Here is a 57,671-nt window from a genome sequence, read left to right as displayed (position 1 = left end):
CAAGGTGTGATTGGTATTTTGGCTTCGCGTATCAAAGACAAATACCACCGCCCAGTAATCGCATTTGCTGATGGTGGTGAAGGCAGCATTAAGGGTTCATGTCGTTCGATTCCAGGTTTGCACATGCGCGATGCGCTAGACAGAATCGATACTCAAAACCCTGGCCTAATCTTGAAGTTTGGTGGTCACGCAATGGCAGCTGGCTTAACCATTATGGAAAAAGACTTCGAGCGATTCAGCAAGATGTTTGATGACGTTGTGCGTAAAGAACTCGGTGAGACAGCACTGAAGGGTATTATCTTGTCTGATGGTGAGCTGTTACCTGAAGAGTTCTCAATGCATACCGCTGAAACGTTGCGTTCTGGTGGTCCGTGGGGCCAAGCTTTCCCAGAACCCATCTTTGATGGTGAGTTTAAAGTGCTGCATCAAAAACTGGTAGGTGAAAAGCACCTTAAATTGATGCTAGAACCTCTATACAAAGGCCACCCAACCAATGTGATGATTGATGGTATTGCTTTCAATGTTGATTTACGTCGCTGGCCTGATGCGTCCGTGAAAACGGTTCATCTTGCATTTAAGCTGGATATCAACGAGTTTCGTGGCAACCAATCGTTGCAGTTGATGGTTGACCATATTGAAGCCAAATAGTTGAAGCCAAATAGCGTTATTGTTCACTGAATGATGTTCATCATTTAGCCCCAAATTCAACGAGCTCTGTTCAAAAACAGGGCTTGTTTTCTTTCTTTCCCTTACAAATTTCACGTGTTTTTTCTGTCTGTCAATTTTATATTCCATTAAGTTGTTGAATCTTGGCTTTCCGCTCTAAAAAATTCTGTATCTCCGTCACACTTTTGAGTACAATTCTTCGGTTAAATTCTACTCATAAATGATGAGCTAAAATGTTTGAAATCAATCCTATTAAAAACCGTCTGCAGGATGTGTCTGAACGCACAAATATCCTGAGGGGGTATCTTTGACTATGACGCTAGAAAAGAGCGTCTAGAAGAAGTAAACGCAGAATTAGAACAACCGGATGTATGGAACGAACCTGAGCGTGCTCAAGCGCTAGGTAAAGAACGTTCTGCATTGGAAGCAGTAGTAGAAACGATCGACCAACTTGACCAAGGTGTTGAGGATGTTGAGGGTCTATTAGAGCTTGCGGTTGAAGAAGAAGACCAAGAAACGTTTGACGAAATCGAACCAGAACTGGCAGAGCTAGAAGCTAAGCTAGAAAAACTGGAATTCCGTCGTATGTTTGCTGGCGATCACGACGCATCAGATTGCTACATCGATTTACAGTCAGGCTCGGGCGGTACAGAAGCTCAAGACTGGACTTCAATGATGTTGCGTATGTACTTACGTTGGGCAGATTCGAAAGGCTTCAAGACTGAAGTGATCGAAGTGTCTGATGGTGATGTTGCTGGTCTTAAAGGCGCAACGGTACGTATTTCTGGTGAATACGCTTATGGTTGGTTACGTACAGAGACAGGTGTTCACCGTCTAGTTCGTAAGTCACCATTTGATTCAAGTGGCCGTCGTCATACTTCATTTGCATCTGCGTTTATCTACCCAGAGATTGATGACAACATTACGATCGATATTAATCCTTCTGACTTACGTATTGACGTATACCGTGCCTCTGGTGCTGGTGGTCAACACGTAAACACCACGGAATCGGCGGTACGTATTACTCACGTTCCAACCAACACCGTGGTTCAATGTCAGAATGACCGTTCGCAGCATAAGAACAAAGACCAAGCGATGAAGCAGCTACGTGCTAAGCTTTTTGAACTTGAGATTCAAAAACAAAATGCTGAAAAACAAGCGAGCGAAGAAACGAAATCAGACATTGGTTGGGGCAGTCAAATCCGCTCTTACGTACTGGATGATTCTCGTATCAAAGATTTGCGCACCGGCATCGAAAACCGTAATACTCAAGCGGTTCTTGACGGTGACTTAGACAAGTTTATTGAAGCTAGCCTGAAATCAGGTCTGTAAGCTTTACCAACTATTAAGCTTTACCAATAATATTGGTAAAAATGCCTATATTTTCAAAAATATAGCTGTCCAAATTATAAAAGCAAGGTACATCTCTAATGACTGATGCTGTTCAAAACGAAAACGCACAAGAAGCTTCTTCACCTGAAGAGAACAAACTAATCGCTGAGCGCCGTAGCAAGCTGGATCACATCCGCTTAAACTGCAAAGCGAACGGTCACCCAAATGATTTCCGTCGCGAGCACCTAGCTGGCGATCTTCAAGCGGAATTCGGTGAGAAGACTAAGGAAGAGCTAGAAGAGCTTAACCACATCGTTGCGATCGCTGGTCGTGTCATGGCGAAGCGTGGTCCATTCCTTGCGATTCAAGAAACTTCTGGTCGTATCCAAGCATACGCAGCGAAAGACGTACAAAAAGTACTGAAAGAGAAGTACCAAGGCCTAGATATCGGTGACATCATCGGTGTTAAAGGTGCGCTTCACAAATCTGGTAAAGGTGACCTTTACGTGAACATGGAAGAGTTTGAACTGCTAACTAAAGCACTTCGTCCTCTACCAGAGAAGTTCCACGGTCTAACTGACCAAGAGATGCGTTACCGTCAGCGTTACGTTGACCTAATCGTGAACGAAGACTCTCGTAACACATTCATCGTGCGTTCTAAGCTTGTGTCTTCAATCCGTAACTTCATGAGCTCAAAAGGCTACCTAGAAGTTGAAACGCCAATGATGCACGTGATCCCGGGCGGTGCTACAGCACGTCCATTCATCACTCATCACAACGCATTAGACATCGACATGTACCTACGTGTTGCACCTGAGCTTTACCTTAAGCGTCTAGTGGTTGGTGGTTTTGACCGTGTATTCGAGATCAACCGTAACTTCCGTAACGAAGGTCTTTCTCCACGTCACAACCCAGAATTCACAATGATGGAATTCTACCAAGCGTACTCTGACTACAAAGATCTAATGGATCTAACGGAAGAGATGCTAAGCACAGCAGCGATGGACGTTCTTGGTTCTACTTCTATGCCTTACGGTGACGAAACGGTTGAGTTCGGTGGCACTTACGCTCGCATGAGCATGTTCGATGCAATCAAACTCTACACGCCTGAAAATGCAAACATTCAAGCTCTGACTGAAGATGATCTTCAGAACAGAGAATTGATGGTTAAAATTGCAGAAGAAGTGGGTCTGTACGTTGAGAAATTCTGGACTTGTGGTCAGCTTCTTGAAGAGATCTTTGGTGAAACGGCTGAGCCTCAGCTAATTCAACCAACATTCATCACGGGTTACCCAGCGGACATCTCTCCATTGGCTCGTCGTAGCGACAGCAACCCATTCTTCACAGACCGCTTTGAGTTCTTTATCGGTGGCCGTGAAGTAGCGAATGGTTTCTCTGAGCTTAACGATGCACAAGACCAAGATGAGCGTTTTAAAGCGCAAGTTAACGCAAAAGACGCGGGTGATGACGAAGCGATGTACTACGATGCAGACTACATTACTGCACTAGAGCACGGCTTACCGCCAACAGCGGGTCAAGGTATTGGTATCGATCGTCTAGCGATGCTATTTACAAATACGCACACAATCCGTGACGTGATCTTGTTCCCGGCAATGCGTCCACAAGCGTAATACTCGCTTATGTGATGTAACAGCCCATCTAATTAAAAAAGCCACCTTCGGGTGGCTTTTTCTGTTTTTAGGCTGCAAAACCTAGCCTGTACCGCACTCTTGATTCGAAAAACCATTATTTCTGACATAGTCTTACTATTGAGACATAAAATCTAAGATAGTCTCACTACTATACGTCCTGCGCTGAATACGATCTCGTGGCATTTTGTCGAACGATGAAGCAGTGACTCGTATTAGCTTGATTTAAATAAAAATAGAATAAGGAAGAAGGATGGGAACTCAATTTAAGATGGATTCCTTACCAGGTTCTCTTATCGTCGTTGGTGGTGCGTACGAACCCTGGTTATCAGTGTTAGAGCAAGTGGGTTGGCAATGTACCCAGTGTGCAGATTTACGAAAAGCCGATGCCTTGATTGCTGACATTGGCCCATGCATTGGCATTGTGGATCTTAGTCATGATGAGTTTAGCCTTAACGGTATCGCTAATCTCGTGAGTAACAACAAGCAAGTAAGATGGCTCGCCTTTATTCGTGAATCGCAATTGAGCTCTGATACCATTTGCCAATTTATCGTGAACTTCTGTATCGACTTTTTCACGGCGCCAATCCCAGATGCCCAGTTATTGAGTACCATTGGTCACCAACTGGGTATGCTCAAGCTTGAGCAGAAAGTATGGCCAAACTACGGCATCAACAACAATATGGGCTTGCTTGGCGACTCTGTGGCTGTGAAGCGTTTGAGAGACCAAGTAAAGCGCATTGGACCGACAGATGTCAGTATCCTGATTTACGGAGAGAGTGGAGCAGGAAAAGAGACGGTTGCACGCTCAATTCATCAAAACTCTTCGCGAGCGCAAAAGCCATTTTTAACGGTCAATTGTCGTGCCTTGTCTGAAATGAGAATAGAGGCCGAGGTATTTGGTATCTCAGCACAGCCCGCTGCAGCACCTTGTCTGTTGGAAGAAGCCGATGGCGGAACCATCTTGCTTAACGATGTATTGGCAATGCCACGCAATCAGCAGTTGAACCTGCTGCGTTTCTTACAAGAAGGTAAAATTGAAACTGCGGATGGTCCTAAGCCTGTCGATGTGCGTATTCTGGCCGCGAACTCTTCTGACATAGAAAAGGCATTGATCGAGGGCGACTTCAATGAAGAGCTTTATCATTACATCAATGTTCTGCGTATTCACGTTCCGAGCTTGAAAGAGCGAGTGAGTGATATTTCAGTACTGGCTAATCATTTTTTACGTGAGTATTCAAAAGAGTTTAATGCTCAAGCCAAGAGCTTTTCAGACGATGCTATCCGCTCGATGAATCGTTATCACTGGCCGGGCAATGTGCGTGAGCTGATGAATCAAATTAAGCGTGTCGTGCTGATGTCGGATGCGGTGATCATTGACGATCAACAACTTGATTTACCAAAACAGAATGATGAGCGCCGCAGTCTCAAAAGTATCCGTGAGCGTTCAGAGCGAGATGCGTTGCTGATTGTTCTGGAATCTTATGGTGGTCAAGTATCGTTGGCCGCTAAGGAGCTTGGAGTTTCGCGTGCAACCATGTACAGATTGCTGAATAAGCATGGCCTGATTTCTGAAGGTGTTGTTTAGAGCTCTCTATTCATTGATTCTATCCAGTTAATGTAAATATAAGAGCCACGCATGATGCGTGGTTTTTTTATATCTATTGCTACAACTTCTCGTTGATCGTTGATCGTTGATCGTTGATCGTTGATCGTTGACAGCTGATAGATTGATAGATTGAGCTATTGGAGGCTCGGTCTTTAAGAGAGATGTTCTGTGATTTTATATAATCATAGTGAATATGTTATATATAAAGTGATATGCAACTGATATTTTGGATGAATGATTTGTTTTGAAATTGTTAATCAATTATCGGTTGAATAATATACTCACTTGGTTAGACTTTAACCGTGAAAGCAATAGCTTAACAAAGACTTATTTGCTTTTATTATCTCATTTCTTTTTGGATTTTTTAGTTAGTTTGGAGGCGCAAATGAAACATTTCGATTTTATACAGCATATTTGCGCGTCGTTTGATCCGTGTACTGACATGGTGACTGTTATGTCACAAGCATCAGCCATGGCCGATCGAAACACCCAAGATAAACCTAACTAATAGATCCGTACCCTTATTTGGCTGCGGAAAAATAGCAGCTAAGTGAGAAGCCCTCATACTATCTAACACGCTATTTTTCCTCAGTTTATTTTACAACTGGAGAGTTATTATGCGTCACTCAGTATACTTAAAACTAGCAACAGTCCTTATCCGTGCAGACCTTCGTCGTGAAGAACGTGAATGGCAACGAAAAGTTCGTCGTAGTTCATACGATCTACCATGGAACAATACTCATTTATTGAGAGATATTGGCCTTGAAGCCGATGGTCGACCAATTGGTTTTTCTGAACCTGAAGTCGTTACGATTGAACGTCGAGTTCGTCATCTTCGTCGAGTCTTAAGCGCGCGAATACCGACGTAATCTTGTGGGGTGATAGCGCCTTTCACCCCTTAAGATAAATATCAGTGATAGTTGTGGCGTCGAAAGTGCAAGCTTTTGAACTAAAACAGGCCAAAGAAGAGAAGCACTTGCTTCTCTTTTTTGCTTTTTTAAGCCGTTATGTGTGCTTTTTTAAGTCGTTATCTAGTAAAGAAAAAGAGTTCTACTACGCTTTATAGAGCAAGGGAGGCTGGCTATGCAAAAGCATCAATTAGACATGTGGTTACATGGAGAGCACAAAGACTCTTATCAAACACCGAAGGTATACGTTATTGGCTGTTCCGATATCTCGGAATATCTATTAGCTGTGGAATATAAACACAAGCTAGAACCGGTAAAGCAAGACGGTGAGCCGCTTCACTTTGGATCCTTGGATCAAGTGAAAGAAGAGTTGCTCCGGCTCGGTTTTGAAAAGGCGTATCTTCGCTTACACAACGCCTATGATGAGTTTGGTAATGAGCCAAGCCAAAGCTACTGTGATATTGAACTGGCGCTTAAACCTCATTAGAGAGCATTTGTAGCTAGAGATTGATTCTAGTTACTGGCGGTTTGTAACATACTGATAGTTTGGTCCATCTATGCTAGATAAAAGCTCTATGCGTAATGGGTTGTCAGCAATTTATGGGTGAATTGAGTCCGTAGATAGAAACCACGTGGCTTAGTCTTGATAGGTTTTCCACTTGCACCGTAAGCTTCTGTTAACACGCGACTGTTGGCCGCTTTTGGTCGCAAATGCAGTGCTTCACCATGTCTTGCTGTTATCTGTTCAACATTACCCAACACGATCAACTCCATCAACTCTTCCCAGTCTCTTTTCAGGAGTTCGTTTTCAGCTAGGCTTGGTGTCCAGAGTAATGGGGAGCCAACATGCCTTTCTGCCAGCGGGATCTCTCTTTCTCCCTCAACTGGGATCCACAACACTTTAGACAGCTTGTTTCGAACGTGACTGGTTTCCCAAGTTATGCCTTGCACGCCCATCAATGGAGCGACACAAACAAAGGTGGTTTCGAGTGGCTTTCCAGAGTAGCCAATCGGGATGCTTTTAAGCTCGATACCGAGTTTGGCAAAATCTTGTTCTGGTTTACTGCCAGCGGGCGCACCCAAGTGCCATTCCAATAGCTGTCCAACCCAGCCTTTATCACGCTTGAGGTCGTTTGGCATCACCATCTCAGCTTCATCGGCGAGCTCTTTAAAGGTCATTCCGGCGATAGCATACGCTCTGTCTAGCAGCTCTTGTTGTGTTTGTGGTTCTGGTTTCATAATAAAAGACATGATCAAAAAAATGATTTTACCAGAAGTTATCACTATATGACGACTGGTTAAGAAATGATCTCCTTGTTAGGGAAGGGATCAAACTCATGGTTATCCACAGGACATAAAGGTAATTAATTGAAATATTAATTTAGTGGATAAATAAACAGGGGTTTATGGTGGATTAAATGCTTGCCAAATGGGGTTCAAAATGAATCTTTCGCTTACTAGTGTGGATAAACATCGGAGTGGTTGATCTTTAACCATGTTCTGTTTTTGAAAGATCTTTTACTTTTCTAATGTTTTTAAAAATGAAATTCTAACTCTAATTAATTGATTTTTAATTAAATAAATTGTATTTACTCGACTTGGTGTTTTTGATGTTGATGAATCTATGGATTAAAAAAAACGATTGCGGGTAATTCTTCACATAGTTATTCACAGAAAAGGTGAATAAATGTGGTCTATGTCTCACTCTTGTGTGGGTAACTAGAATTTGAGCAAAACTTATCCATATTCTTAGTTAATATTCATAAATATAGCGCTTGTCACGTCACTAAGTTTGCTCCGATTGGGGATATGTGGAAAAATCAGAGTAATTAAAAATTTAGATAGAGGTTGGCCAGTGATAGATGGCGATGGTTACCGATTAAATGTTGGTATTGTAATCTGTAACAACCATGGTCAGGTCTTCTGGGCTAAACGATACGGGCAACATTCATGGCAATTCCCTCAAGGGGGAATAGATGAAGGTGAAACTCCGGAACAGGCAATGTACCGCGAGTTGTATGAAGAGGTTGGCCTTACTAAAAAGGATGTAAAGATCGTCGCGACAAGTCGTCATTGGTTACGCTATAAGCTGCCCAAACGACTGGTTCGGTGGGATTCTAAACCTGTCTGTATTGGACAAAAACAGAAGTGGTTCCTTTTACGCTTAGATTGCGATGAATCGCAGATCAATATGCAGCGTGGAAGTACACCTGAGTTTGATGGTTGGCGTTGGGTGAGTTACTGGTACCCAGTTCGACAAGTTGTTTCTTTCAAGCGAGATGTTTACCGTCGAGCGATGAAAGAATTCGCATCTTTAGCAATGCCGTTTAAAGAGCGAAAAACAAAAGGAAAACGCAAATTGCGTAGAGGTTAAGCATGCTCAGTCAACTAAGGGAAATAGTTGAACACGTATCAAGAGTTGAAGATGTGTCGACGGCTCTTGATATTTTGGTTAAAGAGACATGCAGTGCGATGCAGACGGAATGTTGCACCGTGTATTTGGCAAATAATGATATGCAGCGTCTTGAGTTGATGGCAACTCAAGGCCTGATCTTCAAAGGCAATAGCATTCACATTGGTTTTGACGAAGGTCTGGTTGGCCTTGTCAAAAGAAGTGCTGAACCTATCAACCTTGCACAAGCGTCTGCTCACCCTGCTTATAAGTTTTTTCCAGAGCTTGGAGAAAAGGTTTATCACTCTTTTCTCGGCACTCCGATTATCCATCGCAAGCAAGTGCTTGGCGTATTGGTCATTCAACAGAAGTCTCCTCGTTTATTCAGTGAGATGGAAGAATCCTTCCTTGTCACACTCTCAGCACAACTTGCGGTCATTGTGGCGCACGCTCAAACTCAAGGCCATTGGCTTTTAGAGCAACAGAAGCTACCAAAGATTAAAGGTATTGCAGCTTCATCGGGCGTTGCGATTGGTGATTTATGGTGGGATAACACTCAGCCTGAACTCACCGATGTTTATCCAGCATCGACGCTTAATGTTGAAAGAGAGCATGAAATGCTGGCAGTCGCCGTCGAAAATGCTCTCAATGACTTTAAGCGAATGCGAAAGCGCCTAGACAGTGAAATCAATAAAGACGCGTTGGCGATCTTTGACCTGTTTACTCACTTACTCAACGATCCAATGTTGCGTAAGGATCTTAAGAGCCAAATCCAGAAAGGCGATAAAGCCGATTGGGCATTAAGGCAGGTTGTTGAGAGTTACTCGAATCGCTTTGCTCGTATGTCAGACGTGTACCTTCGTGAGAGGGCACAAGACATCCGAGAGCTTGGTCAAAGATTGCTCTATTTCCTTCACAATTCTGAACATGAACTTCGCACGCTAGATAAGCCAATTATTTTGGTGGTTCGAGAGTTAACGGCTTCGGTATTGGCCTCTATTCCCAAAGAAAAACTTTTAGCTGTTATTTCTTTGGAAGGGGCGGCGAACTCACATGCCGCGATTTTATCTCGAGCTTTGGGTATTCCTTCTGTTATGGGGGTTAACCTAAATCTTGCGCAAGCTAATGGTAAGCAAGCGATTGTCGACGGGTATAGTGGCGAGATCTTTATTGAGCCGACTCAAAACCTGCTCAAAGAATATCAAGGGCTGATTTTAGAAGAGAGTGAGCTCTCTTCTATGGTCAATCGAGAACTATACTTACCGGCAAAAACGCAAGACAACCAGCAAGTCGAGATCCTGCTTAATGCGGGCTTGAGTGCCGACACCAATATCGCTATCAACCAAGGCGTTGATGGGGTGGGGCTGTATCGAACCGAAATTTCTTTCTTGTTGCAGCAGAGGTTTCCGTCAGAGGACGAACAGTTCAAGCAATACCGTTCTGTACTCGCGAGCTACCCTGAGAAGCAAGTGGTGATGCGTACACTCGATATCGGTGGCGATAAGGCCTTACCTTATTTTCCAATCGAAGAGGACAACCCATTCCTTGGCTGGCGTGGTATTCGTTTTACGCTCGATCATCCTGACATCTTTATTATTCAGTTACGTGCCATGCTACGTGCGAGCTGTGAAAGCCATAACTTGAGTATTTTGCTGCCGATGATCTCTGGTGCTCAGGAACTGGATGACGCGCTACAACTTATTGAACAAGCGTATGACGAAGTGCATGAGCTTGATAACCGAGTGCGTATGCCTCGCGTTGGTATCATGATTGAAGTGCCATCAATGCTTTACATACTGCCGCTGATTGCTGATAAGGTCGACTTTGTTTCAGTCGGTACCAACGACTTAACTCAATATTTATTAGCGGTTGATCGGAACAATTCACGAGTATCTGATGTCTATGAATCAATGCACCCAGCGGTGATCATGGCATTAAAACAAATTCATGATACTTGTAAGCAACATCAATTACCTGTGTGTATTTGTGGCGAGCTAGCCGGTGATCCTATGGGCGCGTTGTTACTGATTGGGTTGGGGTATGAGACGTTAAGTATGAATACCTCAAATGTCGCGAGGACTAAATATTTGATTCGCCAATCTAACTTGAGTGAATTACAGGATTTGGCAAATAGAGCGCTTTCAAAACCATATGGTAGTGACATATATAGTATGATGCTGAACTATTTCGAAGAGCGTGAATTTACAGGCTTCATTCGAGCAGGTAAAAAATAGGATTTAACGTGTCATATGAACTGATAGGCTTGTTAGCTGGCCTTGGTGCTATTGTTGGTGTTTTAGCGGGCTTGCTAGGCATTGGCGGTGGTTTGCTGGTAGTTCCTGCCTTACTGTTTTTGCTTCCTAAAGCGGGTATTCCTCAAGAGTTTGCGATGCAAATGGCATTGGCAACCTCGTTATCAACCATTATTGTTACCTCAGGGTCGTCTGCGATTAACCATTTAAAATTGGGTAATGTGGAGCTTTTTGTCGTTAAGTGGTTGATGCCTGGCGTGGTGATTGGTGGTTTCCTAGGTTCTTTTGTCGCCGACGTTATTCCTGCTCAATATCTGCCAAAAGTCTTTGGTGTGATTGTCTTGGTATTGGCGTTGCAGATGCTGTTGTCGATCCGCTCTAAGAGTCAAAAGTTGATGCCGGGTTCAGCTAAGACCATGTTATGTGGTGGCGGTATTGGTTTGGTTTCAAGCTTGGCTGGTATTGGTGGTGGTTCTTTATCGGTACCCTTCCTTAACCATCACGGTGTGGAAATGCGCAAAGCGGTTGGCTCATCCTCTGTATGTGGTTGTGTTATCGCGATTTCGGGAATGTTAGGCTTTATTTGGCATGGTTCTTCTGTCGATGATCTTCCGGCGTATAGCTTGGGTTATGTTTATCTACCGGCTTTGATCGCGATATCTTGTACCTCAGTTCTGACCACACGAGTTGGCGCTAAACTGGCCACTCAATTGCCAACCCCCGTGCTGAAGAAATTCTTTGCGGTATTTTTAATGTTTATAGCAGCCACTATGCTGCTGTAGTGTTTTTTCTGTTAGCTGTTGAGTTAACCGTTATTCAATTTTAGATAGAGAGCCAAGTATGTCTCAGGGTTTTATCGAATTCCCAAATATCGATCCTGTTCTTATTGAACTAGGACCAATCTCAGTTCGTTGGTACGGCCTAATGTACCTTGTCGGTTTTATGTTTGCTCTTTGGTTAGCAAATCGCCGAGCTGATCAACCCGGTAGTGGTTGGACTCGAGAGCAAGTATCAGACTTACTGTTTGCCGGCTTTCTAGGTGTGGTATTGGGTGGTCGTATTGGCTACGTACTTTTCTACAACTTTGGCCTTTTCATTGAAGATCCACTCTACCTATTTAAGGTATGGACTGGCGGTATGTCTTTCCACGGTGGTTTGATTGGTGTGATCACCGCGATGTTTTGGTATGCCAAAAAGAACGGTCGAACCTTCTTTGGTGTCGCTGACATGATTGCACCATTAGTGCCATTTGGTTTAGGTATGGGGCGTATGGGCAACTTCATGAACAGTGAGCTATGGGGGCGTGTGACTGATGTGCCATGGGCGATTGTATTCCCTAACGGTGGTCCACTTCCTCGTCACCCATCTCAGCTTTATGAAATGGCGCTTGAAGGTATTGTACTGTTCTTCATCTTGAACTGGTTCATTAAAAAGCCGCGTCCTCTTGGTTCTGTATCAGGGTTATTCCTAGCAGGATATGGTACATTCCGCTTCCTAGTTGAATACGTACGTGAACCTGATGCTCAGCTAGGTTTGTTCGGTGGATTTATCTCTATGGGACAAATTTTGTCACTGCCAATGGTTATCATCGGTGTGCTGATGATGGTTTGGGCATACAAGCGTGGTCACTACAAAGATGAATTACCACAACAAACGAAGTAAGGAATTGGTGTGAAACAGTATTTAGATCTCTGTCAGCGTATCGTTAATGACGGTACTTGGATTGAAAATGAACGCACAGGCAAGCGCTGCCTAACCGTAATCAATGCTGACCTTGAATATGATGTTGGTAATAACCAATTCCCACTGGTAACAACACGTAAAAGTTTCTGGAAAGCCGCAGTTGCTGAGCTGCTTGGCTATATCCGCGGTTACGACAATGCTGAAGATTTTCGCAAACTAGGGACTAAAACTTGGGATGCGAATTCTAACCTGAATGAAGCATGGCTGAATAACCCTTACCGCAAGGGTGAAGACGACATGGGCCGTGTTTATGGCGTTCAAGGACGTGCATGGGCAAAACCTGACGGCGGTCATATCGACCAACTGAAGAAGATTGTTGATGATCTAACAAACGGCATTGATGACCGCGGCGAGATCTTAAACTTCTATAACCCAGGTGAGTTCCACATGGGTTGTTTGCGTCCGTGTATGTATAGCCACCACTTCTCTCTGCTTGGTGACACTTTGTACCTAAACAGTACTCAGCGCTCTTGTGATGTTCCATTAGGCCTGAACTTCAACATGGTGCAAGTGTATGTGTTCCTAGCAATCATGGCACAAATCACTGGTAAGAAAGCCGGTGTGGCTTACCACAAGCTGGTTAATGCACATATCTACGAAGATCAACTCGCACCTATGCGTGATATCCAGTTGAAGCGTGAGCCTTTAGCTGGGCCAACATTCCATATCAATCCTGAGATTAAGTCTTTAGAAGATTTGGAAACGTGGGTGACGATGGATGACTTCTGGGTTGAAGGCTACGAATGCCACGAAGCGATTAAGTACCCATTCTCGGTTTAATCTAATCTGCTTTGATTGACTGATTGATCGAAAGGCTGCCTCTGCGCAGCCTTTTTTATTTCTGATGCTTGGCTTGCTTACCATTCGTAAAACCAATAATCTTGAGTGGTCTTTTCTAACCACAGAACTACTATGACTCGCTCGCATTGCTTTGTATTGCAACACGACTTTCCTATTGCTTTCTACCCTGATAAAAACCAGTTGGTGATTGATAGTGAAGAGATTCATTTAGAGCCACTACAAGCAAGGCTGCTCAGCTATTTCATCGAGAAGCGCGGGCAAGTGGTTAGTACGCAGCAGATAGCTGCTGATGTGTGGCAAAGAACTCAAGTGTCTGACAACTTGGTCAGACAGGTCATCAGTTTATTGCGCAGTCAGCTTCTGGATAAAGCACGTCCGTATCGCATCATTCAAACCATTCCTAAGCAAGGTTATCTGTTTGATATTGAGATAATTCAGCCTAGCGTTGAGACTACTCCTGCAGAAGATATACTCCCACCTGAAACTAAAGTTGTTGTTTCTAAGCCCAAAAATAAAACTATCGCCTTTATTACAACCGCTGTATTAGCGTTCGGTTTGATCGCAATTTTGGCATGGAAAAGCGATGTCCCAACCAATGACACTGTGGGTATTGCCGCTAATCAAAGTAATATGATTCCCGTTTATATCCATGATATTACGCTCGATTCTGCGGACGATTATGAGATGTCGGAAAGTGTATACAACTATCTTTTCTATGGATTGAATTCGGCTAAAAACTTATCAGGTTACCACTTCTCTCAGCTATCGAAACAGGGCAAGCAATCACTTGCCAATAATGGTGTCGAACTTAAAGGTTGGCTCAAGAAAAAGGGCGGTGACTATGTACTGAGCGTGCTGATACAAAACAACCGCCAGCCCAATCAAAGCCAGAAAGTGGAAAAGAGCTTTAGCCAAGACAACTTCTTTGATGCCATTGGGGATGTGATTCTTGAGATTAAAGCCATTATTGCCCCAATGAGTTCAGAATACGGCGTAGTCAGTCATCGAGTGACCGCTATTGATAACTACGATGATTGGAAGGTTATTTCAGAGGGGATATCGCTTTTCTACCAAGGCAAAGGTGGACAGCCATTTGCAGAGATCGCACTTCAGTTGGATACGATTCAACAGCAAGGAAGAGACAATTATCTGGTCAATGCCTTATTGTCGTATTCGGAATCTTTGGCTTATTTGCAAAGTCATGAGCAAGAAGATCGCGAACATGCACTGCAACTGGCAAAGCAAGCCTTTGAGATGAATCCGCGTTGTGATATTGCCAACCTTACCTTGGGTCTTGCACTGTTAATCAACCAACATGCTAATCAAGCTTTCCCTTACCTTTTTTATGCTGCCGAAAGTACACCGAGTCCAATCAGTTTTTATCTACTTAGTGTGGCTGACAAGCTGTCGGATAACCCCGAAGGTTCGCAATACAACTATCAGCGCTATACCGAAGTGAAAAAAGAGTATAATGGCCAACTGTTTGATCTTATTGAATCTTTATAAAAAACAAACCTTTCCTAAACCACATAATTCTCTTTGAAGTGAAGACGTTGAGTTACCGCTAATAGTAACGGCTCTTCCGCAAGGTTTTCTTGTGCCGACAGGCTTCTCAACATGTTTGATTATTGTTTGGACTCAGGCTCGATTGCCTTGCATCAAGCGTAAAAACATCGACTTCCACATACTGGTAACCAAATCATTAATTATTTGGGGTACACACATGTTGAAGAAGTTTGCTTTTCAGATCATTCCAATTCAGATCTTCTTATTCGTCTTTTGGTTCAAAAATGGCTTTATCGATAAAGTGATGGGCGTTGTGCTTGGCTTTATTACGCCAGATACCGCTTATTCAGGTGACACTTGGGCTGGCTGGAAAGGCTATATTGTAGGAACTTGGGATAAGAGCCAAATCGGTCATGCTCTACTGAGTCCAACATTCGATTTTATGTTCCCTATTTTGATTGCTTTGCAATGTGTGCCGTTTTTACTGGTTCTTCGTTCGGTACTTGCAGGTGAGTTCATGTCTGGCAAGGAGCGTCCGTGGTTGCTCTATGCTGCTTTCGCTTCTTTGTTTGTGACTGCTTGTATGGCTTTCACTCAAACCATCACTGGCGCAAGCGATGGGCAGTATTTATGGCAATTTATCGGCTTTGGCATGGTTGCCATTATGTATCTGCGTAATGAGCAAGGTAAGTAAGCGTTTTTTTAGATGCGAGATACGAAGATCAAAAGCCCCTGTCATTCCCTAGACTGACGAAGGAAGGAGTAGGGAATCTCTGAGTGTTGTGTGTTAGATAGATTCCCTATCACGCTCGTTCCTCGCTGTAGGGAATGACGGGATATATAGATGCGAGTAAAACGGGCTTTTCGTTACTCGTTCACTCGCATCCCGTATCTGCTTTTTTCTTCCCTCATCTGCTCTTAAAAAGAAAAAGCCCGCAACCTAGGAGGTTGCGGGCTTTGTTATAAGCGATGTGTCTTGTTAGCGGTTAAGCTATCTAATTATTTAGCGATTAAGCCGTCAGTGCTAACACGGTACCAGGCAGTACAAGGAATACCGCAATAAGGTAACCAGCCACTACAGATTTATTCTTCACAGCCATGTCAGAAATAATATCAGCGGCTTTTACTGGTAGTTCACGTAGGAACGGAATACCAAAGATGAATACCGTTGCCATGATGTTGAACACCAAGTGTACTAGAGCAATCTGTAGTGCGAATACTGCGAACTCACCAGATACTGCTGTCGCTGCTAATAGCGCAGTAATACACGTACCGATGTTTGCACCCAGAGTGAATGGGTAAACGTCACGTACTTTAAGAACCCCTGAACCTACTAGTGGAACCATCAAGCTTGTTGTCGTAGAAGAAGACTGAACAAGGATAGTAACGATAGAGCCAGAAGCGATACCGTGGATAGGACCACGACCGATTGCGTTCTTTAGAATCTCACGAGCACGACCCACCATCAGGCTCTTCATTAGCTTACCCATTACCGTGATAGCTACGAAGATAGTCGCGATACCTAGAACGATAAGCATGATACCGCCAACAGTGTCGCCAAATGTCGATAGTGGCTCTTTAATCGCACTGACTACTGGTTTAGTGATTGGCTTGATGAAGTTAAGACCACCCATGCTCATATCACCTGTTGCTAGCATCGGTGATACTAACCAGTGAGAAATCTTCTCTAGAATACCAAACGCCATCTCTAGTGGTAGGAAGATAGCAACAGCTAATAGGTTAAAGAAGTCGTGAATCGTCGCACTTGCGAATGCACGTTTGAACTCGTCTTTACAACGAACATGACCAAGGCTAACTAGCGTATTGGTTACTGTCGTACCAATGTTCGCACCCATGATCATAGGGATTGCTAGCTCAACAGGTAAACCACCTGCCACAAGGCCAACGATAATTGAAGTAACTGTACTTGATGATTGAATAAGTGCTGTTGCCACTAAACCAATCATTAAGCCTGCAACTGGGTGTGAAGCAAATTCGAAAAGAACCTTTGCTTGCTCGCCTGTTGCCCATTTGAAGCCTGTACCAACCATTGAAACTGAAAGTAATAGTAGGTAAAGCATGAATGCCAAGTTAGCCCAGCGTAGCCAACGAGTTGTGCTCGAGATAGGCGCTGCTGCAGTAGTAGCTTGGTTCATAATGTTTTCTCCATTGGACCGTTTAAGTCTGTGTTTGGTCTGTTTGTTTAATCTGAGCGTGATGTTAGAGAACAAATATTTCAGTAATATTACATTTTGGTTTAGGTGAGACTTTTTTGTGATGATTTGCCCTTTAAATATTTGGTCTTGAAATGATCTTATCTTAACTTGTTGTTTTTATTAGGTTTTATTTGTATTTTTGATAGGTGATATAGATCTTAAAAGTTAGAGGAAAATTAAAAATAATTGCTGAAATATTACATTATGAAATCAGACACTTCGAAAAAACAAGTGGTAATAACTAGTTTGGTTAGGTTTTTCCGAGTTTGTTGAGCGAAGGTGTCATATTTGATATAACAAGGGTATCTACTCTTTTATTACGGCACATCTATGTCGCACCTCAACTATAACCACCTTTATTACTTCTGGATGGTTTGCAAGCAAGGCTCTGTTACTAAAGCAGCAGAAGCTCTATTCCTAACACCACAAACGGTAACAGGTCAGATAAAAGCGTTAGAAGAGCGTATGGATGGCAAGTTGACCAAGCGCAATGGTCGCAGTGTTGAGCCTACAGAGCTTGGACAGCTAGTCTTTAAATATTCCGATCGTATGTTTGGCCTGAGCTACGAGATGTTGGATATCGTGAATTACAGCCAGCACTCCAATATTCTGTTTGATGTTGGTGTTGCAGATGCGCTGTCTAAAAGGCTTGTCAGCAAGATTCTGATGTCGACTATTCCCCCAGATAACAGTATTCATTTACGCTGCTTTGAATCGACCCATGAAATGCTACTTGAGCAACTGTCTCAACATAAGCTCGATATGATCTTGTCTGACTGTCCGGTGGATTCTAGTCAAAGTCCTGGCCTGTTTAGTAAGAAGTTGGGTGAGAGTGGAATGAGTTTTTTCAGTTCGGGTAAGGTTGAAGGTGTTAGCTTCCCGGCTGTATTAGAGCAAAGAAAGCTTTTGATCCCAGGAAGTCGAACCTCGATGGGACGTAAAGTGCTGCAATGGTTTGATAGACAAGGACTTAAACCCGATATTTTGGGTGAGTTTGATGACGCGGCATTGATGAAGGCCTTTGCTCGTTATCACGATGACGCTATCTTCTTAGCGCCTACGCTTTATATGTCTGAAGTTGAAGAGGATTCATCACTGCAGTTATTGGTTGGTATTGAAGAGTTAAAAGAGGAGTACTACGTCATATTTGCTGAGAGGATGATCCAACATCCAGCAGTAAAAAATGTATGTGACGCAGATTTTAGCAAATTGTTCGAGTGAGGCGGTTTGTTAATGAATTGATATCGATTATCATAACGCCACCATATGCCGGAAATACTAATAGCCGTAGTTGGTGTAAAGGTTGTAGGGAGCCAAACTATGAACTTAAAAGAGATGGAGAAGAACTCAGCGCAAGCTGTGATTCTACTCAAAGCCATGGCCAACGAGCGTCGCTTACAGATTTTGTGCCTATTACATGGTACTGAGCTGTCAGTTGGGGAGTTGTGTGGCAAGTTGGAACTGAGTCAGTCTGCTTTATCTCAACATCTTGCTTGGTTGAGAAGAGATGGTTTGGTCGAAACTCGCAAAGAAGCTCAAACTGTGTATTACACATTGAGCAGTGAAGAAGTAAAAGCGATGATTAACCTACTGCATGGTATTTACTGCAAGTAGCTTATTGCTGGTAGGAGGGGGATTTCTTATCAGTGATAGAATGACACAAGGAAGTGTCAGTATTTCATGTCGAATGTTAGTGCCTATCTATTTACCTACCTACCTACCTATTTATCTATTTTCTTGTCTGTTTATTTTCTAGTTGTCTGTTTTTTTATATGCTTAGTTGTCTATCGGTCAGCGATATATCTTGTAGTCAGCGATAGGCCTTTAGTAAACGATAGGCCTTTTAGTCAGCAAATGCGTGTCAGTTAGCCAAATGCCTTTTAGTAAGCTGGTATCTGTCGGCAAACCACGTACTTTTAAGTAAGCTAAGTAAGCTAAGTAAGCTAAGTAAGCTAAGTAAGCTAAGTAAGCTAAGTAATGTTCAGTAAGAAAAATCGCTGTGTTACTCAAAATTTAGATATAAAAAAACCGGCCGAGGCCGGTTTTTTTCGTTTTGCGTTGTAATCAAATTTCTATTAAAGAGCTTTGATTGCAGCAGCGAAACGAGACTTATGACGTGCAGCTTTATTCTTATGAATAAGGCCTTTAGTCGCCATGCGGTCTAGAAGAGGTGTAACTTCTACAAGAGCAGCAGTTGCAGCTTCTTTATTGCCAGCTTCAATAGCTGCAATAGTTTTTTTCATGTAAGTGCGCATCATAGAACGACGGCTAGCATTGTGCTGGCGACGTTTCTCAGCTTGGATAGCGCGCTTCTTAGCAGATTTACTGTTTGCCAAGGTCTAACTCCCAAAAACTTAGTTCGGTGACAATTTAAGGGCGAGGACTATCCCTCATAGGCGCTTAATTGTCAAATGATTTGTGCAAAAACCAATCTCAGCCAAAACAAATTTTGGTATGGAAAGGTCATCGCGGTTAAGATGGCGGGGATTCTAACAGCATTTTTAGACCAATGCTAATAATTATGCTTCTAAGGACAGGATAGTATTTATCCTTGCTTGAAAGTAATCAACCAGTGTCAGAGGTTTCTGTGAGTAAACGACTATTAAAGTCAGGCCTGATTGTCAGTGCAATGACTTTTGTTTCCCGTGTGTTGGGGCTAGTACGTGATGTAGTAGTAGCAAATTTGATGGGAGCAGGAGCGAGTGCCGACGTATTTTTCTTCGCTAATAAAATTCCTAATTTCTTACGTCGACTTTTTGCAGAAGGTGCGTTTTCTCAAGCGTTTGTTCCTGTATTAACAGAATATCACGCCGCAGGTGATAAAGATAAGACACGAGATTTAATTGCTAAAGTGTCGGGTACGCTCGGGGTTTTAGTGTCTATAGTGACCGTTATCGGAGTCTTGGGCTCGGGTGTGATCACTGCGATGTTTGGTGCAGGTTGGTTTATCGACTGGTTGAATGACGGCCCAGCAGCCCCTAAATTTGAGCTGGCGAGCTTTATGCTCAAGATTACCTTTCCTTATTTATGGTTTATTACCTTTGTTGCTTTATCTGGTGCCATTCTTAACACATTAGGTAAGTTTGCCGTCTCCTCTTTTACACCTGTTTTCTTGAACGTAATGATCATTGCTTGTGCTTGGTTTCTTGCTCCTAATTTAGAACAGCCTGAAATTGGCTTGGCAATCGGTGTGTTTCTTGGTGGTTTAGTCCAATTTCTTTTCCAAATGCCTTTCTTGATAAAAGCGGGTGTTCTGGTTAAGCCGAAGTGGGGCTGGAGAGATCCGGGTGTTGTAAAGATCCGCACGCTAATGATCCCAGCTCTGTTCGGTGTATCGGTCAGCCAAATTAACTTATTGTTTGATACCTTTATTGCTAGCTTCCTAGCGACCGGTTCGATCAGTTGGTTGTATTATTCAGACCGACTGCTTGAATTCCCACTAGGTCTATTCGGTATTGCGATTGCGACTGTCATTCTTCCTGCTTTGTCTCGTAAACACGTTGAAGCTCAAGGTGAAGGGTTTGCGCACACAATGGACTGGGGTGTGCGTATGGTGTTGCTGCTTGGCATTCCTGCGATGTTAGGCCTAATAGTGTTAGCTAAGCCGATGCTGATGGTGCTCTTCATGCGTGGTGAGTTTTCGCCACATGATGTACAGCAAGCATCAATGTCATTGGTTGCTTACGCATCGGGTTTGCTTAACTTCATGCTGATTAAAGTGTTAGCTCCGGGCTATTACTCTCGCCAAGATACTAAAACCCCTGTGAAGTACGGTATTATCGCCATGGTCACCAACATGGTGTTCAACGCGATCTTTGCTTACTTCTATGGTTATGTTGGTTTGGCGATTGCGACGGCCTTGTCTGCCTTTGTGAATATGGCCTTGCTATATCGGGGTTTGCATCTTGCGGGTGTCTATCAATTATCTAAGACAACCTTGTTGTTCAGTGCCAAATTGATTATCTCTGGCGTAGTCATGGTCGCGGCGATTTTATGGCAGTTGGATAATATGCAACATTGGCTTGAATGGAGCTTTAGCCAGAGAGCGCTGACATTAACAGGCTTGATTGGACTTGGTGGCTTTGTTTATATTGTTTCGGTACTGATTTTAGGTATCCGAGTAAAACATTTAAAAGCAGCGACAGATTAATACTGATTAGTATATAATCCGTCGGTTTCACACAATAAATGATGCAAATAACAGGTTTTAGCTGATCATAATGGAACTGATCCGAGGTATACACAATATTAAAGCGCAGCATCATGGCTGTGTATTAACCATAGGTAACTTCGATGGTGTTCATTTAGGACATCAAGAGGTTCTGAGTCAGGTTTCTAAACAAGCTGCAGCATTAGGGCTCCCTTCTGTTGTCATGACGTTTGAACCACAGCCTATGGAGCTGTTTGCCCGAGGTAAAGCGCCAGCACGTTTAACTCGCTTACGAGATAAATATGTGCAATTGAGTAAGCTAGATATCAGTCGGTTGTTGTGTGTGAATTTCAATCAGTATTTTGCAAGCTTATCCGCAGAAGCATTCATTAAGGATCTTTTGGTTGATAAGCTTGGTGTGAAATTCTTGGTGGTTGGTGACGATTTTTGCTTTGGCAAAGGTCGAACAGGTAATTTCGCGATGCTTAAAGAAGCGGGCGAAAAATATGGTTTTGAGGTGGTAAGCACCCAAAGCTATTGCTTAAATCAATTACGAGTAAGCAGCACTGAGATACGGAATGCACTAGCGGTCGATGATTTGGCTGCAAGTGCTACCATGTTAGGGCGTGATTACAGTATTAGTGGTCGTGTGTCTCATGGTCGAAAACTAGGGAGAACTATCGGTTTCCCTACCGCTAACATTCCATTAAAACGTTGTGTTTCTCCTGTATCGGGAGTGTATGTTGTTGAAGCATTGGATATCGACGGTGTTCCTGTCGGTGGCGTTGCTAATATTGGACAACGACCAACGGTTAATGGTGTAAGGCAGCAATTAGAAGTGCACTTTTTTGACTTTAAAGCCAATTTATATGGTAAACAGTTAGAAGTACGACTTTTGCACAAACTGCGCGACGAGATAAAATTTGAATCGTTCGACGCACTAAAGAATCAAATAGAATTGGATGCTGAAGCCGCAAGGGTGTGGCTGCTTCAGCTAAAGAATTAGTCGGATGATTCCACCGATTAACATAATGTCTAACTTCGCCCAATATAACGGAATTAAGAATCGATGAGTGATTATAAAGATACCCTGAACTTACCAGAAACAGGGTTCCCAATGCGCGGCAATCTGGCAAATCGTGAACCAGAAATGCTGAAGCGTTGGTACAAAGAAGATCTTTACGGCGAAATCCGTAAGGCAAAGAAAGGTAAAAAATCTTTCGTGCTGCATGATGGCCCTCCATACGCGAACGGCGACATTCACATTGGCCACGCGCTGAATAAGATTCTTAAAGACATTATTATCAAATCTAAGACCCTTTCTGGTTTTGATGCACCGTACATCCCAGGTTGGGACTGTCACGGTCTTCCAATCGAGTTAATGGTTGAGAAGAAGAAAGGTAAGCCTGGTCAGAAGATTTCAGCTGCTGAATTCCGCGAAGAGTGTCGTAAGTACGCTGCGGGCCAAGTTGAAGGTCAGAAAGAGAGCTTCAAACGTCTTGGTATCATGGGCGAGTGGGATAAACCTTACCGCACTATGGATTTCGGCACTGAAGCGAACATCATTCGTTCTCTAGGCAAAATCGCAGACAAAGGTCACCTTCTTAAAGGTTTCAAACCAGTTCACTGGTGTACTGACTGTGGTTCTGCTTTGGCTGAAGCTGAAGTTGAATATAAAGATAAAGTTTCTCCATCTATCGATGTGAAATTTACAGCAGCTGACGAAGCGGCGCTTCTAGAGAAATTTACTCTAGCTGAAGGTCACGCGGGTCAGGGCGAAATCTCTATCGTTATCTGGACGACAACGCCATGGACTCTGCCGGCTAACCGCGCAGTATGTCTACGTGATGATCTTGAGTACGTACTTATCCAAGTTGAAGCGAATGGCGAACAGCCAGCTCAACGTATCGTTGTTGCTTCTGAACTAGCAAAAGACGTAATGGATCGTACAGGTATCGAGCACTTCCATAACCTTGGTTTTGCGACTGGTGCTGATCTTGAGCTTTCTCAGTTCAATCACCCGTTCTACGACTTTACTGTTCCTGCTGTTCTTGGCGACCACGTTACAACGGATTCAGGTACTGGTGTGGTTCACACTGCGCCTGGTCATGGTCAAGAGGATTTCGTGGTTGGTAAGAAGTACGACCTAGAAATCGCTAACCCAGTAGGCTCAAACGGCGTTTACCTGCCAGATACTGAGCTATTTGCTGGTCAGCATGTATTTAAAGCGAACGATTCTGTTTTAGAAGTTCTAAAAGAGAAAGGTGCACTACTGCATCACCACGCTTACGAGCACAGCTACCCACACTGTTGGAGACATAAAACTCCAATCATCTTCCGTGCAACACCGCAGTGGTTCATCTCTATGGATCAAGCTGGCCTACGTGCAAAAGCACTTGAGTCAACGAAGAGTGTTGAATGGATGCCAGAATGGGGTCAAAGCCGTATCGAAGGTATGATCGAAGGTCGCCCTGAGTGGTGTATCTCTCGTCAACGTACTTGGGGTGTGCCAATTGCTCTGTTCGTTCATAAAGAAACATCAGAACTTCACCCAGATAGCCCGGCTCTTATTGAAAAAGTAGCGAAGCTTGTGGAAGAAAAAGGCATTCAAGCTTGGTGGGATGTAGATGCTGCTGAACTGATGGGTGCTGAAGACGCTGACAAGTACGAGAAAGTACTTGATACGCTAGACGTATGGTTTGACTCAGGTGTAACGCACTTCTCTGTTGTAGATTCACGTGAAGAGTACAACTTCCCGAATGAAGAAAGAACGCACAGTGCTGATCTTTACCTTGAAGGCTCTGACCAACACCGTGGCTGGTTCCAGTCATCTTTGATTTCATCTATCGCGATGAAAGACGAAGCACCATACAAGCAAGTGCTAACGCACGGTTTCGTGGTTGATGGTAACGGCCGTAAGATGTCTAAATCTATCGGTAACGTTGTTGCTCCTAAAGATGTAACCAACAAGCTAGGCGCAGATATCCTACGTCTATGGGTTGCTTCTACGGATTACACTAACGAAGTTGCGGTTTCTGACGAGATCCTTAAGCGTTCAGCTGATGCATACCGTCGTATTCGTAACACGGCTCGTTTCTTCCTAGCGAACTTGAACGGTTTCAACCCTGAAACTGACCTAGTACCTGCTGAAGAAATGGTAGCACTTGATCGCTGGGCTGTTGGCCGTGCTCAAGCTGCACAAGAAGAGATTGTTAAAGCATACGGTGAGTACAACACTCACGGTGTGACTCAACGTCTAATGCAGTTCTGTTCTATCGAAATGGGTTCTTTCTACCTAGACGTAATTAAAGACCGTCAGTACACAGCGAAACAGGGCAGCCATGCTCAACGTAGCTGTCAAACGGCGCTTTACTACATTGTAGAAGCTCTAGTTCGTTGGATGGCGCCTATCATGTCGTTCACTGCAGATGAAATCTGGAACGAGATGCCTGGCGAACGCGACACGTTTGTATTCACTGGCGAGTGGTTCGAAGGCCTATTTGGTCTTGCTGATGACGAAGAGCTAAGCAACGAATTCTGGACTGAAATCCAGTCAGTTCGTGGCGCAGTGAACAAGCTTCTTGAAGATGCTCGTAAAGAGAAAACGATCGGTGGTGCATTGCAGGCTGAAGTGACTCTATACGCTGACGATGCACTAGCGGCTAAAATCAACAAGCTAGAAGATGAGCTACGTTTCGTACTTATCACTTCTGCTGCTGTTGTTAAGCCACTTAGCGATAAGTCTGATACAGCTCAAGCGACAGACGTTGCAGGCCTATACGTTGAAGTTGCAGCAACTGAAGCTGAGAAGTGTGACCGTTGCTGGCACCACACTCCAGATGTAGGCACAATCGAAGGTCACGAGAAAATTTGTGGTCGTTGTGTGTCGAACATCGACGGTGAAGGCGAAGTGCGTAAATACGCATAACGACTCAGAGAAAGACTGAACTTTTTGTAAAAATCATAGCCCCAGTATCAACTGGGGTTATTTTTAATTATAGGAAATGTGTTTAACCGAGTTGAGTGCTCATCATCCCTTAAACAGGATGATTAAATGGGTACTGGCTTCGTAAATACTAGGAATAGAAATGAGTGAAGTTTCGTTAAAACAATCTGGTGTGCGTTGGTTATGGCTGGCTCTGTTGGTCTTCCTTGCAGATATTGGCATCAAACTATTCGTTATGGACAATATGGGTTATGGCTGGGCAAACCGTATTGAGGTGTTGCCATTCTTTAACTTTTTGTATGTCCATAATTATGGTGCAGCATTTAGCTTTCTGAGCGATCAGAGTGGCTGGCAGCGTTGGTTATTTACTGGTATCGCCTTTGCGGTAACTGGCATGCTGACATACTGGATGAGTAAACTACCTGCAGCAGAGAAGTGGAATAACATTGCTTATGCGATCATCATTGGTGGCGCGGTAGGTAACGTATTTGACCGAGTAGTACACGGCTTTGTTGTCGATTACTTAGATTTCTACTGGGGTACTTACCATTGGCCTGCATTCAACTTGGCTGATATGGGGATCTGTATCGGTGCTGCGATGATTATCTTAGATGGCTTTCGCAAGAAAGATGAAAGTAAATAGGCGACTCAAGCATTAATGAGTATTAAGTAAATCGCTTTTAAATAGATTGCCCTAAAGTCAGTCTATGACTCACAGAATAGAATAGCCCTAAGCGCTGTCGGTTGATTCCGACGGCGCTTTTTTTTATGCTTCAGTCAACAAGGAAGCAAAGCACAGCGCATCCTCAAATAATAAAGAAATCTAAGGAAAGTAACGTGGCAGCAATTAAAAATGATTCAGCAGTAACTCTACATTTTACGATTAAAATGAAGGATGGTTCAGTTGCCGATAGCACCGAAAATATGGGCAAGCCCGCTAAGTTCGTTATGGGTGATGGTAGCCTAAGCGAAAACTTCGAAGCGTGTTTGCTTGGGCTTGAAGCTGGGACGGAAAAGTCTATCGAACTGAAAGCACAAGATGCGTTTGGTATGCCTAACCCAGACCATATCCACCACATGGATAAAGCGAAGTTTGCTGGTGGTACTGATGTTGAAGTCGGTACTATCATGGCTTTCTCAGGTCCTGACGGTATGGAGATCCCGGGTATTATCACTGATATTGCAGGTGATTCAGTGACCGTTGATTTTAATCACCCACTAGCAGGCCAAGACGTTACGTTTGACGTCAACATCTTAGCGGTGGATTAACTATTTTAGCGGTGGACTAACTATCTTAGCGTTAGAATCGCTATCTTGACGGTTGAATAACATCACCTTACAGCTGTGATGTAACCCAGAGCTTCACTGTCTAGGCGCTTCACTGTAGAATGCGAGCCTCGCTGACAGCGAACTCTATAGAAGCAACCTTAGTACCGCGGTAAATGATGAGCAATGAAATGAAAATAATGTTAGCTAACCCTCGTGGCTTTTGTGCCGGTGTCGATCGTGCGATCAGTATTGTTGAGCGTGCACTCGAAATGTACCAGCCACCGATCTATGTTCGTCATGAAGTGGTACACAACCGCTTTGTTGTTGAAGGGCTAAAGCAACGTGGTGCTATTTTTGTCGAAGAGTTAAGTGAAGTGCCAGACGATAACATCGTGATCTTCTCTGCTCACGGTGTTTCTCAAGCCGTTCGTAAAGAAGCGAAAGAGCGCGAACTCACCGTATTTGATGCAACGTGTCCTTTGGTAACCAAAGTCCATATGGAAGTTGCTCGTGCGAGCCGCAAGCATATGGAAGTGGTTCTGATTGGTCACGCGGGTCACCCAGAAGTGGAAGGCACCATGGGTCAGTACGCTAGCCAAACAGGTGGAATGTACTTGGTTGAGAAACCAGAGGACGTACAGAACCTAGTGGTGAATGATCCAAGTAACCTGCATTACGTTAGCCAAACCACGTTGTCAGTTGATGAAACTGCAGACGTGATTGAAGAGCTGCGTCGAGTGTTCCCTGAGATCCAAGGCCCACGTAAAGACGACATCTGCTACGCGACTCAAAACCGTCAGGACGCAATTCGTGAGATGGCCGGTGATGTTGATGTGGTGATAGTTGTTGGTTCTAAGAACTCATCGAACTCAACTCGTTTAAAAGAGCTAGCTGAGAAGCTCGGTACGCCAGGTTATCTAACAGACTGCCCTGAAGACATTCAAACTGAATGGGTTGAAGGAAAAAAGAAAATCGGTGTAACAGCCGGTGCTTCTGCTCCTGAAGAGTTGGTAAACCAAATCTTAGATCGTATTCGTGAGCTGGGTGCTACCGAGGTTGAGGAGATTCAAGGTCGTGAAGAGAACATGTTCTTCGAAGTACCGAAAGAGCTGCAGATTAAGCAAGTCGACTAATCACTATTGATGTGTGACAAGATCGATTCGCAAACACTATTGATTTGTAAACAGCAGGAAGCCAACGTTGATGCGTTGGCTTTTTTGATCGCGCTTTAGAACAAGGCGTCGAATTTCTAACGGGTTACTGGAGACCGAGCTGCTCTTTTAAGGCTTTTAGATAGCGACGACTGACAGGCACTTCAAAACCGGTCAGCGTGATGATCTCCGCTAACCCATTCTCTAACAGTTTGATCTCTTGGATCGATTTTATGTTGATCAAGTATTGTCGATGACAGCGGATTAAGTCGGTTTTTTCTTCCAAGATCTTTAGGGTTAACTGCGATGTTGCTGTTTGTGATGAGCTACGAACATGAACACCACTGATATCGGAATAAGCACACTCGACCGTTTGGCTTGCCATGATTACAATACGGTTATGGCCGATGCACGGGATTTGCTCTAAGTGACAGGGAGCAATCGCAGAGATATCTTGTTCCGGTGTTTTCTGGTTTTGTTTTATGACCTTGTTAAGACGACAAACGCTCTTGTTTAATCGACAGGGTTCAACTGGCTTAAGTAGGTAGTCAAAAGCATTATCCTCGAACGCTTGGATCGCATATTGGTCGTAGGCGGTCACGAATACCACGTAAGGCATCGTGTCTGGATCAAGCATGCTTAACAGTTCAATCCCGGTAACCTGCGGCATTTGGATATCCAAATACACCACGTCAGGCTTAAGCAGATTGATCTGTTTAAGTCCTTCGATCGCGTTACTTGCTTGGCCGATGATTTCCACTTCTCCTGTTTCGGTCAGTAGTTCAATCAGTTCTTCGCGAGCAAAAAGCTCATCATCGACAACTAATGCCTTTAACATCCTACAATCTTCATCTTGGTTCTATCCCTGCTTGATTCACGCTTATCTTTTAAATGTCTGCTTCTAAATGTTTCAACTCGGAGCGATTCGTCTCCGAAAATACCTTTATTTTAGTATAGGTATGATAAAGCTCATTCGAGTGAATTGCTGTGGTTGAGATTCTATTTTTAGTGCTGAATCTTGTCCAAAGAAATTAGTGAGTCGTTTATCAACAATTTCCATCCCTAAACCGACATGGTCTTGAGAAGGCTTTTGATAGTTGCCTGCATTGTCTTCCACGATCAGCTTAAATCCACCCTCGAAGGCTTCGCTATAGATCTTCACTTGGCCGCCTTCCAGCATGTTAGAAATCCCATGTTTGATGGCGTTTTCAACCAGTGGCTGCAGGGTAAAGCTTGGCAGTTGCGACTCGTACAGTTGTGGGTCGATATCCCATTCCACTTCTAATCGATCGGTAAAGCGTGCTTTCTCTATGGTTAGATACGCATTCACGTGTGCCAGTTCATCTTTGAGTTTTACAGTGTTGATGTTCTGCTTCAGGTTACTTCTAAAGAAGTGAGACAGATGCTGAATTAGCTCCCGAGCTTTATCTGGGTCGCGACGTGTCACTGCGCTGATGGTGTTAAGCGCATTGAACAAGAAATGTGGGTTCACTTGAGCGTGCAGCAGTTTTATTTCTGCTTGGGTAAGTAGCGTTTGCTGTTGTTGATAATTACTAAACAGGATCTGGCTCGACAGCAGCTGAGCGATACCTTCACCCATCGACATATTGATGGTCGAGAATAGTTTCAACTTTGGTTCATACAGTTTGATGGTTCCGATGACTTCGTTTCCTGCTCTTAACGGGATAATTAGCGCGGAGCCTAACTTACAATCCTGCGAAAGGGAGCATTGGTATGGATTCTCTTTGCCATCAAGGTAGATGATGTCGTTCTGTTCCATCGAAGTGAGCGTGCTCTGCGATGAAATAGGGGTGTTCGGAATATGGTGTTCATCACCAATGCCGATGAACGCTAGGATTTTTTCTCGGTCGGTGATTGCCACCGCACCAACGTTGGTCTCTTCGTAAATGATACGCACGATTTTTTGCGCATTATCCGAATTGAATCCACCATGCAAAATACCCACTGAACGCTCGGCGATGGTTAATGCGCGGCGTGAGAAAGTTGCCGAATACTTCTCGAAGATGGTTTTCCGATCTTGGATGATGCTCATGAACAGCGCCGCACCGACCGAGTTAGCAATGATCATTGGCGCGGCAATATCAGAAACCAGAGCGTAGGACTGCTCGAATGGTTTCGCGACCGCTAACAGAATTAGCATTTGAATAATCTCTGCAAACAAGGTAACAGAGAAAACCACCAATGGATTAAACAGCTGGCTCGCTTTGTTCTTTCTGACGAGATAAACGTGCAATAGGCCGCCAATCAAGCCTTCAGCTGTGGTGGAAATAGCACAAGCCAAGTCTGTGAATCCGCCTAATGAGTAACGGTGAATACCGCCAGTAAAGCCGACGGCAAAGCCAACGACAGGGCCGCCAAATAGACCACCCATGACCGCACCCATCGCGCGCGTATTGGCTATCGCGTCATTAATCTGCAGTCCAAAATAGGTGCCCATAATACAGAACAGAGAAAACAGAACATAACAGCTGACTTTATGACTTAAGCGTGAAGAGATGCTCAACAAAGGGAGAATCAGTGGAGTTTTACTTAGCATGTAAGCAATTACTAAGTAAACACAGGTTTGTTGCAGCAGAGAGAGAATGAGTTCCATATTTTCACCTATTGAGACGCTGGTTAAGTGTAAAGCTCATTGCGTGGTAACGGTAGCTTTGCTTGTGTTTTCGTTGGTTATATCGAGTGACGATTGCTTGTCAGGTGGAGATACCAATATTGATGTACTAATGCTGAGATACAGTAAAGCCCATCACAGAGGACGGGCTTTAGTCTTAATTTCCACGAATCACTGGGTGATTACGGGAGCAAGCGAAGTGTGTTTGGCTTGTTCTTTCGTCTCTCTATGAAGACGTGTCTCTTGTTCTCAAGAGTCTGAAAGAACTAGGCGGTTTTGGTGACGCCTTTTGCTTCTTTTTCTTCTTCATCAGCAAGGTCGATATCGCCTTTGCCTTTTGAAATTTTGATAACGTAAGCCGCAATTCCGAATGCACTCACTACGCCGATGATGGTTGAAAGCTGCATTGGTAGACCGAAGCCCAGTTGGCTGTTGTTCAGGATGAATGTGATACATACAGATGTCATGAACACAGCTGGAACCGTTGTTACCCAGTGCAGTTTATTGTGACGAAGTAGGTAAGCTGAAGCTGTCCATAGCATCATGACTGCTGTTGATTGGTTAGCAAAACCGAAGTAGCGCCAGATGATGCCGAAGTCTACTTGAGTCAGGATGCCACCGATAACGAACAGTGGTAGAGCCATCAGTAGGCGGTTACGCAGTGTCTTCTGTTCCATGTTGAAGTATTCAGCAAGGATAAGACGGCTTGAACGGAACGCTGTATCACCAGAAGTGATAGGTAGGATAACCACGCCAAGGAAAGCAAGGATACCGCCAAATACACCCAGTAGGCCAAATGAAGCGCTGTATACCACGTTACCAGGGCCGCCGTTTGCAATCGCGTCAGACAAAGACTCAACTGAACCGAAGAATGACAGAGCAAGCGCACACCAGATTAGAGCGATGATGCCTTCACCAATCATTGCACCGTAGAATACGAAGCGACCATTTTTCTCGTTTTCCATGCAACGCGCCATTAGTGGAGACTGAGTTGCGTGGAAGCCAGAGATAGCACCACAAGCGATGGTGATGAATAGAGCTGGCCAAAGCGGTAGATCGTTAGGGTTCATGTTAGTGAACATGTCTTTCATCTCGAAGCCACCCATGATTTGGTGCTCGTCAGATAGACCAATCGCAGTGATTAGGCCAACAGACATAAAGATAAGCAGTGCACCGAACAGTGGGTAGAAGCGACCAATGATTTTATCGACAGGGACAATCGTTGCGATGATGTAGTAAGCAAAGATGATGACAACCATGGTGCTCGTAGACATTACGAAATCAGTTTGGTCGTTCACTAGGTTAGTGATCATGCCTGCTGGAGCAGAAACGAATACCACACCAACAAGAAGCAGTAGAACAATGGCAAAGATGTTCATAAAGTGTTTTGCGCCATTGCCTAGGTAACGTCCAGTGATGGTTGGAACCGAAGCACCGCCATTACGGATAGATAACATACCTGAGAAGTAGTCGTGTACTGCACCTGCGAAGATACAACCTAGTACAATCCAAAGCATTGCTGCTGGGCCGTAAAGGGCACCCATGATAGGGCCGAAGATTGGACCTACACCTGCAATGTTAAGCAGTTGAACTAGGTAAACCTTTGGCGTCGACATTGGAACGAAGTCCACGCCGTCTTGCTTAGTATGAGCTGGTGTTTGACGCTGTTCATTGATACCGAAGATCTTCTCGATAAAGGCACCGTAAATAAAGTAGCCACCAATGAGTGCTGCAACACAGGTAAGAAACCACATCATAATTTGTTATCCCTGAATGTATTAATTAAGTCAGGGTGTATATTAAAGGAGTGTATGAGAAGAAACTTCCGCTATGAGAGTGAGTGGTCGAATAGCTAATTAAGTGGTGTTATAACTGATTGAGCGGTTTGTTCTCTTGCTTAAGAGGACAACAATAGACAATGAGTGGACATCAGTACGTGTTCAGCGGAGAATCGCCACAATGGCAGCGCTTCGTCAGGAAGTGGTGAAGTAACAATATAAAGGATTGAAATGAAAAAAATAATAGCACTATTTGCCGTGGCATTTAGCCTTGCAGGATGCAGCGCCAATGTTCAAGATTTAGCGGCCGAAGGCAATTGGCAAGAGATTGGCTATCGTGACGGTATCAAAGGTAATACTCAACGTTCTTACCAAGAGATGACTAAGCTTGGAACGGTAGACCAATCAAGCTACAGCAAAGGTTACTATCTAGGTGTTGCTGAATACTGCAACCCAAACCATGCTTATCAAATTGGCTTATCTGGCCAGGTTTATGAAGGCGTTTGTTCAGGTACGGAAGACGCTCAACGTTTCCGTATGGAATGGCAGCGCGGCTGGGATGAGTTTTCTAACGACTACTAAGCTCAAACTAGCGATTAGAAAATAAAAAGACCAGTGCCGCATGTGTACTGGTCTTTTTGTATGTCGTTAAAGTAGCTGTCTAAATGAGAAGCTACAAACCAAATTAAGATTACTGATTATTCTCGACCGCTTTTCTCAAGAAACCATTTTGTTGATCAAGCTGAGCCTTAGCTGATTCTAAATCTAGCCCTGTCAGAATCATCAAAATAGACAGTTTTACATCATAATCGGTGGTTTTAAGTGTCGAAACAGCAAGGGCTTTATCACACTCCGTCGCTTGGATAACGATACGAGCAGCGCGGGCAACCAATTTTTCATTGGTTGCTTTTACGTCGACCATCAGATTTTGGTAGCTCTTACCGATACGAATCATGCTGGCAGTCGTTAGCATATTTAGCACTAATTTTTGCGCCGTACCTGATTTGAGGCGTGTTGAGCCAGTCAATGCTTCCGGGCCAACCACTGGGCTTATCGCTATTTGAGCAATCTCAGCAATCGGAGAGCCAGGATTACAAGACAGCGCAACCGTTACTGCTCCTATTTGATTTGCGTAGTTGAGTGCGCCAATTACGTAAGGTGTACGGCCACTAGCAGCGATGCCTACCACGACATCATTTTCTGAAAACTGAATCGCTTTGAGATCTTCAATTCCGAGAGTCAGCGAGTCTTCCGCACCTTCTTTGGCTTTTAAAATCGCCTCTGGTCCGCCAGCGATGAGACCGATAACCATCTTGTCTGAAACGCCGAAAGTCGGAGGGCATTCTGAGGCATCTAACACGCCCAATCGACCACTGGTTCCTGCGCCCATGTAAATCAATCGGCCACCATGTTGAAAGGCGTGAGCGATTTTATCAACGGCTTGAGCTATCTGTGGCAGCTCTACTTCGATTGCCAGTGGGACTTGCTTATCTTGTTGATTAATCTTTTCAACCACTTCGAGAGAGGTGAGCAGATCAATATCCATAGTATCAGGGTTTCTCCCCTCCGAAACGAGGTGCGAGAGCGCTGATATGAGAGCGTCGTTACTCATAGTGATCCTTAAATGATGGTTCTAAAATTGTTTAGACAGCACCGCGAAGTCAGTATTGTTACTAAGTCAGCACGGCTATCAAGTTAATCTGCACGATATAGAACGCCTAGAGAGGCCGCTCTGCTTGCGCCAGTCACTTCCGGTAAATTGCTTGGCAGTTGATGAATATGACGTTGAGCAAGCCACGCAAAGGCCATGGCTTCCATGTAATCGGCATCAACGCCTTTACTGGTCGTCGACTCAACCTCCCAGCTAAGAAGCAGTTCAGACAGTCTCTTCATCAACAATGGATTTCTCGTACCACCGCCACACACATACAGTGCAGGTTGGTTACCCAAGCGATAAGTTTCTACTTCATTGGCTATCGTTAATGCGGTGTATTCACAAAGCGTGCGCTGAACATCTTCTGCCGCAAGATCTTTAAATTCTGTTAACTGTTGTTCTAGCCAAGGTAGGTTGAACAGTTCTCTACCAGTGCTTTTCGGTGGCATTTGAGATAGATAAGATTCGTTCAACAGCTGTTCGAGTAAAGCTGGACTTAGTTGGCCTTTTAGCGCGAACAGCGCATCACGGTCAAACTTCTCACCCGTGTGTTTATCTACCCAAGCGTCCATCAACATATTGCCCGGGCCAGTATCATAACCAAGAGTAGGCTGATTCGGGCGCAGCACTGAAATATTCGAGATTCCACCAATGTTCAACACCACAACCGAGCTGTCTCGCGGGTGAAAAATCGTATGGTGAAACGCTGGTACTAATGGCGCACCTTGTCCGCCAAGCGCCATGTCTTTGCGTCTGAAATCTGCGACTGTTTGAATCTGTGTTTTAGCGGCAATGATATTGGCGTCACCCAACTGCATGGTAAATGGCGAATCACCGGTTGGCTGGTGGAATACTGTTTGGCCATGGTTACCAATCGCAGTCACAGAAGATGCAGGCGTGCCTGACTTGTCGAGAAGTTGCAGAACGGCATCAGCAAATAGATGACCAAGCTGGTGGTCGAGTTCGCCAATGGCAATCAAATCCGTTTTCTGACCAATACAAACTTCAAGCAAACGCGCTTTGATATCCTCTGGCATAGGGAACTCATCATGAGCGAGTAATGTAATGCTCTCGTCTTCAATCGAGACTAACGCTGTATCAACGCCGTCCATACTCGTTCCCGACATCACACCGATATACAGTTCTTTATGATCCATTCCTAAGCTCTTGCCCTGCATTCTTAAAGTCTTCCACAGATTGGTTTAAAAACATTGTAAAGCAAATTTAAAGAGAATAATCTCGGGAAGTTTATGAAATTAGGTTTAATAAGGGATAAATATGGGACCGTTGTGGGTAGATGTTGCGGGCTATGAGCTAACAGCTGAAGACAGAGAAATTTTAGAGCATCCAACCGTTGGTGGTCTCATCTTATTTGCTCGAAACTACCACGATAGCAAACAGCTTTCGGCGTTAAACAAAGAGATCCGCAAGGTAGCGAAACGTCCTATTTTGATTGGTGTTGACCAAGAAGGTGGCCGAGTTCAGCGTTTCCGCAATGGATTTTCAATTATCCCTGCCGCTCAAGAATTCTCGACTAAGAATAATGGTGAGCAGTTAGCAGAACAAGCCGGTTGGTTGATGGCGGCGGAATTGATTGCCCATGATATCGATCTGAGCTTTGCGCCTGTATTAGATAAAGGTCACGACTGTAAAGCGATTGGTAGCCGAGCGTTTGGTGAAGATATTGAGACCATCGTTCGCCACAGCAGTGCTTTTATTAAAGGCATGAAATCGGTTGGAATGGCGACAACAGGGAAGCACTTCCCAGGACACGGCGGTGTGATTGCTGATTCGCACCTTGAAACGCCTTACGATCCTAGAGATGACATCTTTGAAACCGACATGGCCATCTTCAAGGCTCAAATTGAAGCTGGAATATTAGATGCGATGATGCCTGCGCACGTGGTTTTTTCGCACTATGATGATCAGCCAGCGAGTGGCTCTGAGTATTGGTTGCAGAAAGTATTGAAGCAACAGCTTGGATTTAAAGGCTTGGTGTTCTCTGATGACCTAACTATGGAAGGTGCTGCGATTATGGGTGGGCCAGCCGATAGAGCGAAGGCTGCTCTGAATGCGGGGTGTGACATGGTGTTGATGTGTAATAAGCGAGATGCACAAATTGAGGCTCTTGATCACTTAGCGATTCAAGAGGTGCTTTTAGCCAACTCATTGCTTAAAAAGCACAGCTTTGATTTATCGACGCTTCACTCAGATAGTCGATGGAAAAAGGCCTCAGAGCAAATTAAGCGAATGTTAAACGCTGGGTGATAAATAAACACTCTATAAGTTTGAAGAAGGCGATATGAGAAATATCGCCTTTTTTGTATGTGTGGGGCGCGGTTTAAACTGGTTTGTGTATCAGAGTGAACTAAAGAGAGCGTGTAAATTTAAATTTACAGTAAATGTTTTTTATTGTTTACACTTGCAATCGTTTTTGTAGCTGTTATTGTGTTTTTAAAGATTGTCAGCCCAAATGGAAATATTGGGTGTAAAAATAAATATACAGGTTGAGTTATGCAGAAAAGTGAATTAAGCAATGTCAATATCATCGACGAACAGGTACTGATTACTCCAGAGGAGTTAAAAGCAAAACTGCCTTTGAGTGATAATGCTCGTCGTTTCATTCAAGAGTCTCGTGAAACTATAGCAAATATCATTCATAAGAAAGATCATCGCATGCTTGTAGTATGTGGCCCATGTTCTATCCATGATATTGAAGCTGCGAAAGAGTACGCGAAACGCCTCAAAGCACTTTCTGAAGAACTGAGCGACCAACTGTATATTGTTATGCGTGTTTACTTTGAAAAGCCTCGTACCACTGTTGGTTGGAAAGGCTTGATCAATGACCCACATCTAGATGGTACGTTCGATATTGAGCATGGTCTGCATGTTGGTCGTGAGCTTTTAGTTGAGTTAGCTGAGATGGAAATCCCACTAGCGACCGAAGCGCTAGACCCAATCAGCCCACAATACCTAGCAGATACATTCAGCTGGGCAGCAATCGGCGCACGTACGACTGAGTCACAAACCCACCGCGAAATGGCGAGTGGTCTTTCAATGCCAATCGGCTTTAAGAATGGTACGGATGGCAATCTAGGTACTGCAATCAATGCAATGCAGGCGGCTTCTTCTAGCCACCGTTTCATGGGTATCAGCCGTGAAGGTCAAGTCGCACTACTCACGACGCAAGGTAACCCAAATGGTCACGTAATTTTACGTGGCGGTAAGCAGACGAACTACGATTCAGTATCTGTACACGAATGTGAGCAAGAGCTGGGTAAGTCTGGCTTAGAGGCGGCACTAATGGTTGACTGTAGCCATGCGAACTCTCGTAAAGATTTCCGTCGCCAACCGCTGGTGGCTGAAGATGTCATCCATCAGATTCGTGAAGGTAATAAGTCGATTATCGGCCTGATGATTGAGAGCCATATTAACGAAGGAAACCAATCTTCAGATATACCTCTCAATGAGATGAAATACGGGGTATCTATCACGGACGCGTGTATCAATTGGGAGTCAACTGAGGCACTATTGAAGCATGCACATACGGAATTAGTCCCGTTCTTAGAGAACCGCTTGAAAGGTTAGTCAGGGTTTAAAATTTAAGTGCCTCATCTAATGGGGCATTTTAAGATCTGTTGCTAACGAACCTGCGCCAGGTGGGCTTAAAGATTAGCACGGGCTTATAGATGAGTAAGGAATAAAATGGCCGTTGAACTGAACGAATTACGCGACCAAATCGATGCTGTCGATAAACAAATGTTGGATTTACTGGCTCAACGTCTTGCTCTAGTAGAGAAAGTAGGCGAAGTGAAAAGCGAACATGGTTTACCTATTTATGTACCAGAGCGCGAAGCTGCGATGCTGGCATCTCGTCGTCAAGAAGCCGAGAAAATAGGGGTTCCACCGCAGTTAATCGAAGATATTTTGCGTCGTACTATGCGTGAGTCTTATGCCAGTGAGAAAGACTCTGGCTTTAAGTGCCTTAACCCCGAGTTGCGTTCAGTGGTTATCGTTGGTGGTAATGGTCAGCTTGGCGGTTTGTTTGGACGTATGTTCAAGCTTTCTGGTTACGAAGTGAAAATTCTCGGCAGCCAAGATTGGGATAAAGCCGATGAGATCTTAGATAATGCTGGCCTTGTGGTTGTAACGGTTCCAATTCATCTAACTGAAGGTGTTATTGCGAAGCTGGGTAACCTACCAAGCGATTGTATTCTTTGTGATTTGACGTCGATTAAATCAAAACCTCTACAAGCCATGATGAACATGCACCAAGGCCCAGTGGTTGGATTACACCCAATGTTTGGTCCTGATGTTCCAAGCCTTGCGAAACAAGTGATTGTTTACAGTGATGGACGTGGTTCTGAAAGCTACCAATGGTTGCTGAATCAATTTGGTATTTGGGGCGCGAGCCTGTGCCAAATGGATGCTGCTGAACACGACCACGGCATGACCTTGATTCAAGCACTTCGCCACTTCACCTCTTTTGCTTACGGATTGCACCTGAGTAAAGAGAACCCGAACATTGATCAGCTTCTGAAGCTAAGCTCACCAATCTACCGACTTGAAATTGCGATGGTTGGCCGTCTGTTTGCTCAAGACCCGAACTTGTACGGTGATATCATTCTTTCTTCGGATGAGAATATTGAGATGATTCGACGCTTCCACAGTCGTTTCGGTGAAGCATTAGAAATCTTGGATGGGAAAGATAAAGCCAAGTTTGTTGATAGCTTTAATCAAGTCAGTGATTGGTTTGGAGATTACTCGCAACAGTTCTTGCAAGAGAGCCAAAACCTTTTAAAACAAGCACATGACTCTATTCATCGTGGCTAATCACTATTTGAAATTATAAAAAAAGAGCGACCTGATGGTCGCTCTTTTTTTATCTAATTCAGGACTAAAAGTAGTTGGCCTACAGTAGGCTAAAAGCAATTAGATCATCATAGGCCAAACCAACTGGCCCTAATAATCAATAGCTAATAACCAACAGCTAATAACTAGTTAGTCGCGATAGGCTTTTTAGTATCTTCACTTGATACCGTGTCGATAGTCGAGCTAATGTAAGGCACATTCGTCAGGTTGATCTGCAAGCGAACCACATTATCAATCAGTTGAACCAGTGGACCCCACTTAACCTTTTTCTCTTTCTCGAACACGTAGTTGAAGTTTTCCGGTGTCCAATCCATTAAGTATTGCGGATTTAGGGAGCGACCAAGAAAGCGTACTTCATAATGCAGGTGTGGCCCGGTTGAGTTACCTGAGTTACCACAACTCGCAATCACATCACCTTTACTAACAAACTGACCGCTGCGAACTTTGAATTTTTGTAGATGTGCGTAAGAACTCATGAAGCCGAACGAATGACGCATAGTAATAAAGTTACCGAAGCCTTTTTTACTTGGCCGTACCGTTTCAATAACGCCATCTGCGGGCGCGACAATATCTTCACCACGCTTACACGTTAGATCGATACCAGTATGTACATGGCGTTTTCCTGAAATAGGATTAGTACGGCTACCATAAGAAGAAGAGATACGTTGATAAGCCATAGGACTGTCGTTTGGAATCAAACGGAACATCGTCGCTCTTACTGCTGAATCTACCGCCGCAGCATCAATGCGATCTTCTAAAGAGATATCATCGGTAAGCAGTTCTTCATCAGCAAGACCCAGCACGGATTCCACATCAAATACACGCTTACCAAGCAGTTGAATGGTGCCTTCTTTTTCTGTCAGTGTTTGCGATAACGAGTGATTGGTTTCTACCTGCTCAGCGTAAAGAAACTCGGTTTGCTCTTTTTCAACAATCAGCGTTTCAATCAACTGTTGTGCATCGCCTGCTTGCATCGCGAGCTCTTGTTTACCTTCGAAGTGCATGTATGCAGCTCCGCCAATTAACAGTGGCACTGAAAAAATGGCAGTGGTGCACATGAGCACGGCTTTTCGGCCGAAGTAAAACGTCTGTTCCCCTTGGTTAGAGGGAATAGTAATGGAAATTTTTTTAGACATGGTTCTGTATTAACTAAATGCTTCTAATAGAAAAAAGGGTAATGGAGATATTATTCTTTACCCAAATCGGTAAGGTGTTCAATCTCTCTATAAAGCAGTTCATCGTCGCCGACATTAAGCTCAACAAGGCGCTTAAGGTGGCCAATACTATCAATATCTAAATGCTCTATGCGTAAACGCATTGAGGTATTGATGGTAGAGACTATCATTGCTTCTAACTGAATATTGATATCACTGTTGGTGAGCTTAAAGCTGACTTGAACAGGAGCATCGTGGCTGAGTTGCTGCCATTTATCACATTGAATGAGTAAACCATGGAGAGATAAGTCTTGCACTGAGCCTGATACATTTACTTGTCCTTGTGAGATCTCCGTCGGGACTTGATAAATAACTCGTGAAAATTGACGTCTTTCAAGCATAGGTAATTTCTCTATATCAATAGGTAAATAGTAAGCCAGATATATCAAAGGCCGCTATTATCGCGGCCTTTGTTCAAAATACAAGCTAATTTACTTAGCAATACGCTTGTACTTGATACGGTGCGGTTCAGCCGCTTGTGCGCCCAGAGTCTTCTTCAGCCACTCTGTGTACTCAGTATAGTTACCTTCGTAGAAGTTAACTTGACCTTCATCACGGTAGTCTAAGATATGGGTCGCAATACGGTCAAGGAACCAACGGTCATGCGAGATAACCATTGCACAGCCAGGGAACTCAAGCAGCGCTTCTTCAAGTGCACGCAGAGTTTCGACATCAAGGTCATTGGTTGGCTCATCGAGTAGCAGTACGTTACCGCCCGCTTTTAACAGTTTCGCTAGGTGAACACGGTTACGTTCACCACCAGAAAGCTGACCGATGATTTTCTGTTGGTCGTTGCCTTTGAAGTTGAAGCGAGAGCAGTATGCACGAGCAGGGATTTCGAAGTTGTTGATCTTAATGATATCAGCGCCTTCAGAGATCTCTTGGAATACTGTTTTGGTGTCATCCATGCTGTCACGGAACTGATCAACAGAAGCAAGCTTAACCGTTTCGCCTAATTCAACTGTGCCTGAATCTGGCTGTTCTGCGCCGCTTAGCATCTTGAATAGTGTTGATTTACCCGCACCGTTGGCACCAACGATACCGACGATAGCGCCTTTAGGCATGCTGAACGATAAGTCGTCGATAAGAACACGGTCACCAAATGACTTAGTTAGGTTCTTAACTTCAAGTACCTTGTCACCTAAACGCTCACCTGGCGGGATGAACAGTTCGTTGGTTTCGTTACGCTTCTGGTATTGGCCAGTTGTTAGTTCTTCAAAACGAGCCATACGAGCTTTAGATTTAGCCTGACGGCCTTTAGGATTCTGACGAACCCATTCAAGTTCTTTCTCGATAGTCTTTTGACGTGCGCTTTCGCCTGATTTCTCTTGCTTCAGACGCTCATCTTTCTGTTCTAGCCAAGATGTGTAGTTACCTTCCCATGGAATACCTTCACCACGGTCAAGTTCTAGAATCCAGCCAGCAGCGTTGTCTAGGAAGTAACGGTCGTGGGTAATTGCCACAACAGTACCGCTGTAATCAACAAGGAAGTGCTCAAGCCAAGCCACTGATTCTGCATCCAAGTGGTTAGTTGGTTCATCAAGAAGCAGCATGTCTGGCTTCTCTAGAAGTAGACGACAGATCGCAACACGACGACGTTCACCACCGGATAGGAGTTCGATTTTCGCATCCCACTCAGGAAGACGAAGTGCATCAGCAGCACGCTCTAGAGCTGTCTCTAGGTTGTGACCGTCTTTCGCTTGAATCAGAGCTTCTAGTTCGCCTTGCTCTTTTGCTAGTGCGTCAAAATCTGCATCTGGTTCTGCGTAAGCTGCGTAAACTGCGTCGATACGCTTAAGCGCGTCTGCAACATCAGAAACCGCTTCTTCTACGATTTCACGCACTGTTTTTGATTCGTCTAGTACAGGCTCTTGCGGTAGGTAACCGACTTTAAGACCTTGTTGTGCACGAGCTTCACCATCAATATCAGTATCAATACCAGCCATGATACGTAGTAGGGTAGATTTACCTGAACCATTTAGACCCAAAACACCGATTTTAGCGCCAGGAAAAAAGCTAAGAGAAATGTCTTTAAGAATTTGACGCTTAGGTGGAACAGTTTTGCTCACCCGAGACATGGTATATACGTATTCAGCCATTGCCGATCGATCCTAATTTATTGTTCAAAATTGTCGGCTATTTTATACCAATATCCCCAAAGATGTTACTCCTAGGACAGAAAAGCCATTCTTGAACTAATCCTTACCTATTATTGTCACATTGGTCATTAAAACTATATTTAATAAGCTTCTGAGGCGAAGTGTTAAATATTAATAATATTTACACTCAAACTCTTTACATTTGATGTGATGTCGGGCGTAAATAGACTTCACGTATTCATACACGCACTAAGGAAAGAGCGAATGTTTTTCCGCATTGGTAATACGAAAATTGCTGTGGCTGCATCGGCAATTTTGTCTTCATTTTCACTGGCTCCGATGGTTATGGCTAGCAATGCCTCCGAGCTTGAAATGCAGCGTGATGTTTATGACAGAGCGCAAGAGGTTTTAGACAACCGTGATCTAGAAGCTTACTCTGCGCTACGTAACAAAATTCAAACATATCCGTTAACGCCTTACACGGATTATCGTGCCTTTCTCATAGGCCTAGGTGATCGCACACCTGTTGAAGTCGATGCTTTTATTGAAGAGAGTAAAGCGCTGCCATTTTCGAATCGTATGCGCGCACCTTACTTAGATTCATTGGCCTCTCAAAAGCAATGGCAAACGATCCTTGAATTTCAGACCCAAGAGCCAGTTGGTGAAAAATACCAATGTATCTATTATCGAGCGCATTATGAGCAAGGTAATCAAGAGATCGCCTTTAAAGGGGCGAAACAGCTTTGGTTAAGTGGCAGTGGTGTTGATGACGCTTGTGATCCACTTTTTGAAGGATGGGATAAAGCCGGTCTAAGAACGGATGACCTGATCCTCGAAAGGATGCTGTTAGCGTTTGAAGGCCGTAACGGTGAGCTGATGACCTATCTGATTAAGCAATTAGATCATGATGAGTCAATTGCTCAAGCTAAGCAGATGAAGGCGCTGTACAACAAGCCTGAAAATGTGCTCGCGTTTGCTAAGAAGCATCCTGCGAATGAATTCTATCAAGCTCAAACCGAATTTGGTTTCGAGAAGCTAGCAAGGAAATCAGCAAGCAGCGCTCAAGAGGTTTTTGATGATGTTGTGAAAGCTCAAAAGTTTTCGAAAGAAAAATCCCAAGAGCTAGCGGACTACCTAACGTTCCGCTTGATCAATACCGACTCTGAAGAGTTGATGGCGTGGCGAGACAAAATGCTCGAGAGTTCATCAAAGCAAGTCTTGTTGGAAAGACGTGCTCGTTTAGCTATTCAGCATGCAGATTGGACTGGCTTGAAAGAGTGGATAGCGCGCTTAGATGATAAGCATCAGGCTTCGCTTCGCTGGCAGTATTGGCAGGGTAGAGCAGAGATAGCACTCGGTGATACTGCTAAGGGTAACAAACGACTGTCAGATATCTTGGGTCAGCGTAATTTCTACAGTGTGGCTGCGGCTAAGCAGTTAGGTAAGCCAGTTCAGTACCCAACATCGACACTCAAATACAACGCTGAAACAGTAAAGCCATTTGAGACTTCTTTGGTTCGAATCGGCGAGCTGATTGACCGAGATAAAATTGCGGCAGCGAAGAGTGAATGGCGTTGGTTGTTAACCAATGCTGATAAAGATCAGAAATCAATGCTTGCCGCTCATGCTGCGACGCAGCGTTGGAACCACTTTACAGTGACTGCGAGCATCTCTGCGAAGATGTGGGACAACATCGCTTTACGCTTTCCTGTTGCTCATAAGTGGTGGTTTAACTTCTACGCAGAAAAGCACGATATAGACCCGATTACCTTAATGTCTTTAGCGAGGCAAGAGAGTGCGATGGATTCAGAGGCTCGCTCTCCAGTTGGCGCGCGTGGCATCATGCAAATTATGCCAAAGACGGCGCAATATACGGCTAAAAAACATAAGATTAAGTACCAGGACAGCGATGATCTTTATGATGTCGGCAAGAACATTGAGATTGGTAGCCACTATCTAGATGGCCTATTAGCTCAATATGATAACAACCGTATTTTTGCATTTGCTGCTTATAATGCAGGCCCGAGTCGTGTGAAACAATGGCGTTCACGCAGCGATGAAAAGCTCGATGCATTTGCTTTTATCGAAATGATCCCATTCAAAGAGACTCGGGGCTACGTTCAGAATATCTTGATGTTTGAGACTTACTATCGAGATATCTTGGGCGAGAAAGGGATGTTTTTAGCGCCTCATGAGGCCGAAACGAAATACTAGGTGTTCGGTACTTTCTCCGAAACTGAGTAATATTAAAGGCAGTGAGTGCGAACCAGTTCCACTTGCTGCCTTTTTACATTGGATCAAAGCAAGTGTTTCGGTATAAAGTGTTAAACGCTTTCAATCATTAAGCGGCTACTTCAAGCCAAAATTTAAAAGTAAGTGTAGAGATATGGCATCACAACCTGAATATGAGAATTGGCAACAACTAATGGATTTGGTAAAAACAGCGGCTGAGAAAGATCAGCATGAACTGTTGTTGACCATGATGATGACACCTGATGAGCGAGACGCTTTGGTCGCTCGAGTGAATATTCTTTGTGAACTCATGAAAGGGGACATGTCACAAAGACAGGTGAGCCAAATGTTAGGTGTGGGTGTGGCTACGATCACGCGAGGCTCTAATGAGCTAAAGGCTAAATCTGAGCAAGAGAAAGCGGCAATTGCAGAGCTGTTACTCAAGTAAGCATTTAAAACAGTAAGCCTTAAGAACTTGATAAAAACGCTAACCATAGGTTAGCGTTTTTTGTTTTTATCCCGCTCAATGATATTACCTCTAGAGAGGCGAAATATCGTGTTTCTTAAACAAGACTAAGCAGGGAAGTGCTTAGGGTTAACAAATGGGATCAGCGCTAGGATTAAAGCTTGGCTATATACAGAGCTGCGAGATAGTTGGTTATGTGTCAATAAGCCAATCGCACCGCCTTTTTGTTTTATGTTGTCGGTGCCGAAGACTTCATCCATCACATCACCTAGCTCATTCGCATGTTGGAGTTTATCAAGCACAACGGGTGGCAGCATCAAGCTTGCAGATCGAGATTCTCCGCGCTGACCGTTTGCTTCAACGACCATCCAAGCAAATGTAACCTTTCCTTCTATTCCAGACTCTAATCCAACATAAAAATCCGCATCAGGTTGAGCTTGAGTTGCGTTGTGAACGCGATTTACCGCACCTTGATAGGTTTCGTCGTTGCTCATCGGTTGATCGGCGACACCGCTAGGGACGCTGATGCCTTTGAAATCCAATTCAGTATCAGGAAAAGCAGATAAGAATGCACTTTTAACTGCGTTAATTTTAGCTGGGTTCAGCGATGCGATGATTACAGATTTCATGTATTGGATTCTTTTTGTTATCGATTAAATTGAGTTGATGCTGTCGGTACCAATCACTCAGTTCTTCTAATGGCATAGGTTTACCGAAGTAATAGCCTTGTAGCATATCGCACTGTGCTTCTTGCAACCACTGATGCATGCTTTCAGTTTCGATGCCCTCGGCTGTGACCTTCTTACCCTGAGCATGACATAACCCGATAACCGGTTTTACTATGTTCTGATTATCGGTCTCAATTAAGGTGTCTAAAAAGGCTTTATCGAGCTTAATTTTTTGAGTTGGATACTGCACCAGTTGAGTGATGGAGGTGTAGCCAGATCCAAAGTCATCAATGGCTAATCGATAGCCCATATCAGATAGTTCGTTAAGCAGCGGAAAACCTTCAGAGTTTGAGTAAAAGGTTTCGGTAATTTCAAAATCAATCAAACTTGGCGGAATTCGATTTAAATCGGCGTGCTCTTTGATGAAGTCAGCAAGATCAGTCGTTTCAATCCCAGCAGAAGATAAGTTAATCGACAACTGAATTGCGTGATCAAACTGAGCCTGAAGTCGATGAAAAGAAGCAAATGCATTCTGAATGACCCACTGATCAACCTGATCGAATAATCCAGTCTGCTCGGCAATTGGAATGAATTCATCAGGTGGAACCAAGCCTAGTTGCTCCGAATTCCAACGTAATAACACCTCAACACCAATAACATGGGTTCCGGTTGAATCCATGTACGGCATATAAACGAGCCTAAATTCATCATCAAAGTTCTTGTCTCTGAGTGCGCGTTCAATGTTTGCTTGGCGTTGAATCGCTTTGTCTAAATCTCGTGAATAGTCAGCAAATTGGTTTTTACCTGCGCGTTTGGCTTGGTACATCGCGGTATCAGCGTTCGACAGTAGCTTTTCGATGGAGTGGCCATCATTGGGGTAGGTAGCAATACCAATACTGACCGTGATCGGAAAGCTCCCTGATTCTGTGATAAAACCTTTTTGTAGTGGCGTCAGTAAGCTATCAGAGAATCTATGCGCGATATTCCCTTGGCGAGTAGGCGCGTTAATGTACACAACGAACTCGTCTCCAGAAAGTCGGGCTGGCATACAATGAGCGTCAAACTCTGTTTTATAGTGGCTACAAATATCTGAAATACGCTGAGCAAAACTGACTAGAATGGAGTCGCCGATTTGATGTCCATATTTGTCGTTCACAAACTTGAAGTTATCTAGGTCAAAGTAGAGAACCCAGGTTTTGGTATTCGAGCTAGGCTTGGGTAATGATTGCTGAACGAAGGTTTGAAATTGATGCCTATTGGCTATTTGGGTTAATTGATCATTCTCGGCCAATAGCTTGGTCTGTTGGTAGGTGTTATCTAACTCTTGGTACATGTCATAAAAACGCTGTGATAGGCGGCCAAGCTCATCACGAGTGCCTAAGCGTTCGATGTTCTTACGTTGTTTTTTTTCGACTTGCTGCAGTTGTCGGTCGAGTCGTGTTATCGGGGATATCACACTGCGAGACAAAAGCATGAGTAGCAGAGCAACCGTCACAAACGCGGATAGTGCAAAGGACAAACTCAGCTTATTCCAAATTGATTCGAGCTTGTTTTCCAATAGGAATGGCGCCGGGTCAACTGTGGCGTATAGTTCTGGCGCAAGCTTGACTGAGTGGGTGACATTATTTTCCAGAGAAACCGCTATAGATGTGAAGAATAAGCTGGTTTGGTAGTCGAACTCTATCTGTTTTCTCAGCGCATTAAATTTATCGAGAGAGACTGACACAACAACAAAGAACACATCGTCGGGGTGATTGTTTGCGGTTGGGAAAATCGTTTTTTTGTCTACCTTTTCGTAGTGAACCAACATCCCTTCACCTTGAGAGTTTTGAATATAGTTGGTACTTGATGCTGCTAAGGTGTCTTGATAGTACTGATCCACAAAATCCAATATTTTGCTGTCAATCTGAGTGCGTGAGTCGCTGTTATTATCAGCGTAATAACTCAACTTTCGCTGACTATTGAGAAGCGCTAACCCGGTATAGCTTTCATCGTCATCTTGCAAGAAGTGTATGGCTTCTCGAAGGTTACTAACCAGTTCAAGATCGCGAGATAAGTTTTGTTCAGTGAGAAAGTAACGCTTCATCATGTCACTTTGGGTCAAGGTGTAAGAGTAGCTATTTAGGAACGAGCGAGACTGTCGAAAATATCCTGCCAACTTTTCCATGTTCAGCTGAAGTGCGTTGTCTTCGCGTTTGATAAAACTGCTTTTCTGCGTTGAATAAATAATATAGCTAGAAGCTGCGGTACTGATCAGTATCACAGGGGTTATCAGTAGTAAGATTTTCGTACTTAGCTTCATAGTTAATGACAACACTATTTATAATTTAAGCGCGTAAGTTTATGTTACTTAATACTTACTCGCTATTAATTACACGTAGTTCGATGATTTCCTGTGAAGGGGGTAAGGTTTTGTCTTTATTGATAAAAAAGCCACTAATGAGTTTTTTGTTAAGAAGGTGTTGAATGGTGTGGGTTAGAAGGCATGTACAGCCAGTGAAATAATCGAGTCATGTCTCAGGAATACGTAGTGTGAGTATTCCTGAGTACGAGTTATTCCACTAGCCGCAGGTTTTAGCATTTGGCCTACTGTAGGCCAAATGCTTATAGCAGATTTAAACTTATGCCAGCTTTAAACGTTTGTTCGTTAAAAACTTATGTTTGTTAAGAGCTTATGTTCGTTGAAAGTTTATGTTTGTTAAAAGCTATGACAACTTAACCTGCGTCGCTTTGATGTTTTCACTTGGATAACAACCCAACACTTTTAGGTGACGAGTAATGGCAGTTAGTTCTGTTATCGCTTGCTGCATATTATCTGCATCCAAGTGTGCTTCTAAATCAACGTAGAACATCTCTTCCCATGGGTTACCCATGATAGGACGAGATTCCAGCTTAGTCATGTTGATACCCAAGCGTTGTAGGATTAGTAGAGTTTCTACCAAAGAACCCGCCTCTTGAGAAGTCGACATGATCAGTGTCGTTTTAGCTGGGATTTGAGTTGATACTTCTACCGGCTTACGCGCCACAACGATGAAACGAGTGTGGTTCTCAGTTTGGTTTGCAATGTTGCCTTGGATTGGCTGAAGCCCATAAAGCTTGCCGCTCGATGCATTGCCAATTGCTGCCACATCATCGCCCTCCAGATCTTTAACCTTCTTCATTGCATCAGCTGTACTTGCGCAAGACTCAAGGCTGACACCTTTAAGACGACTCAAAAATTCACTGCACTGTTGGTGAGGTTGTGGGTGTGAATAGAGGGTTTTGATGTCTTCTAAACGAATATCATTTTTCGCAACTAAGCAGTGTTCGATAGGCTGAGACAGCTCACCCACGATGTATAGCGTTGTATGTTGCAGAAGGTCATAAACTTCGTTGATTGAACCAGAACTGGTGTTCTCAATCGGCAGCACACCGTAATCGGCATGACCAGATTCCACCGTCGATGCCACTTCTTTGAAGTGATTGCAGTTAAGCTCTATCAATTCCATATTCTTGCGGCTGAAATATTCACGGCTAGCAAGATGAGAATATGAACCTTTAGAACCTAAGAATGCAACTCGAGCCAGAGGTTTACGGCTTTGCGGGTTCGCTAGGTTTTGTAAGTATGACTGCTGTAGTAAAACCGAATCTTCGATGATGGTGTGAAACAGTTTAGTAATGTACTGCGCATCAAGCTCATATTTATCTTTGCCGTTGTTAATCAGCTTAACCAGAAGCTGCTGCTCACGAACGGCATCGCGTACAGGTTTTGATGTCTCTACTTTACTTTTCGCAACTTCGATACTGAGTTTGCGACGTTCGGAAAGTAAACTCAGCAGTTCGTCATCTAAATCATTAAGACGAAGGCGGATATCATCCAGTGAAATTGAACGGTCAGTCATAAATGTGTCCTTATAAAAAAGCCTCCCTAGTGTGGGAGGCTTCTTGTTCGTTTTTGACTTGTTTTTCTAAAACGACTCAGCCTCCGATTTACGGAAGAAAAAAGAAGTCAAAAATAAACAAAGATTGAGTGTGCATAAAAAGTGATTGTTTTATGAATGTTTAAACACAATAAGCAAGCGAGCTACGAGCGTCAAGCAAAAAAATAGCGCCCTGAGGCGCTATTTTTTAATCTGTTCTCTTTCCTTATTCTACTTCAGCTTCTAGCTCTTCGATTTCAGGCTTTTCAGCGCGGCGCGCTTCAGGTTTATGGCGTAGCTTGTTGAGTTGACGCTCTAGTTTTTGTTCTACTTCGTTGATAGCTACGTAGAGGTCGTCATGGATTGATGAAGCAACAAGTTGGCCTTTTGGTACGGTTAGAACCGCTTCAAATTTTTTCTTCTTGTTTGGTTCTTCGCTAAAGCTCGCTTGGCAGCCAATGATGTCTACTTGCCATTTATCCAGCTTTTTAAATTTGCTTTCTATGTGATCACGGATTGCAGAGGTAATGTCGATGTTTTTACCAGTGATGTTCATTTTCATAGAAGTTTTCCTCTGTTGTATCCCTCATGGGTTAACTTCAGATTACGACTTTCAGGAATAAAGAATGTGATCTAGATCTTGTTTTGGTTGGGTGGGATAAGCATTAAAATCAAATGTGATCTCACGCAAGTCTTAGTATCTTTTTGGCGAAAAATGCTTGTTATCTCTATGAAAAACGATAACTTGGAGGCAAGGCTTCGCTAAAAATTAAACCAGTTTTTAGGGGCGCCTTACAGCTTATTGAAAGTGTTTGATTGAAATTTACTCAATAGTGTTTTGTGATGTAGATCTCGTGATATATATCACTATGTAAGCTTTCTCTGAATTTGATAAGCAAAAGCCGCATAAGTTTTCTTATGCGGCTTTTGTGTTTTTAATTTTCCTTAGCACCTTAGCACCTTAGCACCTTAGTTCCCCTGGCTCTTAGGGTTTAAGACAAACTAATCGTTGGTTTTTAGTAGTCTCGCTGTCCCATTTTCTCGGATAGCATTGATAGCTTGTAACTGCTTATAGATTACAAAGTAACGGTTGATGTTGGCGACATAGGTCACCGGTTCTTTGCTCACGTATTTACGAGTGATGATTTCTACGTTTTTAAACCAGATGTTTGGGTTGTAACCTTTCTGCTTGGCAATGCGCCTCATCTTTCTGATCTTAGCAGGACCAGCGTTGTAAGAAGCCAAAGTGAAGTAGATTTGATTATCTGGCGTAATGGCAGGGTCGTCAAAATACCTGTCCTTAATGAAACGCATGTATTTCACGCCCGCATGGATGTTGTTATCCACCTTATGTATGTTTTTGATGTTGACGTTTTTGTCTTTGGCGGTACTTGGCAACACCTGCATCACACCAATAGCTCCACGGTGAGAAACCCGGCTTTGATCCAGTCCTGACTCTTGGAAACCTTGTGCAGACATCATCAAAGGGTCGAATTCGTATTTACTCGAATACTTTTCAAAAACATCTGACAGCTTAGCCACTCGGTCTATTTTATTTGGGTTGAGCGCTCTACCTAACCAGCGAGTGTTGTCGATGTATTTCTGATAGATAACATTTCCAAGTAGGGTACCTGTTCGTGCCGTCTTGACGTATTTGTTGATCTCTTTTTTTAGTTGAGGGCTATTTTTTCTTAATGCCCACGCTATTTGGCCATTTTCACGTAAGGGTAAATCGTGATGGACCTGAATGTTTTCCATTACGTCAGTCCATAACTTTGCTTTATGGCTATCTAGGATTGTGCCTTGTATATAGCCTTGGTTGACCAACTCTATCAGCTCGTAGTCTTGCAATGACTCCTCAATAAAGTGGACATGCAGCGGTGGTAAGTCTAATTCATTCAGTTCTTTATTGACTCTTTGTACACTCTCGAAGTAACTCGAACTTGCACGGATCCAAACCTCTTTACCGCTCAGTTGCTTGATTTCGGTGATAGGAGCTGAGTTCTTTCCTGTGATAATCAGTTCTTTTCCATCTTTAATCATTGGGTCGGAAAAATCGATGATTCGCAATCGCTTGTCGGTGATCGTCAGGTTCGCGACAGCGACGTCGCCATAACCAGATTCTAATGAGGGAAGTAGATCATCTCGCTGCACTGGGATAATTTGAACATTGAGGTAAGGGTGTTTCTTACGAAGGCTCTTCTCAAAGTGGTAGAGCATTTCAGCCACGATGCCTTTTGGTTTGCCATCCTCGATATAATAAAAACCAAGATCAGCAGACACGAGCACTCTAACCGTCCCTTTGGTTTTGAGTACATCTAAGTCACCCATGTAAGGCTTGTTGCTTAACGGGGACAGTTCTAATGCGTAGGATAATTGGCTAAATAGCGATATCCAGATAAATAATAACAACCTACTCACATCCACACTCCATGTTGATGTTTTGTTAAAAGTTATCTTTTGAAGATACCGTGTATTATGCGATTCATCAAGTTTACGAAATTAAGTTCAAAAAAAACGCGCTAATAAATTAGCGCGTTTTCGAATAAATATGACAACGTTGATTAAGGCAGTGGGTTTAACTCAATCAATTTTTCTGTTCTTGAAGCTGCGTCTTCTAAACCTAGTTGTTTATAAGCTTCTAACTGAATATCCAAAGACTTACGTGCAGCAATGGTGTCTGGGTAAGTCTTCTGCAGCTCTTGTGTTCGGTTTACAGCTGCAATCCAAGCTTCACGGCGTAGGTAGAAATCAGCGGTTGCTAAGTCATACTCTGCGAGGCGGTTCTTAAGTGCGAACATGCGTTTTTGCGCATCTTCCGCATAAGGGCTGCTAGGGAAGCGTTCCAGTAGTCGTTTGAAGTCAGCAAACGCGAGTTTCACTGGCTCTGGATCTCGGTCACTACGGTCGATATTAAAAATGTCGTGCATGAAGTTACGGTCTTGTGCCATGTGCGTTAGGCCGCGCATGTAAAGCACCCAGTCTTGTTTTTCATGAGTCGGGTTTAAGCGTAGGAATCGAGAAATGGTGGCAAGGCCTAACGCCAAGTCATCATTTTTGTAGTACGCGTAAATCAGATCTAGCTGTACTTGTTCCGAATAGGCGCCGAATGGGTAACGAGAATCTAAAGCTTCTAGCTTTTCGATTGCAGAAAGCCAGCTACCGCTCTGCAGGGACTCTTGAGCGTCAGAGTAAAGAACCGATGGTGGTACATCCGGTATTATTTCTTCAGTACTTGAACAGCCAACTAAGAGTGATACGGCTAATAGACCCGATAAAGTAAGGTGTTTCATGTCAGGCGTCGATTCCTTGAATTAAATATTTCGTAAGCTTCCGTTACTTTCTAACCAGTAACAGATACAATGATGCAATTATTCTATTTTATCCATACTAATGGGTATTAGTCTCACGGTTTTTAAAAAAGTTCGATATGGCTCAGCAGATAACATTAACAGACACAGTAAAAAGCAGCCAGTTAGGTCAACGTTTAGACCAAGCTGTCGCTGAACTATTTACCGATTTTTCTCGCTCTCGTATTAAAGAGTGGCTTCTTGACGGCAAAATCCAAGTGGATGGCGAAGTTATCACTAAACCGCGCACCATAGTTTTGGGCGGTGAAGCGATCATCCTACAAGCGGAGCTTGCAGATGAAGAGCGCTGGGAAGCACAAGATATTCCGTTAAACATTGTCTATGAAGATGATGATTTATTGGTTATCAATAAGCCTCGCGATCTGGTTGTACACCCAGGTGCAGGTACGCCGGATGGAACCATACTAAACGCATTGCTTTTCCATTACCCTCAGATTGCAGAAGTACCTCGTGCGGGTATTGTGCACCGTCTTGATAAAGACACAACCGGTCTTATGGTTGTGGCTAAGACGGTTCCAGCTCAAACTCGCCTTGTACGTGCACTTGCTAAACGTCGTATCACTCGTGAATATGAAGCAATTGCTATTGGTAAAATGACCGCGGGTGGTATGGTTGAGAAAGGCATTAGCCGTCATGCAACTAAGCGTACTTTAATGGACGTGAATGAATTGGGTAAGCCTGCGGTAACTCACTACCGTGTTGCGGAGCACTTCCGCGAACATACTCGTATTCGTCTACGCCTAGAAACAGGTCGTACTCACCAAATCCGTGTTCACATGTCATACCTTCAGCATCCTCTGTTAGGTGATATTGCATACGGTGGTCGTGCACGTATTCCAAAAGGTGCATCTGAAGAGCTGACGACAATGATTCGTTCTTTTGATCGCCAAGCGCTGCATGCTGTAATGCTTAAATTTGTTCACCCTATTACTGGTGAAGAAGTTGAGTTCCACGCACCTGTGCCAAATGACATGGTTGTGATGGCTGAAGCGTTGCGTGTTGATGCTCGCGAAAACATAGAAGACGACATTTAATTATGTCAATGATCATCCCTGACTGGAATGCTCCTCAAAACGTGAAGGCATTTGCTTCGACTCGTTTTGATGGTTGTTCTACAGGTGCTTATCAAGGGTTAAACCTCGGTATGCACGTTGGGGATGATGCTTCGCTTGTTGAAAGTAATCGAGCGTGGCTAAAGCAGCAATTTAAGATGCCCACCTCTCCTGTATGGCTAAATCAAACTCACTCAACAGATGTCGTTACGGTTTTAGAACCTGTGGCGAATGTTCTTGATGCTGATGGTGCATTTACCTCTGCAACAGGTGTTGTGTGTTCAGCGATGACGGCTGATTGCTTGCCAGTAATTCTTACTGATACCAAAGGCACTCAAGTCGCGGCTGTTCATGCGGGTTGGCGTGGTCTTGCTGGTGGCATTCTTGAAAATGCCGTCGCAAAGTTTTCAAATCTAGATTCAGATAATCAGGTCATGGCTTGGCTTGGCCCTGCAATTGGCAAAGATGCATTTGAGGTTGGCAACGATGTGTTGGAAGCTTTTGTTCGTTTTGACCCTCAAGCGAAATTAGCATTTAAAGCCAAAGCTGAAGCTGGTAAATGGCTGGCAAATATGTCTCAACTCGCGACTCAACGATTAATGAAAATTGGCGTGACTTCAGTGACAGACTCGAATCTATGTACATACGCAGATTCAGATGCTTTCTATTCTTATCGCCGTGATGGCATTACTGGACGTCAGGCTACATTTATTTGGTTAGAGTAATCTCTGGCTAGCACAACCACTCATCCAGCCTATTTATATTTTCATATAAGCTCTATTCTTCACTCTTATCCCTTGAAAATCCGCGTTACCGTATCCATCTTCTAACCATAAGATAAACATATCTAAGAGTAGGAAGGTTGGCATGCGTCTCGATCGGTTCACTAGTAAATTCCAAATTGCGATATCTGATGCTCAGTCGCTCGCATTAGGTCGTGATCATCAATATATAGAACCTGTACACCTAATGGTGTCTTTGCTTAATCAAGATGGCAGTGCGATTCGTCCATTGCTTACTATGCTGAACATTGATGTTGTTCAATTGCGTTCTAAATTGAGCGAAATATTAGACCGAGTGCCAAAAGTAAGTGGTATCGGTGGTGATGTTCAGCTTTCGAATGCCATGGGAACGTTGTTCAACCTATGTGACAAGGTCGCGCAAAAGCGCCAAGACAGTTACATATCTTCAGAAGTATTCCTACTCGCTGCAATTGAAGACAAAGGTCCTTTAGGGAACTTACTTAAAGAGTTAGGCCTTACTGAGCAAAAACTATCTCAAGCTATCGAGCAAGTTCGTGGTGGTCAAAAAGTCGATGACCCGAATGCCGAAGACAGACGCCAAGCATTAGAGAAGTTCACCATTGATCTGACTGAAAGAGCAGAGCAAGGCAAACTAGATCCTGTGATTGGTCGAGACGATGAAATCCGTCGTACTATTCAAGTACTTCAACGTCGTACTAAGAATAACCCCGTTATTATTGGTGAACCTGGTGTCGGAAAAACGGCAATCGTTGAAGGTTTGGCGCAGCGCATTATCAATAATGAAGTACCGGAAGGCTTGAGAGGGCGACGAGTTCTTTCATTAGACATGGGCTCTTTGATTGCAGGTGCTAAATATCGTGGTGAATTTGAAGAGCGCTTGAAATCAGTCCTCAACGAATTATCGAAGGAAGAGGGCAACATTATTCTCTTCATCGATGAAATTCATACCATGGTAGGAGCAGGTAAAGGCGAAGGCTCTATGGACGCCGGTAATATGCTGAAACCAGCATTGGCTCGTGGTGAGCTGCATTGTGTAGGCGCAACGACACTCGATGAACATCGTCAGTATATAGAGAAAGATCCTGCATTAGAGCGTCGATTCCAAAAAGTGATAGTCGATGAGCCAACCGTTGAAGACACAGTTGCGATTCTTCGTGGTTTAAAAGAGCGTTATGAACTTCACCACCATGTAGAAATTACTGACCCAGCTATCGTAGCGGCGGCAACGTTATCTCATCGATACGTTTCAGATCGTCAGTTACCAGATAAGGCGATTGATCTCATTGATGAAGCGGCTTCGAGCATTCGCATGCAGATCGATTCAAAACCTGAGTCGCTAGATAAGCTCGAGCGCAAAATCATTCAATTAAAGATCGAGCAGCAAGCTCTCACTAATGAAAATGATGAAGCCAGTGAAAAGAGGCTTCGCACGCTGCAAAGTGAACTTTCTGAGAAGGAGCGGGATTTTGCTGAGCTTGAAGAAGTTTGGAACGCTGAAAAAGCGGCGCTTTCGGGGACGCAACATATCAAATCAGAGTTAGAACAAGCTCGTATGGATATGGACTTTGCAAGGCGTGCTGGCGATCTTAACCGAATGTCTGAATTGCAATATGGTCGAATCCCAGAGTTGGAGAAGCAGTTAGACCTCGCGACTCAAGCTGAAATGCAAGAAATGACCTTATTACGTAATAAGGTAACTGACGCTGAAATTGCCGATGTTCTTTCAAAGCAAACCGGCATTCCGGTTTCTAAAATGCTAGAGGCAGAAAAAGAGAAGCTTCTGAAAATGGAAGGTGTTCTGCATAAGCGGGTTATTGGGCAAGCCGAAGCGGTAGAAGTGGTATCGAATGCGATTCGTCGTAGTCGTGCTGGTTTATCCGATCCAAATAAGCCGATTGGTTCTTTCTTATTTCTTGGTCCAACGGGCGTAGGTAAAACCGAACTGTGTAAAACATTGGCTAACTTCATGTTTGATAGTGACGATGCCATGGTTCGTATCGATATGTCTGAGTTTATGGAGAAACACTCAGTGGCTCGTTTGGTTGGTGCTCCTCCAGGTTACGTTGGGTATGAAGAAGGTGGTTACTTAACTGAAGCTGTTCGTCGAAAACCTTATTCTGTGATTCTGCTTGATGAGGTAGAGAAAGCGCACCCTGATGTTTTCAATATTCTATTGCAGGTTTTAGATGATGGACGATTAACCGATGGACAAGGTCGCACGGTCGATTTCAGAAATACCGTAGTGATCATGACATCTAATCTTGGCTCTTCGAGAATTCAAGAAAACTTCAATACGCTCGATTACCAAGGAATAAAGAATGAAGTGATGGAAGTGGTAGGTAAGCATTTCCGCCCTGAGTTTTTGAACCGTGTTGATGAAAGTGTCGTGTTCCATCCATTAGGCCAAGCTCACATCGAGTCAATAGCCGCTATTCAGCTTGAGCATTTGAAGAAACGAATGGAAGACAACGGCTATGAGCTTGAAGTTTCGGACAAAGCACTGAAGTTGATCTCTCAAGTCGGTTTTGATCCTGTCTATGGTGCGAGGCCTCTTAAAAGAGCAATTCAGCAGAGTGTTGAGAACCCATTAGCGAAAGCGATACTTGCAGGGAAAATCAATCCGGATAAGAAAGTGCAGCTATTAGTGAATAACGACCGAATTATTGCTCACCAATAATCAAGGTAAGAACGATAGGTACGATTAGTCGAAATTAAGACGTAATCGTACCTATTTTGAACGCTTTGTGTAAATAGTGTCCGAACGATCGCCTGCTGCGGTCTTTTTTCGTTTTTGGCCTTGTGCAAAGGGGGATTCTCTCTATAATGCGCCTCCGTTGCCAGGGATAACTAAGCGGTTTGAACTAAGTAACGAGACGACATTAAGCATTTAAGATGCTTTGAAAAATTAGCTGGAAAAAGTGTTTGACACTGGAATCCAATTCGCTAGAATGGCCGTCCACTTAGAGAGGCTCCTTACTAAAAGGAACGCTCAATAAGTAAAGCTCTTTAACAATTTAAACCTATCAATCTGTGTGGGCACTCGTTGATGAATATCAAAACGTTTTATCTTCCCTTTTTATTAAGAGAAGTAAAACAGATTCCTCGGAATCAACTTTGGTTTCAATGAACTGAGTGACCAATACGAATAACTACTTTCTCTTGTAGAAAGAAAGTATTTGGCACAGTCAATTCATTACCATTCTGTTGGAATGGTAATAGCTTTAGAATTACATGTTCATTTTCGGATGAATATTAGTTTTGAAGTCAGTATTCATTGAGCCGACAAAATCTTAAATTGAAGAGTTTGATCATGGCTCAGATTGAACGCTGGCGGCAGGCCTAACACATGCAAGTCGAGCGGAAACGACACTAACAATCCT

47 protein-coding genes, 1 rRNA gene and 1 other annotated feature (1 of these 49 running past the window's edge) are annotated in these 57,671 nt (G+C 43.7%); of the genes, 31 read left to right on the top strand and 17 right to left on the bottom strand.

Features of this window, described 5'->3' with window-relative positions; genetic code table 11:
• The 6 genes from recJ to L3V35_RS23235 form a co-directional block, all read left to right on the top strand.
• Positions 1 to 648: the end of a single-stranded-DNA-specific exonuclease RecJ gene (recJ, locus tag L3V35_RS23260; protein WP_237300713.1), read on the top strand. The gene continues 1,089 nt to the left of window position 1, outside the view; 648 of the gene's 1,737 nt are visible here — the last part of the coding sequence; the start codon falls outside the window, past its left edge; the stop codon is at positions 646 to 648.
• Positions 649 to 899: 251 nt separating this feature from the next.
• Positions 900 to 1,998, top strand: a protein-coding gene (gene prfB / locus L3V35_RS23255) for a peptide chain release factor 2 (RefSeq protein ID WP_099426155.1) whose coding sequence is annotated in 2 segments (ribosomal slippage) — positions 900 to 974 and positions 976 to 1,998 — 1,098 coding nt in all. Because the reading frame shifts where the segments join, the coding sequence is not laid out codon by codon here.
• 98 nt (positions 1,999 to 2,096) lie between these two features.
• Complete coding sequence (lysS, locus tag L3V35_RS23250; RefSeq protein WP_237300712.1) at positions 2,097 to 3,629, top strand: lysine--tRNA ligase; 1,533 nt, start codon at positions 2,097 to 2,099, stop codon at positions 3,627 to 3,629.
• Positions 3,630 to 3,900: 271 nt separating this feature from the next.
• Complete coding sequence (vpsR, locus tag L3V35_RS23245) at positions 3,901 to 5,235, top strand: cyclic-di-GMP-binding transcriptional regulator VpsR (RefSeq protein WP_054547795.1); 1,335 nt, start codon at positions 3,901 to 3,903, stop codon at positions 5,233 to 5,235.
• A 638-nt stretch (positions 5,236 to 5,873) separates the two neighbouring features.
• Positions 5,874 to 6,125 (top strand): hypothetical protein, encoded by a 252-nt coding sequence (locus L3V35_RS23240; RefSeq protein WP_004735015.1) that lies wholly within the window; start codon positions 5,874 to 5,876, stop codon positions 6,123 to 6,125.
• Positions 6,126 to 6,339: 214 nt separating this feature from the next.
• On the top strand, positions 6,340 to 6,651 hold the full coding sequence (locus L3V35_RS23235) for a DUF6482 family protein (RefSeq protein WP_004735016.1): 312 nt from the start codon (positions 6,340 to 6,342) through the stop codon (positions 6,649 to 6,651).
• Positions 6,652 to 6,737: 86 nt separating this feature from the next.
• Here the strand turns inward: L3V35_RS23235 and mutH are convergent, their stop codons facing one another.
• On the bottom strand, positions 6,738 to 7,403 hold the full coding sequence (gene mutH / locus L3V35_RS23230) for a DNA mismatch repair endonuclease MutH (protein WP_086027492.1): 666 nt from the start codon (positions 7,401 to 7,403) through the stop codon (positions 6,738 to 6,740).
• Positions 7,404 to 8,019: 616 nt separating this feature from the next.
• Here mutH and rppH point away from each other — a divergent pair.
• The 7 genes from rppH to L3V35_RS23195 all read left to right on the top strand — a co-directional run bounded on the left by rppH (position 8,020) and on the right by L3V35_RS23195 (position 15,552).
• A complete protein-coding gene (gene rppH / locus L3V35_RS23225; protein WP_004735018.1) occupies positions 8,020 to 8,538 on the top strand; it encodes an RNA pyrophosphohydrolase in 519 nt (172 codons plus the stop codon).
• 2 nt (positions 8,539 to 8,540) lie between these two features.
• Positions 8,541 to 10,790 carry a phosphoenolpyruvate--protein phosphotransferase gene (ptsP, locus tag L3V35_RS23220; RefSeq protein ID WP_004735019.1) on the top strand — a complete coding sequence of 750 codons (2,250 nt, stop codon included), beginning with the start codon at positions 8,541 to 8,543 and terminating at the stop codon, positions 10,788 to 10,790.
• Positions 10,791 to 10,798: 8 nt separating this feature from the next.
• Positions 10,799 to 11,590, top strand: a complete 792-nt coding sequence (locus L3V35_RS23215) for a sulfite exporter TauE/SafE family protein (RefSeq protein WP_054548383.1) — start codon at positions 10,799 to 10,801, stop codon at positions 11,588 to 11,590.
• A gap of 58 nt (positions 11,591 to 11,648) precedes the next feature.
• Positions 11,649 to 12,470 carry a prolipoprotein diacylglyceryl transferase gene (gene lgt, locus L3V35_RS23210; RefSeq protein WP_054548382.1) on the top strand — a complete coding sequence of 274 codons (822 nt, stop codon included), beginning with the start codon at positions 11,649 to 11,651 and terminating at the stop codon, positions 12,468 to 12,470.
• 9 nt (positions 12,471 to 12,479) lie between these two features.
• Entirely contained in the window at positions 12,480 to 13,331 is an 852-nt protein-coding gene (locus L3V35_RS23205; RefSeq protein WP_009848438.1) for a thymidylate synthase, read from the top strand.
• A 132-nt stretch (positions 13,332 to 13,463) separates the two neighbouring features.
• Positions 13,464 to 14,858 (top strand): winged helix-turn-helix domain-containing protein, encoded by a 1,395-nt coding sequence (locus tag L3V35_RS23200; RefSeq protein ID WP_146457892.1) that lies wholly within the window; start codon positions 13,464 to 13,466, stop codon positions 14,856 to 14,858.
• A gap of 217 nt (positions 14,859 to 15,075) precedes the next feature.
• A complete protein-coding gene (locus tag L3V35_RS23195) occupies positions 15,076 to 15,552 on the top strand; it encodes a hypothetical protein (protein ID WP_237300711.1) in 477 nt (158 codons plus the stop codon).
• Positions 15,553 to 15,868: 316 nt separating this feature from the next.
• Here L3V35_RS23195 and L3V35_RS23190 read toward each other — a convergent pair whose 3' ends face one another.
• Entirely contained in the window at positions 15,869 to 17,014 is a 1,146-nt protein-coding gene (locus L3V35_RS23190; protein WP_004735026.1) for a Na/Pi symporter, read from the bottom strand.
• Positions 17,015 to 17,404: 390 nt separating this feature from the next.
• On the opposite strand from L3V35_RS23190, the gene nhaR reads away from it, so the two are divergent.
• Together nhaR and L3V35_RS23180 are read left to right on the top strand one after the other, a co-directional pair.
• The gene (gene nhaR, locus L3V35_RS23185) at positions 17,405 to 18,295 is read left to right on the top strand and encodes a transcriptional activator NhaR (RefSeq protein ID WP_004735027.1); all 891 of its coding nucleotides are present in this window, start codon (positions 17,405 to 17,407) and stop codon (positions 18,293 to 18,295) included.
• 99 nt (positions 18,296 to 18,394) lie between these two features.
• Positions 18,395 to 18,688: a metalloregulator ArsR/SmtB family transcription factor gene (locus L3V35_RS23180; protein WP_004735028.1), complete on the top strand. Its 294-nt coding sequence runs from the start codon at positions 18,395 to 18,397 to the stop codon at positions 18,686 to 18,688.
• A gap of 461 nt (positions 18,689 to 19,149) precedes the next feature.
• Here L3V35_RS23180 and rpsT read toward each other — a convergent pair whose 3' ends face one another.
• The gene (rpsT, locus tag L3V35_RS23175) at positions 19,150 to 19,410 is read right to left on the bottom strand and encodes a 30S ribosomal protein S20 (protein WP_012603273.1); all 261 of its coding nucleotides are present in this window, start codon (positions 19,408 to 19,410) and stop codon (positions 19,150 to 19,152) included.
• A 251-nt stretch (positions 19,411 to 19,661) separates the two neighbouring features.
• On the opposite strand from rpsT, the gene murJ reads away from it, so the two are divergent.
• The 6 genes from murJ (at position 19,662) to ispH (ending at position 27,572) form a co-directional block, all read left to right on the top strand.
• A complete protein-coding gene (gene murJ, locus L3V35_RS23170; RefSeq protein ID WP_065207270.1) occupies positions 19,662 to 21,224 on the top strand; it encodes a murein biosynthesis integral membrane protein MurJ in 1,563 nt (520 codons plus the stop codon).
• 70 nt (positions 21,225 to 21,294) lie between these two features.
• Positions 21,295 to 22,230, top strand: coding sequence for a bifunctional riboflavin kinase/FAD synthetase (ribF, locus tag L3V35_RS23165; protein WP_017077722.1), 936 nt, complete (start codon positions 21,295 to 21,297; stop codon positions 22,228 to 22,230).
• Between the two features lie 63 nt (positions 22,231 to 22,293).
• Complete coding sequence (gene ileS / locus L3V35_RS23160) at positions 22,294 to 25,152, top strand: isoleucine--tRNA ligase (protein ID WP_004735055.1); 2,859 nt, start codon at positions 22,294 to 22,296, stop codon at positions 25,150 to 25,152.
• 160 nt (positions 25,153 to 25,312) lie between these two features.
• Positions 25,313 to 25,813, top strand: coding sequence for a signal peptidase II (gene lspA, locus L3V35_RS23155; RefSeq protein ID WP_004735054.1), 501 nt, complete (start codon positions 25,313 to 25,315; stop codon positions 25,811 to 25,813).
• Between the two features lie 194 nt (positions 25,814 to 26,007).
• Positions 26,008 to 26,439, top strand: coding sequence for an FKBP-type peptidyl-prolyl cis-trans isomerase (fkpB, locus tag L3V35_RS23150; protein ID WP_146457888.1), 432 nt, complete (start codon positions 26,008 to 26,010; stop codon positions 26,437 to 26,439).
• Between the two features lie 176 nt (positions 26,440 to 26,615).
• Positions 26,616 to 27,572, top strand: a complete 957-nt coding sequence (gene ispH / locus L3V35_RS23145; protein ID WP_029222310.1) for a 4-hydroxy-3-methylbut-2-enyl diphosphate reductase — start codon at positions 26,616 to 26,618, stop codon at positions 27,570 to 27,572.
• Between the two features lie 124 nt (positions 27,573 to 27,696).
• On the opposite strand, the gene btsR is transcribed toward ispH, so the two are convergent.
• From btsR to L3V35_RS23130, 3 genes are all read right to left on the bottom strand, one after another.
• Positions 27,697 to 28,428 (bottom strand): two-component system response regulator BtsR, encoded by a 732-nt coding sequence (gene btsR / locus L3V35_RS23140; RefSeq protein WP_237300710.1) that lies wholly within the window; start codon positions 28,426 to 28,428, stop codon positions 27,697 to 27,699.
• A 105-nt stretch (positions 28,429 to 28,533) separates the two neighbouring features.
• The gene (locus tag L3V35_RS23135; RefSeq protein WP_114632993.1) at positions 28,534 to 30,204 is read right to left on the bottom strand and encodes a sensor histidine kinase; all 1,671 of its coding nucleotides are present in this window, start codon (positions 30,202 to 30,204) and stop codon (positions 28,534 to 28,536) included.
• Positions 30,205 to 30,488: 284 nt separating this feature from the next.
• A complete protein-coding gene (locus L3V35_RS23130) occupies positions 30,489 to 31,979 on the bottom strand; it encodes a carbon starvation protein A (RefSeq protein ID WP_237300709.1) in 1,491 nt (496 codons plus the stop codon).
• Between the two features lie 252 nt (positions 31,980 to 32,231).
• On the opposite strand from L3V35_RS23130, the gene L3V35_RS23125 reads away from it, so the two are divergent.
• On the top strand, positions 32,232 to 32,582 hold the full coding sequence (locus L3V35_RS23125) for a DUF2799 domain-containing protein (protein WP_017091341.1): 351 nt from the start codon (positions 32,232 to 32,234) through the stop codon (positions 32,580 to 32,582).
• 109 nt (positions 32,583 to 32,691) lie between these two features.
• Here L3V35_RS23125 and murQ read toward each other — a convergent pair whose 3' ends face one another.
• Both murQ and L3V35_RS23115 read right to left on the bottom strand, forming a co-directional pair.
• Positions 32,692 to 33,612, bottom strand: a complete 921-nt coding sequence (murQ, locus tag L3V35_RS23120) for an N-acetylmuramic acid 6-phosphate etherase (RefSeq protein WP_146457881.1) — start codon at positions 33,610 to 33,612, stop codon at positions 32,692 to 32,694.
• Positions 33,613 to 33,695: 83 nt separating this feature from the next.
• The gene (locus L3V35_RS23115; protein ID WP_237300708.1) at positions 33,696 to 34,811 is read right to left on the bottom strand and encodes an anhydro-N-acetylmuramic acid kinase; all 1,116 of its coding nucleotides are present in this window, start codon (positions 34,809 to 34,811) and stop codon (positions 33,696 to 33,698) included.
• Positions 34,812 to 34,932: 121 nt separating this feature from the next.
• On the opposite strand from L3V35_RS23115, the gene nagZ reads away from it, so the two are divergent.
• The 3 genes from nagZ to tyrA all read left to right on the top strand — a co-directional run bounded on the left by nagZ (position 34,933) and on the right by tyrA (position 38,487).
• Positions 34,933 to 35,922, top strand: coding sequence for a beta-N-acetylhexosaminidase (gene nagZ / locus L3V35_RS23110; RefSeq protein ID WP_237300707.1), 990 nt, complete (start codon positions 34,933 to 34,935; stop codon positions 35,920 to 35,922).
• Between the two features lie 246 nt (positions 35,923 to 36,168).
• Positions 36,169 to 37,242: a 3-deoxy-7-phosphoheptulonate synthase gene (locus L3V35_RS23105; RefSeq protein ID WP_237291130.1), complete on the top strand. Its 1,074-nt coding sequence runs from the start codon at positions 36,169 to 36,171 to the stop codon at positions 37,240 to 37,242.
• Positions 37,243 to 37,359: 117 nt separating this feature from the next.
• The gene (tyrA, locus tag L3V35_RS23100) at positions 37,360 to 38,487 is read left to right on the top strand and encodes a bifunctional chorismate mutase/prephenate dehydrogenase (protein ID WP_017072892.1); all 1,128 of its coding nucleotides are present in this window, start codon (positions 37,360 to 37,362) and stop codon (positions 38,485 to 38,487) included.
• Between the two features lie 164 nt (positions 38,488 to 38,651).
• On the opposite strand, the gene L3V35_RS23095 is transcribed toward tyrA, so the two are convergent.
• From L3V35_RS23095 to ettA, 3 genes are all read right to left on the bottom strand, one after another.
• Entirely contained in the window at positions 38,652 to 39,662 is a 1,011-nt protein-coding gene (locus tag L3V35_RS23095) for a M23 family metallopeptidase (RefSeq protein ID WP_237300706.1), read from the bottom strand.
• Between the two features lie 50 nt (positions 39,663 to 39,712).
• Entirely contained in the window at positions 39,713 to 40,081 is a 369-nt protein-coding gene (locus L3V35_RS23090) for a PilZ domain-containing protein (RefSeq protein WP_171308531.1), read from the bottom strand.
• A 90-nt stretch (positions 40,082 to 40,171) separates the two neighbouring features.
• On the bottom strand, positions 40,172 to 41,839 hold the full coding sequence (gene ettA / locus L3V35_RS23085) for an energy-dependent translational throttle protein EttA (protein WP_017106764.1): 1,668 nt from the start codon (positions 41,837 to 41,839) through the stop codon (positions 40,172 to 40,174).
• A gap of 264 nt (positions 41,840 to 42,103) precedes the next feature.
• Here ettA and sltY point away from each other — a divergent pair, with 264 nt between their 5' ends.
• Both sltY and trpR read left to right on the top strand, forming a co-directional pair.
• Positions 42,104 to 44,053: a murein transglycosylase gene (gene sltY, locus L3V35_RS23080; protein WP_237300705.1), complete on the top strand. Its 1,950-nt coding sequence runs from the start codon at positions 42,104 to 42,106 to the stop codon at positions 44,051 to 44,053.
• A gap of 172 nt (positions 44,054 to 44,225) precedes the next feature.
• Complete coding sequence (trpR, locus tag L3V35_RS23075; protein WP_017084809.1) at positions 44,226 to 44,519, top strand: trp operon repressor; 294 nt, start codon at positions 44,226 to 44,228, stop codon at positions 44,517 to 44,519.
• A gap of 125 nt (positions 44,520 to 44,644) precedes the next feature.
• Here trpR and yjjX read toward each other — a convergent pair whose 3' ends face one another.
• The 6 genes from yjjX to L3V35_RS23045 form a co-directional block, all read right to left on the bottom strand.
• Positions 44,645 to 45,166 (bottom strand): inosine/xanthosine triphosphatase, encoded by a 522-nt coding sequence (gene yjjX / locus L3V35_RS23070; RefSeq protein ID WP_065207263.1) that lies wholly within the window; start codon positions 45,164 to 45,166, stop codon positions 44,645 to 44,647.
• Positions 45,129 to 47,507, bottom strand: coding sequence for an EAL domain-containing protein (locus L3V35_RS23065; protein WP_237300704.1), 2,379 nt, complete (start codon positions 47,505 to 47,507; stop codon positions 45,129 to 45,131). The genes yjjX and L3V35_RS23065 overlap by 38 nt, the downstream gene beginning before the upstream one ends.
• Positions 47,508 to 47,910: 403 nt before the next feature.
• Positions 47,911 to 49,086, bottom strand: a complete 1,176-nt coding sequence (gene pheA / locus L3V35_RS23060) for a prephenate dehydratase (RefSeq protein ID WP_004735035.1) — start codon at positions 49,084 to 49,086, stop codon at positions 47,911 to 47,913.
• A gap of 12 nt (positions 49,087 to 49,098) precedes the next feature.
• Positions 49,099 to 49,220: a sequence feature (Phe leader region), on the bottom strand.
• Between the two features lie 110 nt (positions 49,221 to 49,330).
• Positions 49,331 to 49,666, bottom strand: a complete 336-nt coding sequence (gene raiA, locus L3V35_RS23055) for a ribosome-associated translation inhibitor RaiA (RefSeq protein WP_004735034.1) — start codon at positions 49,664 to 49,666, stop codon at positions 49,331 to 49,333.
• Between the two features lie 440 nt (positions 49,667 to 50,106).
• The gene (locus L3V35_RS23050; RefSeq protein WP_338121297.1) at positions 50,107 to 51,531 is read right to left on the bottom strand and encodes a lytic transglycosylase F; all 1,425 of its coding nucleotides are present in this window, start codon (positions 51,529 to 51,531) and stop codon (positions 50,107 to 50,109) included.
• A 137-nt stretch (positions 51,532 to 51,668) separates the two neighbouring features.
• A complete protein-coding gene (locus tag L3V35_RS23045; protein WP_237300703.1) occupies positions 51,669 to 52,397 on the bottom strand; it encodes an outer membrane protein assembly factor BamD in 729 nt (242 codons plus the stop codon).
• Between the two features lie 137 nt (positions 52,398 to 52,534).
• On the opposite strand from L3V35_RS23045, the gene rluD reads away from it, so the two are divergent.
• The 4 genes from rluD to L3V35_RS23025 all read left to right on the top strand — a co-directional run.
• Positions 52,535 to 53,509 carry a 23S rRNA pseudouridine(1911/1915/1917) synthase RluD gene (rluD, locus tag L3V35_RS23040; RefSeq protein WP_237300702.1) on the top strand — a complete coding sequence of 325 codons (975 nt, stop codon included), beginning with the start codon at positions 52,535 to 52,537 and terminating at the stop codon, positions 53,507 to 53,509.
• A 2-nt stretch (positions 53,510 to 53,511) separates the two neighbouring features.
• Entirely contained in the window at positions 53,512 to 54,252 is a 741-nt protein-coding gene (gene pgeF, locus L3V35_RS23035; protein WP_237300701.1) for a peptidoglycan editing factor PgeF, read from the top strand.
• A 142-nt stretch (positions 54,253 to 54,394) separates the two neighbouring features.
• A complete protein-coding gene (gene clpB, locus L3V35_RS23030; protein WP_017077748.1) occupies positions 54,395 to 56,968 on the top strand; it encodes an ATP-dependent chaperone ClpB in 2,574 nt (857 codons plus the stop codon).
• A gap of 615 nt (positions 56,969 to 57,583) precedes the next feature.
• Positions 57,584 to 57,671 (top strand): 16S ribosomal RNA (locus tag L3V35_RS23025); the annotation flags it as partial.

The organism is Vibrio sp. L5-1 (assembly GCF_021728315.1).
Lineage (GTDB): Bacteria > Pseudomonadota > Gammaproteobacteria > Enterobacterales > Vibrionaceae > Vibrio > Vibrio splendidus_K.
This window is presented reverse-complemented; position numbering and strand designations above follow the sequence as displayed.

Coding starts and splice junctions, on each gene's coding strand:
- L3V35_RS23200 (WP_146457892.1), top strand. CDS start 13,464: ATGACTCGCTCGCATTGCTTTGTATTGCAACACGACTTTCCTATTGCT.
- vpsR (WP_054547795.1), top strand. CDS start 3,901: ATGGGAACTCAATTTAAGATGGATTCCTTACCAGGTTCTCTTATCGTC.
- L3V35_RS23135 (WP_114632993.1), bottom strand. CDS start 30,204: ATGGAACTCATTCTCTCTCTGCTGCAACAAACCTGTGTTTACTTAGTA.
- ileS (WP_004735055.1), top strand. CDS start 22,294: ATGAGTGATTATAAAGATACCCTGAACTTACCAGAAACAGGGTTCCCA.
- nagZ (WP_237300707.1), top strand. CDS start 34,933: ATGGGACCGTTGTGGGTAGATGTTGCGGGCTATGAGCTAACAGCTGAA.
- btsR (WP_237300710.1), bottom strand. CDS start 28,428: ATGTTAAAGGCATTAGTTGTCGATGATGAGCTTTTTGCTCGCGAAGAA.
- ptsP (WP_004735019.1), top strand. CDS start 8,541: ATGCTCAGTCAACTAAGGGAAATAGTTGAACACGTATCAAGAGTTGAA.
- lysS (WP_237300712.1), top strand. CDS start 2,097: ATGACTGATGCTGTTCAAAACGAAAACGCACAAGAAGCTTCTTCACCT.
- yjjX (WP_065207263.1), bottom strand. CDS start 45,166: ATGAAATCTGTAATCATCGCATCGCTGAACCCAGCTAAAATTAACGCA.
- L3V35_RS23195 (WP_237300711.1), top strand. CDS start 15,076: ATGTTGAAGAAGTTTGCTTTTCAGATCATTCCAATTCAGATCTTCTTA.
- trpR (WP_017084809.1), top strand. CDS start 44,226: ATGGCATCACAACCTGAATATGAGAATTGGCAACAACTAATGGATTTG.
- clpB (WP_017077748.1), top strand. CDS start 54,395: ATGCGTCTCGATCGGTTCACTAGTAAATTCCAAATTGCGATATCTGAT.
- ettA (WP_017106764.1), bottom strand. CDS start 41,839: ATGGCTGAATACGTATATACCATGTCTCGGGTGAGCAAAACTGTTCCA.
- rluD (WP_237300702.1), top strand. CDS start 52,535: ATGGCTCAGCAGATAACATTAACAGACACAGTAAAAAGCAGCCAGTTA.
- L3V35_RS23115 (WP_237300708.1), bottom strand. CDS start 34,811: ATGGATCATAAAGAACTGTATATCGGTGTGATGTCGGGAACGAGTATG.
- L3V35_RS23130 (WP_237300709.1), bottom strand. CDS start 31,979: ATGATGTGGTTTCTTACCTGTGTTGCAGCACTCATTGGTGGCTACTTT.
- tyrA (WP_017072892.1), top strand. CDS start 37,360: ATGGCCGTTGAACTGAACGAATTACGCGACCAAATCGATGCTGTCGAT.
- L3V35_RS23045 (WP_237300703.1), bottom strand. CDS start 52,397: ATGAAACACCTTACTTTATCGGGTCTATTAGCCGTATCACTCTTAGTT.
- L3V35_RS23065 (WP_237300704.1), bottom strand. CDS start 47,507: ATGAAGCTAAGTACGAAAATCTTACTACTGATAACCCCTGTGATACTG.
- L3V35_RS23095 (WP_237300706.1), bottom strand. CDS start 39,662: ATGTCTAAAAAAATTTCCATTACTATTCCCTCTAACCAAGGGGAACAG.
- nhaR (WP_004735027.1), top strand. CDS start 17,405: ATGTCGCACCTCAACTATAACCACCTTTATTACTTCTGGATGGTTTGC.
- mutH (WP_086027492.1), bottom strand. CDS start 7,403: ATGAAACCAGAACCACAAACACAACAAGAGCTGCTAGACAGAGCGTAT.
- pheA (WP_004735035.1), bottom strand. CDS start 49,086: ATGACTGACCGTTCAATTTCACTGGATGATATCCGCCTTCGTCTTAAT.
- L3V35_RS23105 (WP_237291130.1), top strand. CDS start 36,169: ATGCAGAAAAGTGAATTAAGCAATGTCAATATCATCGACGAACAGGTA.
- L3V35_RS23090 (WP_171308531.1), bottom strand. CDS start 40,081: ATGCTTGAAAGACGTCAATTTTCACGAGTTATTTATCAAGTCCCGACG.
- L3V35_RS23235 (WP_004735016.1), top strand. CDS start 6,340: ATGCAAAAGCATCAATTAGACATGTGGTTACATGGAGAGCACAAAGAC.
- L3V35_RS23240 (WP_004735015.1), top strand. CDS start 5,874: ATGCGTCACTCAGTATACTTAAAACTAGCAACAGTCCTTATCCGTGCA.
- ispH (WP_029222310.1), top strand. CDS start 26,616: ATGAGCAATGAAATGAAAATAATGTTAGCTAACCCTCGTGGCTTTTGT.
- raiA (WP_004735034.1), bottom strand. CDS start 49,666: ATGAAAATGAACATCACTGGTAAAAACATCGACATTACCTCTGCAATC.
- L3V35_RS23180 (WP_004735028.1), top strand. CDS start 18,395: ATGAACTTAAAAGAGATGGAGAAGAACTCAGCGCAAGCTGTGATTCTA.
- murQ (WP_146457881.1), bottom strand. CDS start 33,612: ATGAGTAACGACGCTCTCATATCAGCGCTCTCGCACCTCGTTTCGGAG.
- ribF (WP_017077722.1), top strand. CDS start 21,295: ATGGAACTGATCCGAGGTATACACAATATTAAAGCGCAGCATCATGGC.
- pgeF (WP_237300701.1), top strand. CDS start 53,512: ATGTCAATGATCATCCCTGACTGGAATGCTCCTCAAAACGTGAAGGCA.
- L3V35_RS23190 (WP_004735026.1), bottom strand. CDS start 17,014: ATGAACCAAGCTACTACTGCAGCAGCGCCTATCTCGAGCACAACTCGT.
- L3V35_RS23125 (WP_017091341.1), top strand. CDS start 32,232: ATGAAAAAAATAATAGCACTATTTGCCGTGGCATTTAGCCTTGCAGGA.
- lgt (WP_054548382.1), top strand. CDS start 11,649: ATGTCTCAGGGTTTTATCGAATTCCCAAATATCGATCCTGTTCTTATT.
- sltY (WP_237300705.1), top strand. CDS start 42,104: ATGTTTTTCCGCATTGGTAATACGAAAATTGCTGTGGCTGCATCGGCA.
- lspA (WP_004735054.1), top strand. CDS start 25,313: ATGAGTGAAGTTTCGTTAAAACAATCTGGTGTGCGTTGGTTATGGCTG.